Source organism: Pseudomonas sp. CH235 (assembly GCF_004368175.1).
In the GTDB taxonomy this organism is placed as follows: Bacteria; Pseudomonadota; Gammaproteobacteria; order Pseudomonadales; family Pseudomonadaceae; genus Aquipseudomonas; species Aquipseudomonas paraglycinae.
Genome location: NZ_RRZJ01000032.1, coordinates 1 through 55044, shown reverse-complemented (window position 1 = coordinate 55044; position 55044 = coordinate 1). Strand labels below are relative to the sequence as shown.

The 55044-nt window shown below is 61.1% G+C and carries 54 protein-coding genes, 4 tRNA genes, 1 pseudogene and 1 riboswitch (1 of these 60 only partly in view); of the genes and pseudogenes, 41 read left to right on the top strand and 18 right to left on the bottom strand.

Annotation, left to right across the window (positions count from 1 at the left end; genetic code table 11):
* A protein-coding gene (locus tag EIY71_RS24430; protein ID WP_102687970.1) for a hypothetical protein crosses the window boundary here: on the bottom strand, window positions 1-18 show its 5' portion. It extends 219 nt beyond the left edge of the window; only the first 18 of its 237 coding nucleotides appear in the window; it begins with the start codon at window positions 16-18; the stop codon falls past the left edge of the window.
* Window positions 19-176: 158 nt separating this feature from the next.
* On the opposite strand from EIY71_RS24430, the gene EIY71_RS24425 reads away from it, so the two are divergent.
* The 4 genes from EIY71_RS24425 (at window position 177) to EIY71_RS24410 (ending at window position 3885) form a co-directional block, all read left to right on the top strand.
* A complete protein-coding gene (locus EIY71_RS24425; RefSeq protein WP_085747077.1) occupies window positions 177-653 on the top strand; it encodes a PaaI family thioesterase in 477 nt (158 codons plus the stop codon).
* Complete coding sequence (locus EIY71_RS24420) at window positions 650-1102, top strand: PaaI family thioesterase (protein ID WP_007959014.1); 453 nt, start codon at window positions 650-652, stop codon at window positions 1100-1102. Before EIY71_RS24425 ends, EIY71_RS24420 begins: the two co-directional genes overlap by 4 nt.
* Before the next feature lie 81 nt (window positions 1103-1183).
* Window positions 1184-3088: a molecular chaperone HtpG gene (htpG, locus tag EIY71_RS24415; RefSeq protein WP_166673448.1), complete on the top strand. Its 1905-nt coding sequence runs from the start codon at window positions 1184-1186 to the stop codon at window positions 3086-3088.
* 68 nt (window positions 3089-3156) lie between these two features.
* Window positions 3157-3885 carry a dienelactone hydrolase family protein gene (locus EIY71_RS24410; protein ID WP_085747076.1) on the top strand — a complete coding sequence of 243 codons (729 nt, stop codon included), beginning with the start codon at window positions 3157-3159 and terminating at the stop codon, window positions 3883-3885.
* Window positions 3886-4086: 201 nt separating this feature from the next.
* Here EIY71_RS24410 and EIY71_RS24405 read toward each other — a convergent pair whose 3' ends face one another.
* Together EIY71_RS24405 and EIY71_RS24400 are read right to left on the bottom strand one after the other, a co-directional pair.
* Window positions 4087-4953, bottom strand: a complete 867-nt coding sequence (locus tag EIY71_RS24405; RefSeq protein WP_085747075.1) for a pirin family protein — start codon at window positions 4951-4953, stop codon at window positions 4087-4089.
* A 61-nt stretch (window positions 4954-5014) separates the two neighbouring features.
* Window positions 5015-5431 (bottom strand): OsmC family protein, encoded by a 417-nt coding sequence (locus EIY71_RS24400; protein WP_039769799.1) that lies wholly within the window; start codon window positions 5429-5431, stop codon window positions 5015-5017.
* 147 nt (window positions 5432-5578) lie between these two features.
* Here EIY71_RS24400 and EIY71_RS24395 point away from each other — a divergent pair, with 147 nt between their 5' ends.
* Window positions 5579-6616, top strand: a complete 1038-nt coding sequence (locus EIY71_RS24395) for an amidohydrolase family protein (protein ID WP_371857341.1) — start codon at window positions 5579-5581, stop codon at window positions 6614-6616.
* A 130-nt stretch (window positions 6617-6746) separates the two neighbouring features.
* On the top strand, window positions 6747-8372 hold the full coding sequence (locus EIY71_RS24390; RefSeq protein WP_134023454.1) for a methyl-accepting chemotaxis protein: 1626 nt from the start codon (window positions 6747-6749) through the stop codon (window positions 8370-8372).
* Between the two features lie 54 nt (window positions 8373-8426).
* Here EIY71_RS24390 and EIY71_RS24385 read toward each other — a convergent pair whose 3' ends face one another.
* Genes EIY71_RS24385 through purM form a run of 3 tightly spaced genes read right to left on the bottom strand, consistent with a single transcriptional unit; the run spans window position 8427 to window position 10857 of the window.
* Entirely contained in the window at window positions 8427-9140 is a 714-nt protein-coding gene (locus EIY71_RS24385; protein WP_085747072.1) for a DUF3108 domain-containing protein, read from the bottom strand.
* Between the two features lie 8 nt (window positions 9141-9148).
* Window positions 9149-9799: a phosphoribosylglycinamide formyltransferase gene (purN, locus tag EIY71_RS24380; protein WP_085608847.1), complete on the bottom strand. Its 651-nt coding sequence runs from the start codon at window positions 9797-9799 to the stop codon at window positions 9149-9151.
* Complete coding sequence (gene purM / locus EIY71_RS24375) at window positions 9799-10857, bottom strand: phosphoribosylformylglycinamidine cyclo-ligase (RefSeq protein ID WP_007950393.1); 1059 nt, start codon at window positions 10855-10857, stop codon at window positions 9799-9801. Before purM ends, purN begins: the two co-directional genes overlap by 1 nt.
* A gap of 375 nt (window positions 10858-11232) precedes the next feature.
* Between purM and EIY71_RS24370 the strand changes: the two genes are divergently transcribed.
* The 5 genes from EIY71_RS24370 to EIY71_RS24350 all read left to right on the top strand — a co-directional run bounded on the left by EIY71_RS24370 (window position 11233) and on the right by EIY71_RS24350 (window position 15906).
* Window positions 11233-12291, top strand: coding sequence for a DUF2066 domain-containing protein (locus EIY71_RS24370; RefSeq protein WP_134023452.1), 1059 nt, complete (start codon window positions 11233-11235; stop codon window positions 12289-12291).
* Between the two features lie 35 nt (window positions 12292-12326).
* Entirely contained in the window at window positions 12327-13400 is a 1074-nt protein-coding gene (locus EIY71_RS24365) for an AI-2E family transporter (protein ID WP_007950395.1), read from the top strand.
* Between the two features lie 210 nt (window positions 13401-13610).
* Window positions 13611-14315 carry a DnaA regulatory inactivator Hda gene (gene hda, locus EIY71_RS24360; protein WP_007950396.1) on the top strand — a complete coding sequence of 235 codons (705 nt, stop codon included), beginning with the start codon at window positions 13611-13613 and terminating at the stop codon, window positions 14313-14315.
* Window positions 14316-14529: 214 nt separating this feature from the next.
* Window positions 14530-15150 (top strand): C40 family peptidase, encoded by a 621-nt coding sequence (locus tag EIY71_RS24355; protein ID WP_007950397.1) that lies wholly within the window; start codon window positions 14530-14532, stop codon window positions 15148-15150.
* Between the two features lie 219 nt (window positions 15151-15369).
* Window positions 15370-15906 carry a C40 family peptidase gene (locus EIY71_RS24350; RefSeq protein WP_102718423.1) on the top strand — a complete coding sequence of 179 codons (537 nt, stop codon included), beginning with the start codon at window positions 15370-15372 and terminating at the stop codon, window positions 15904-15906.
* Between the two features lie 64 nt (window positions 15907-15970).
* Here the strand turns inward: EIY71_RS24350 and EIY71_RS24345 are convergent, their stop codons facing one another.
* Both EIY71_RS24345 and EIY71_RS24340 read right to left on the bottom strand, forming a co-directional pair.
* Window positions 15971-17284 (bottom strand): sorbosone dehydrogenase family protein, encoded by a 1314-nt coding sequence (locus EIY71_RS24345; RefSeq protein WP_129973566.1) that lies wholly within the window; start codon window positions 17282-17284, stop codon window positions 15971-15973.
* Between the two features lie 65 nt (window positions 17285-17349).
* Complete coding sequence (locus tag EIY71_RS24340; protein WP_039769816.1) at window positions 17350-17934, bottom strand: hypothetical protein; 585 nt, start codon at window positions 17932-17934, stop codon at window positions 17350-17352.
* A gap of 166 nt (window positions 17935-18100) precedes the next feature.
* A riboswitch (cobalamin riboswitch) is annotated at window positions 18101-18327 on the top strand.
* A gap of 80 nt (window positions 18328-18407) precedes the next feature.
* On the opposite strand from EIY71_RS24340, the gene cobO reads away from it, so the two are divergent.
* From cobO to EIY71_RS24275, 14 genes and pseudogenes are all read left to right on the top strand, one after another.
* Window positions 18408-19019, top strand: coding sequence for a cob(I)yrinic acid a,c-diamide adenosyltransferase (gene cobO, locus EIY71_RS24335; RefSeq protein ID WP_064378669.1), 612 nt, complete (start codon window positions 18408-18410; stop codon window positions 19017-19019).
* A complete protein-coding gene (locus EIY71_RS24330) occupies window positions 19016-20311 on the top strand; it encodes a cobyrinate a,c-diamide synthase (RefSeq protein ID WP_134023450.1) in 1296 nt (431 codons plus the stop codon). Before cobO ends, EIY71_RS24330 begins: the two co-directional genes overlap by 4 nt.
* Entirely contained in the window at window positions 20308-20958 is a 651-nt protein-coding gene (bluB, locus tag EIY71_RS24325; RefSeq protein ID WP_085747066.1) for a 5,6-dimethylbenzimidazole synthase, read from the top strand. The genes EIY71_RS24330 and bluB overlap by 4 nt, the downstream gene beginning before the upstream one ends.
* Window positions 20955-21863 carry an adenosylcobinamide-phosphate synthase CbiB gene (cbiB, locus tag EIY71_RS24320; protein WP_134023448.1) on the top strand — a complete coding sequence of 303 codons (909 nt, stop codon included), beginning with the start codon at window positions 20955-20957 and terminating at the stop codon, window positions 21861-21863. Before bluB ends, cbiB begins: the two co-directional genes overlap by 4 nt.
* Window positions 21856-22863: a threonine-phosphate decarboxylase CobD gene (gene cobD / locus EIY71_RS24315; RefSeq protein WP_134023446.1), complete on the top strand. Its 1008-nt coding sequence runs from the start codon at window positions 21856-21858 to the stop codon at window positions 22861-22863. The genes cbiB and cobD overlap by 8 nt, the downstream gene beginning before the upstream one ends.
* Window positions 22860-24318, top strand: a pseudogene (locus tag EIY71_RS24310) (cobyric acid synthase); the annotation flags it as partial. The gene cobD and the pseudogene EIY71_RS24310, both read left to right, overlap by 4 nt.
* Complete coding sequence (gene cobU, locus EIY71_RS24305; protein ID WP_129973572.1) at window positions 24314-24835, top strand: bifunctional adenosylcobinamide kinase/adenosylcobinamide-phosphate guanylyltransferase; 522 nt, start codon at window positions 24314-24316, stop codon at window positions 24833-24835. The pseudogene EIY71_RS24310 and the gene cobU, both read left to right, overlap by 5 nt.
* On the top strand, window positions 24832-25887 hold the full coding sequence (cobT, locus tag EIY71_RS24300) for a nicotinate-nucleotide--dimethylbenzimidazole phosphoribosyltransferase (RefSeq protein WP_129973573.1): 1056 nt from the start codon (window positions 24832-24834) through the stop codon (window positions 25885-25887). Before cobU ends, cobT begins: the two co-directional genes overlap by 4 nt.
* The gene (gene cobC / locus EIY71_RS24295) at window positions 25884-26459 is read left to right on the top strand and encodes an alpha-ribazole phosphatase family protein (RefSeq protein ID WP_085747060.1); all 576 of its coding nucleotides are present in this window, start codon (window positions 25884-25886) and stop codon (window positions 26457-26459) included. The genes cobT and cobC overlap by 4 nt, the downstream gene beginning before the upstream one ends.
* Before the next feature lies 1 nt (window position 26460).
* Window positions 26461-27192 (top strand): adenosylcobinamide-GDP ribazoletransferase, encoded by a 732-nt coding sequence (locus EIY71_RS24290; RefSeq protein WP_085747059.1) that lies wholly within the window; start codon window positions 26461-26463, stop codon window positions 27190-27192.
* 56 nt (window positions 27193-27248) lie between these two features.
* On the top strand, window positions 27249-27653 hold the full coding sequence (locus EIY71_RS24285) for a MarR family winged helix-turn-helix transcriptional regulator (protein WP_007950413.1): 405 nt from the start codon (window positions 27249-27251) through the stop codon (window positions 27651-27653).
* Window positions 27654-27707: 54 nt separating this feature from the next.
* Window positions 27708-28916, top strand: coding sequence for an MFS transporter (locus EIY71_RS24280; RefSeq protein ID WP_039769832.1), 1209 nt, complete (start codon window positions 27708-27710; stop codon window positions 28914-28916).
* Window positions 28913-29035, top strand: a complete 123-nt coding sequence (locus EIY71_RS28780; protein WP_007950415.1) for a hypothetical protein — start codon at window positions 28913-28915, stop codon at window positions 29033-29035. The genes EIY71_RS24280 and EIY71_RS28780 overlap by 4 nt, the downstream gene beginning before the upstream one ends.
* Before the next feature lie 55 nt (window positions 29036-29090).
* Window positions 29091-29651: a glutathione peroxidase gene (locus EIY71_RS24275; protein WP_039769833.1), complete on the top strand. Its 561-nt coding sequence runs from the start codon at window positions 29091-29093 to the stop codon at window positions 29649-29651.
* Between the two features lie 80 nt (window positions 29652-29731).
* Here EIY71_RS24275 and EIY71_RS24270 read toward each other — a convergent pair whose 3' ends face one another.
* The 3 genes from EIY71_RS24270 to EIY71_RS24260 form a co-directional block, all read right to left on the bottom strand.
* Window positions 29732-31003, bottom strand: coding sequence for an OmpP1/FadL family transporter (locus tag EIY71_RS24270; protein ID WP_102687989.1), 1272 nt, complete (start codon window positions 31001-31003; stop codon window positions 29732-29734).
* Between the two features lie 146 nt (window positions 31004-31149).
* Window positions 31150-31632, bottom strand: a complete 483-nt coding sequence (locus EIY71_RS24265; protein WP_011333151.1) for a hypothetical protein — start codon at window positions 31630-31632, stop codon at window positions 31150-31152.
* A gap of 276 nt (window positions 31633-31908) precedes the next feature.
* On the bottom strand, window positions 31909-32133 hold the full coding sequence (locus EIY71_RS24260; protein WP_007950419.1) for a hypothetical protein: 225 nt from the start codon (window positions 32131-32133) through the stop codon (window positions 31909-31911).
* A gap of 954 nt (window positions 32134-33087) precedes the next feature.
* Here EIY71_RS24260 and EIY71_RS24250 point away from each other — a divergent pair.
* Entirely contained in the window at window positions 33088-33411 is a 324-nt protein-coding gene (locus EIY71_RS24250) for a hypothetical protein (protein WP_085611478.1), read from the top strand.
* Between the two features lie 175 nt (window positions 33412-33586).
* Window positions 33587-34951: a DNA recombination protein RmuC gene (gene rmuC, locus EIY71_RS24245; RefSeq protein WP_165369556.1), complete on the top strand. Its 1365-nt coding sequence runs from the start codon at window positions 33587-33589 to the stop codon at window positions 34949-34951.
* A 9-nt stretch (window positions 34952-34960) separates the two neighbouring features.
* On the opposite strand, the gene EIY71_RS24240 is transcribed toward rmuC, so the two are convergent.
* Together EIY71_RS24240 and EIY71_RS24235 are read right to left on the bottom strand one after the other, a co-directional pair.
* A complete protein-coding gene (locus EIY71_RS24240) occupies window positions 34961-38431 on the bottom strand; it encodes a hybrid sensor histidine kinase/response regulator (protein WP_085747055.1) in 3471 nt (1156 codons plus the stop codon).
* A 134-nt stretch (window positions 38432-38565) separates the two neighbouring features.
* Complete coding sequence (locus tag EIY71_RS24235; protein ID WP_102718411.1) at window positions 38566-39108, bottom strand: TetR/AcrR family transcriptional regulator; 543 nt, start codon at window positions 39106-39108, stop codon at window positions 38566-38568.
* 91 nt (window positions 39109-39199) lie between these two features.
* Here EIY71_RS24235 and EIY71_RS24230 point away from each other — a divergent pair, with 91 nt between their 5' ends.
* The 4 genes from EIY71_RS24230 (at window position 39200) to EIY71_RS24215 (ending at window position 43994) form a co-directional block, all read left to right on the top strand.
* Window positions 39200-40387 (top strand): MFS transporter, encoded by a 1188-nt coding sequence (locus tag EIY71_RS24230; RefSeq protein WP_134023444.1) that lies wholly within the window; start codon window positions 39200-39202, stop codon window positions 40385-40387.
* 53 nt (window positions 40388-40440) lie between these two features.
* Window positions 40441-40752 carry a cupin domain-containing protein gene (locus EIY71_RS24225; protein WP_134023442.1) on the top strand — a complete coding sequence of 104 codons (312 nt, stop codon included), beginning with the start codon at window positions 40441-40443 and terminating at the stop codon, window positions 40750-40752.
* 105 nt (window positions 40753-40857) lie between these two features.
* Window positions 40858-42009, top strand: a complete 1152-nt coding sequence (locus EIY71_RS24220) for a TDT family transporter (protein WP_134023440.1) — start codon at window positions 40858-40860, stop codon at window positions 42007-42009.
* 110 nt (window positions 42010-42119) lie between these two features.
* The gene (locus EIY71_RS24215; protein ID WP_085747051.1) at window positions 42120-43994 is read left to right on the top strand and encodes an MFS transporter; all 1875 of its coding nucleotides are present in this window, start codon (window positions 42120-42122) and stop codon (window positions 43992-43994) included.
* A gap of 104 nt (window positions 43995-44098) precedes the next feature.
* On the opposite strand, the gene sugE is transcribed toward EIY71_RS24215, so the two are convergent.
* The 3 genes from sugE to rdgC form a co-directional block, all read right to left on the bottom strand.
* Window positions 44099-44413 (bottom strand): quaternary ammonium compound efflux SMR transporter SugE, encoded by a 315-nt coding sequence (gene sugE, locus EIY71_RS24210; protein WP_039769847.1) that lies wholly within the window; start codon window positions 44411-44413, stop codon window positions 44099-44101.
* A gap of 118 nt (window positions 44414-44531) precedes the next feature.
* Window positions 44532-45497 carry a bile acid:sodium symporter family protein gene (locus tag EIY71_RS24205; RefSeq protein ID WP_085747050.1) on the bottom strand — a complete coding sequence of 322 codons (966 nt, stop codon included), beginning with the start codon at window positions 45495-45497 and terminating at the stop codon, window positions 44532-44534.
* Between the two features lie 74 nt (window positions 45498-45571).
* On the bottom strand, window positions 45572-46492 hold the full coding sequence (gene rdgC / locus EIY71_RS24200) for a recombination-associated protein RdgC (protein WP_007950430.1): 921 nt from the start codon (window positions 46490-46492) through the stop codon (window positions 45572-45574).
* 159 nt (window positions 46493-46651) lie between these two features.
* Here rdgC and EIY71_RS24195 point away from each other — a divergent pair.
* The 4 genes from EIY71_RS24195 to EIY71_RS24180 all read left to right on the top strand — a co-directional run bounded on the left by EIY71_RS24195 (window position 46652) and on the right by EIY71_RS24180 (window position 47184).
* Window positions 46652-46727: transfer RNA gene (locus EIY71_RS24195), tRNA-Val, on the top strand.
* A gap of 19 nt (window positions 46728-46746) precedes the next feature.
* Window positions 46747-46823, top strand: a tRNA-Asp gene (locus tag EIY71_RS24190).
* Window positions 46824-47012: 189 nt separating this feature from the next.
* A tRNA-Val gene (locus EIY71_RS24185) sits at window positions 47013-47088 on the top strand.
* 19 nt (window positions 47089-47107) lie between these two features.
* A tRNA-Asp gene (locus EIY71_RS24180) sits at window positions 47108-47184 on the top strand.
* Window positions 47185-47328: 144 nt separating this feature from the next.
* On the opposite strand, the gene EIY71_RS24175 is transcribed toward EIY71_RS24180, so the two are convergent.
* The gene (locus EIY71_RS24175) at window positions 47329-48465 is read right to left on the bottom strand and encodes a catalase family protein (RefSeq protein ID WP_178083795.1); all 1137 of its coding nucleotides are present in this window, start codon (window positions 48463-48465) and stop codon (window positions 47329-47331) included.
* Between the two features lie 26 nt (window positions 48466-48491).
* The gene (locus EIY71_RS24170) at window positions 48492-50300 is read right to left on the bottom strand and encodes a di-heme-cytochrome C peroxidase (protein WP_134023436.1); all 1809 of its coding nucleotides are present in this window, start codon (window positions 50298-50300) and stop codon (window positions 48492-48494) included.
* A 270-nt stretch (window positions 50301-50570) separates the two neighbouring features.
* Here EIY71_RS24170 and EIY71_RS24165 point away from each other — a divergent pair, with 270 nt between their 5' ends.
* From EIY71_RS24165 to EIY71_RS24140, 6 genes are all read left to right on the top strand, one after another.
* Window positions 50571-51287 (top strand): FKBP-type peptidyl-prolyl cis-trans isomerase, encoded by a 717-nt coding sequence (locus EIY71_RS24165; RefSeq protein WP_007950433.1) that lies wholly within the window; start codon window positions 50571-50573, stop codon window positions 51285-51287.
* A 294-nt stretch (window positions 51288-51581) separates the two neighbouring features.
* A complete protein-coding gene (locus EIY71_RS24160) occupies window positions 51582-52037 on the top strand; it encodes a YkvA family protein (protein WP_007950434.1) in 456 nt (151 codons plus the stop codon).
* Between the two features lie 114 nt (window positions 52038-52151).
* A complete protein-coding gene (locus EIY71_RS24155) occupies window positions 52152-52493 on the top strand; it encodes a helix-turn-helix transcriptional regulator (protein WP_102688669.1) in 342 nt (113 codons plus the stop codon).
* Window positions 52490-52861, top strand: a complete 372-nt coding sequence (locus EIY71_RS24150; protein ID WP_003223109.1) for a hypothetical protein — start codon at window positions 52490-52492, stop codon at window positions 52859-52861. The genes EIY71_RS24155 and EIY71_RS24150 overlap by 4 nt, the downstream gene beginning before the upstream one ends.
* The gene (locus EIY71_RS24145; protein WP_085608825.1) at window positions 52862-53269 is read left to right on the top strand and encodes an SEL1-like repeat protein; all 408 of its coding nucleotides are present in this window, start codon (window positions 52862-52864) and stop codon (window positions 53267-53269) included. It abuts the gene before it with no gap.
* Between the two features lie 225 nt (window positions 53270-53494).
* The coding region (locus EIY71_RS24140; protein ID WP_256661106.1) for a DUF6531 domain-containing protein at window positions 53495-55044 on the top strand (1550 nt) is incomplete at its 3' end.

The following is a 55044-nucleotide window of genomic DNA, read 5'->3' as shown; positions in this document are numbered from 1 at the left end:
AGCTAAAGTCTTACGCATGGGGTGTTTCTCCTTATGGAAAATAACTACTGGCCTTAAGAGCTCAGGCCCAAGGCTTAAGTTCCTCATTTCTTTCAGATATATAAGTTTGTTTTGCAATGGAACTTTTGCTGTTCTTTCCACTACTGGGAATGGCGACTAACAAGAGTAATTATCAAATGGCCGAAAACCCCGTTTTTGAGCGTGCGACACGGTTTCTCTCGGCCTTGCGCCATTGTCAGGTGCTGGGATTGAAGGTGCACAGCGCAAGTAGCGAAGGCCTGACGGTGGTGCTGCCTTACAGTGAGCAAATCGTTGGCAACCCGCTGACTGGCGTCATCCACGGCGGAGCGATCACGTCATTGATGGACACCGCTTGCGGCATGTCGACCCTGTGCGTGCTGCCGGAATTCGAAGTCTGCCCGACCCTCGATCTGCGCATCGACTACATGCACGCCGCCGAGCCGCATAAAGACGTGTATGGCTTCGCCCAATGTTATCGAGTCACCACCGATGTGATCTTCGCTCGCGGCTTCGCCTATCAGGATGATCCCGAGCAACCGATTGCCCACGTCGTCGGCACCTTCATGCGCATGGGCAAGGGCCTCAAAGGCACCAAAGGCTTCGGTGGCGCGATCAAGGGAGAAAACCCATGAGCGATGATTTCAAGCAGCAATTGCAAGAAGCGCACGAGAAGGGTGACTACGCGCCGCTGCTGAAACTGATCCCCTACGCCGGACTTATCGGCGTCGAGTGCTCGCGAGTCGGTGATGATTTACTGTTCAAGTTGCCGGCCAACAAGGACAACATTGGTAACCCTTTATTGCCGGCGATCCACGGCGGGGTGATTGCCGGGTTCATGGAGCTGTCTGCGGCCCTGCACCTGCTGATTTTCACCGGCGCGCCGGGTGTGCCGAAGATTATCGATTTCTCCCTCGATTACCTGCGGGCCGGGCAGTTTCGCGACACCTGGGCCCGGTGTCAGGTCTGCCGTCAGGGCCGGCGGGTGGCCAACGTCGCGGTCACGGCGTGGCAAAGCACCGAAAGCGAACCGATTGCCACTGCCCGCGCGCACTTCAAAATCGATGAGCCCTTGAAATCCTGAAGCACGCCCCCAACTCACAGAACAACCCGCCGCCGACCAGCAAGGTCGCGGCCAATGCCATCTGATTGGAGTTTGATGACCATGAGTGTGGAAACTCAAAAGGAAACCCTGGGCTTCCAGACCGAGGTGAAGCAACTGCTGCACCTCATGATCCATTCGCTGTATTCCAACAAGGAAATCTTCCTTCGCGAATTGATCTCGAACGCCTCTGACGCCGTCGACAAATTGCGCTTCGAAGCCCTGGCCAAGCCTGAGTTGCTTGAAGGTGGCGATGAACTGAAAATCCGTGTGAGCTTCGACAAGGACGCCAAGACCGTCACCCTCGAAGACAACGGCATCGGCATGAACCGTGACGATGTGATCACCCACCTGGGTACCATCGCCAAATCCGGCACCGCCGATTTCATGAAAAACCTGTCCGGCGATCAGAAGAAGGATTCGCACCTGATCGGTCAGTTCGGTGTGGGCTTCTACTCGGCCTTCATCGTCGCTGACAAAGTTGACGTGTACAGCCGTCGCGCCGGCACCGCCGCCAGCGAAGGCGTGCACTGGTCGTCGAAAGGCGAGGGCGAATTCGAAGTCGCCACCATCGACAAGCCGGAGCGCGGCACCCGCATCGTTCTGCACCTGAAATCCGGTGAAGACGAGTTCGCCGATGGCTGGCGTCTGCGCAACATCATCAAGAAGTACTCCGACCACATCGCGCTGCCGATCGAGCTGCCGAAAGAAGTGGCCGCTACCGAAGGCGAAGAGAAGCCTGGAGTTGAATGGGAAACCGTCAACCGCGCCAGCGCTCTGTGGACCCGTCCTCGCACCGAAGTGAAGGACGAGGAATACCAGGAGTTCTACAAACACATCGCCCACGACTTCGAAAATCCGCTGTCGTGGAGCCACAACAAGGTCGAAGGCAAGCTCGAGTACAGCTCGCTGCTGTATGTGCCGGCCCGCGCACCGTTCGATCTGTACCAGCGTGAAGCGCCGAAAGGCCTGAAGCTGTACGTGCAGCGCGTGTTCGTGATGGATCAGGCCGAGTCGTTCCTGCCGCTGTACCTGCGCTTCATCAAAGGCGTGGTCGATTCCAACGACCTGTCGCTGAACGTGTCGCGGGAAATCCTGCAGAAAGACCCGATCATCGACTCGATGAAATCGGCGCTGACCAAGCGTGTTCTGGACATGCTGGAAAAACTGGCGAAGAACGAGCCTGAGCAATACAAGGGCTTCTGGAAAAACTTCGGTCAGGTCATGAAAGAAGGCCCGGCAGAAGATTTCGCCAACAAGGAAAAAATTGCCGGTCTGCTGCGTTTCGCATCGACCAACGGCACCGATGGCGAGCAGATCGTCGGTCTGGCCGAGTACCTGGCGCGCGCCAAGGAAGGTCAGGACAAGATCTACTACCTCACCGGCGAAACCTACGCGCAGGTCAAGAACAGCCCGCACCTGGAAGTCTTCCGCAAGAAAGGCATCGAAGTGCTGCTGCTGACCGACCGTATCGACGAGTGGCTGATGAGCTACCTCAGCGAATTCGACGGCAAGACGTTTGTCGACGTCGCGCGCGGTGACCTGGACCTGGGCAACCTGGACTCGGAAGAGGACAAGAAGGCCGCAGAAGAAGTCGCCAAGTCGAAAGAAGGTCTGGTCGAGCGTCTGAAAACCGCACTGGGCGATTCCGTTGCCGAAGTCCGGGTTTCCCATCGCCTGACCGATTCGCCAGCCATTCTGGCCATCGGCGAGCAGGACCTGGGTCTGCAAATGCGTCAGATCCTCGAAGCCAGCGGGCAAAAGGTGCCGGATTCGAAGCCGATCTTCGAATTCAACCCGAGCCACCCGCTGATCGAGAAGCTCGACAACGAGGCCAGCGAAGATCGCTTCAGCGACCTGTCGCACATCCTCTTCGACCAGGCCGCGCTGGCGGCTGGCGACAGCTTGAAAGACCCGGCCGCTTACGTGAGCCGCCTGAACAAGCTGCTGGTCGAGCTGTCCGCTTGATCAAACTGTAGAAAAACCCGCTTCGGCGGGTTTTTTCATTCTGGTGTTCAACCAATCAGGAGTCAGAAATGAGCCAAGTCACTGTACGTTCCGTGGTCTATCAGATCGACGGCCAGCCTTATGAAGGTCGCCTGGCGTTCGACGCCGAGCACAAAGGCGCGCGTCCGGGTCTGTTGATGGCGCCGAACTGGATGGGTGTCAGCGCTGGCGCTGAAGAGATCGCCAAATCGGTGGCGGCCAAGGGTTATGTGGTGCTGATCGCTGACGTGTACGGCCAGGCGGTGCGTCCGCAGAATGCCGATCAGGCCGGTGCGGCGATGATGCCGCTGAAGGACGACCGCGCGCTGCTGCGCAAGCGTATGCAGGCCGCGTTCGAACAATTGCAGAAGCAGGGCGAGGCGGCGGTCGATACCTCGAAACTGGCGGTGTTCGGCTTCTGCTTCGGCGGTTGCTGTGCGCTGGATCTGGCCCGCACCGGTGCGCCGGTGAAAGCGGCGGTGTCGTTCCACGGCACGCTGGATTCGCCGAACCCGGCGGACGCGAAGAACATCAAGGGCTCGGTGCTGGTGCTGCACGGTGCTTCCGATCCGCTGGTGCCGAAAGAGCAGTTGCCGGCATTCGAAGACGAGATGAACGCTGCTGGTGTGGACTGGCAGTTGCTGAGCTACGGCGGCGCGGTGCACTCGTTCACCGATCCGCACGCCAATGTGCCGGGCAAGATGATGTACGACGCGAAGACCGCAGCGCGTGCGTTCAAGTCGATGCATGACTTGCTGGAAGAAGTGTTCAAGGGCTGAAGCCTAAGAGCAAAAGCCCCTCACCCTAACCCTCTCCCAGAGGGAGAGGGGACTGACCGTAAGTTTCTCGAGAGTTGCATCGACCTGAAAGTGAATCACCGAATCCATAATCGACTCGGTGTTTCAGGTCGATGTATGACATAAGACACCTCGGTCGGCTCCCTCTCCTCCTGGGAGAGGGCTGGGGTGAGGGCAGGCGGTTTAACGCGGTAATTCAATCCGCTCGACTTCCCCCGGCACGGTCGGCCAATCCCCGGCCGCCCACTTGCGCCGCGCTTCATCGATCGCCGCCGGATCGCTCGCGACAAAATTCCAGTTGATCCTCCGTGGCCCGTCCAGTGGCGCACCGCCGAACAACACCGCGTGGCTGTCGCTCTCGGCAAACAGGCTCATCTCTTCCCCGGTCGGCAACACCACCAGTGCATGGGGTTCGACCGCTTCGCCATTCAGCTGCACATCACCACTCAACACGTACAGCGCCCGCTCTTCATGCTCGGTCGGGATCAGCAGTGTGGTCGCGGTTTGCATCTTCAATTCGGCATACAGCGTAGGAGAAAGCACCGGCACCGGCGATTCCAGGCAAAAGCCTGACCCGGCGATCATGCGGATCTGCACGCCGAGGTTATCGCTGACCGGCAAGGTCGAGGCCGGGTGGTGGCTGTAATGCCCCGGGCCTTGTTCGTGATCCTTGGGCGAGGCGAGCCAGATTTGCAGGCCGTGCATCTTGAAGCTTTGCTCCCACAGCGGTTCGGGCGTGCGCTCGACGTGAGCGATCGCCGTGCCGGCGGTCATCCAGCTGACATCGCCGGCGCTGACCACCTGATCCGAACCCAGGCTGTCCTTGTGCTGGATCTGCCCGTCGAACAAATACGTAAGGGTCGACAGACCGATGTGCGGATGCTGTCGGATGTTCATGCCTTTGCCCGCCGGATAAACCGTTTCGAGCATGTGGTCGAAAAACACGAAAGGCCCGACGCTGCGGCATTTGGCTGACGGCAGCGGGCGCAAGATCGGCTGGCCCTCGACGTCTTCGGCGCGCGGGCGGATGATCAGGGGTTGGGTGTCCATGGTCCATTCCAGGCTGGGCGGGTGATGCGTGGAGCATAACCCGCCGGTGTCGTCGTGGTGATTACTGACTGTCGAAGCCGACTGGCGCGTGGGTTTCGATGGTGACTTCGCTGGTGGTCATCAGCTTGTGGATCGGGCAGCGATCGGCGACGCGCAGCAGTTCTTCGCGCTGGGCATCGGTGAGCACGCCTTTGAGGGTGAGGGTCACGTGCAGCGCGTACTTGCCTTTCTGTTCCTGGCTGTTGTCGCGTTTGACCTCAACGCCGACGCCGGTCAGCGGGATGTCCTTTTTCTTCGCGTACAGCTTCAGGGTCAGAGCCTTGCAGGCGCCGAGGGCGGCGTCGAAGTAATCGTGCGGCTCCGGAGCCGAGCCTTCGCCGCCGGCGGTCGTCGGGACGTCTGTAAACAGCTCATGCTCATCGATCTGTACGGTGTGGCGAAAACCTTCGGCGGACACGGTATTGACGGTAACGGTCATGTGAACCTCGCAAGCTGTAGGAAAAGGGATTCGATCAAAAAAGACCTTGCAGGTATAGAGCATTTCCCACACAGGCACGTTCCACTTTCTTGCCGGGTGAACCCTCATTGCCCGGCGAGGGTCTAGGCTATGCCTGTCTGCCGGAGAATGCTTGTGTCCGTGTTTCGTTTGAGCCTTGCCTGCCTGATGGCTTTCACCGGCGCCGCCAGTGCCCGGGAATACACCTACAGTGACGCGCACCTGCATTACGTGGATTTTTTCCAGGAAACCGCCGGCATGCCGAAATTGCTGACGGCCATGAAGGAAAACTCCATCGAGCACGTGATGATTTCCGGCATTCCCGTGGCGAAGAAATGGCACGAAGACGAGCCGAAGCGCCCGCGTTATTACGCTGGCGATGATGCCGATGCCTATTGGTACAGCGCGACTGACGTGATCGTCGCCGACGCGGTGCAGAAGCTGACACCTGAGCAACGCCAGTACTTTCACCCGTTTCTTTCAGGCTTCAACCCCAACGACAAGAACTCCGCCACGCACATCCAGCGCATGCTCGATCTGTATCCCGGCTTGTGGCAGGGCATCGGCGAGGTCTTCACCCGTCACGACGACCTCACCGCACTGACCTCCGGCGATACGCCGCGTGCCAATAACGAAGCCATGACCCGCATCTATCACCTGGCCGCCGAGCACGATCTGCCGGTGATGCTGCATTCCAACATCACCTCCAAGCGTGAGAAGAATCCGCTGTACCTGAAGGAAATCGAAGAGCCGCTGCGTAATCATCCGCACACCCGGTTTATCTGGGCGCATGCCGGCACCAGTGCTGAAATCCATCGTCATCAGACGCAGCTGGATTTTCTGCTGCCGACCCTTACCCGAATGCTGGAGGCGTATCCGAACCTGTTCATCGATCTGTCGTGGAGCCTGCTGACGCCTTATCTGCTGGACGAAAAGAGCCAGCCGCGAGCCGAGTGGGTGCAATTGGTGGAGCGCTATCCGGATCGCTTCATGATCGGTTCGGACGTGGTCGGGCGATTCAACAAACTCGGCAAGGAAATCCATGGTTTCAAGCCGTTTCTCGACGCCTTGCCTGAGGCGGTCGCGAAAAAAGTCGCACGGGACAACTTCCTGGGGATATTGCCGCGAACAGCGCTCAAGTCCGGCAAAACCGCGCTGAATCGTTAATGCTCCAGGTTCGAAGTATTAAGGCCTTTTGATATCACGTTTTGGTCTTACGCAATTTTCCAAAGGGCCGATACCTTCTAGAGCAACCAGCTGCAGGGTTGATGCAGCGCTTTTGGAAGGAACCAGAGCAATGAGTATCCGTAGTCTCAATATTGCGCCCCGAGCCGGGCTGGGTTTTGGCGTACTGGCGCTGATGGTGTTTGCCCTTGGCGCGTTTGCCCTGCTGCAGATGTCGAACATGCGCGCGCAATCCGACGAGGTCGACAATAACTGGCTGCCCAGCGTGATGGCGGTGGGCGAGATGAGCCAGGACATGTTGCGCCTGCGTGCGCTGACCATGCGCCTGTTGCTTAATCGCGATCCGCAGGCGCTGGATCAGAATGTGGCCAAGCTCAATGATCTGCGCGGTGTGCTGAGCGAAGCCCAACAACGTTACGACATCCTGATCGTATTGCCCGAAGAGCGCGCGCTGTTCGACCGCTTCAAGGTTGCCGAACACAAGTACCTGGAGTTTCAGGCGCAGGTGATGACGTTATCTGCTCAGGGACGAGTGGAGGAGGCGGCCGCCATTCTCAACGGGCAGATGAGTCCGCTGGCGGATGAGATTGCAGTGACCCTGCGTGAATTGGTCGAACTGAACAAGCACAACGCCAACCTCGCCACAGAGGCCGCACGGCTGGTGTTCACCAGCTCGCGGGTGTGGGTCGGGGTGATGATCGGCATCACTGCGCTGATTACCATCGCGCTGGCGTTATTGCTGACCCGCAGCATCGTGCTGCCGCTGTCGCAATCGCTCAATGTGGCGGAAGTGGTGGCCGGCGGCGATCTGACCGGGGATATCAGCATTTCCGGCAAGGACGAGCCGGCGCGGCTGCTGCACGCGCTCAAGAGCATGCAGCACAACCTGCGTGACACCATCCGCCGGATCTCGGAGTCCTCCAGTCAACTGGCTTCGGCCTCGGAGGAGTTGAGCTGCGTCACCGAAGACGCCACGCGAGGGCTGCACCAGCAGAGTCTGGAAATTGAACAGGCGGCCACGGCGGTCAATCAGATGACCGCCGCGGTGGAGGAGGTGGCGAGCAATGCCGTCGCGACTTCCGAGGCTTCCCGTGAGTCTGATCGCATTGCCCAGCATGGTCGCGAGCAGGTCCAGCAGACGGTATCGTCCATCGAGTTGCTGGCGGACGATGTCACGGCGAATGCCACGCAGGTGGAAGATCTGGCGCAGAAGGTCTACAGCATCAGCAAGGTGCTGGATGTGATCCGCTCGATTGCCGAACAGACTAATCTGCTGGCGTTGAACGCGGCGATCGAGGCTGCGCGGGCGGGGGATGCCGGGCGGGGTTTTGCGGTGGTGGCGGACGAGGTGCGGGCGCTGGCCCATCGCACTCAGCAATCGACGCAGGAGATCGAACAGATGATCGGCGGCATCCAGCAGGGCACCGATTCGGCGGTCAGCTCGATGCAACAGAGCAACGTTCGGGCGCGCTCGACCCTGGAGTTGGCGAAGGCGGCTGGCGTGGCGCTGGAGGAAATTGCTTCGGCGTTCACCTTGATCAACGAGCGCAACCTGGTGATCGCCAGTGCGTCGGAAGAGCAGGCGGCCGTGGCGCGGGAAGTCGATCGCAACCTGATGAACATTCGTGACCTGGCGATGCAGACCTCGGCCGGGGCCAATCAGACCAGCGCCGCGAGTCAGGAGTTGTCGCGGCTGGCGGTGGACCTGAACAGCATGGTCGCCAAGTTCTCGGTTTGATCAGCGTTCGACAGGCGAAAAAAAAGCCCCGCGTTTGCGGGGCTTTTCGTTGAATCAGCTGCCTTTGACCGTCTTGCCGTTGACCGTGCCGTCGAGGAGCATGATGTTGTACTCCTTGCCGTCGGTTTCGACCTGTTGCAGGCGAACCAGCAGGTAATCCCAGTCCTTGGCGAACCACAGGACAGTGATGCGCTTGCTTTGTGTCGGATCGCGGACGCGCTCGACCTTGATCGCATCGATCTGGCCAGCCTTGGTTTCGACTTTCTCCGAACCCAGCACGCGGAAGTCGTAGGTATCGACTTCACCATCATCGACCACCTGATAGCTCATGCTTTTCTTGCCGGCGGCCACGTCATGCTGCAGCGCCAGTTGATAGGTGGATTTGTCGACCATGCCGCGGTTGAGCGGGATTTTCACCGCGTCGCCGCGGTCGGTGCCGGTCACCAGCTTGTTGGCCCAGTCGAAGTCCAGGTCAGCCTTTTTCGCCTTGCCCAGACCACCGCGTTCGAAGTGGTAGGACTGTGGCAGCAGGGTGTCCTTGTCCAGGGTGAGGGTGCTTTCCTCGGACAGGCTGGCAATCATCATCGAGGCCTTGAAGCTGAGCTTCCAGACGCCGTTGGCCTCCTTGGTCAGACTGCGTTCTGCAGTGCCGCTCATGGGCAACTGCTTCCAGTCTGCGGTGTAGCTGGCGGAGAACGGTTGAAGGTCTGCCGCCTGGGCAAAAGGCAGGGCGAGCAGAGCGCAAGCGAAGAGCAGGGCGCGACGCATAAAATCTCCTAGTTTCGAATCAAGTGACCGCTGGCCCCGAGTAGCTGGCCATCCAGTAAAGCACCTTGCTCGCCGAGGCTCAGCCGTCCTTCGGCGAACCAGCGTACGGCCATCGGGTAGATCAGGTGTTCCTGAACGTGAACCCGTTGCGCCAGACTTTGCGGCGAATCGTGCAACTCTACCGGTATTACTGCCTGTACGACCAGTGGTCCGCCATCGAGTTCCTCGGTGACGAAGTGCACGGAGCAGCCGTGTTCGGCGTCGCCGGCTTCCAGCGCGCGCTGATGCGTGTGTAACCCTTTGTATTTGGGTAGCAGCGACGGGTGGATGTTGAGCAGGCGACCCTGGTAGTGACGGACGAAGTCAGCGCTGAGAATGCGCATGAAGCCGGCCAGTACCACGAGTTTGGGGTTGAATTCGTCGATCAGTTCGATCAGCGCGGTATCGAAGGCCTCGCGGCCCTCGAATCCCTTGTGATCCAGCGAGCGGGTGGCGATACCCGCGTCACTGGCGCGTTGCAGGCCGTAGGCGTCGGCGCGGTTGGAAATCACCGCAGCGATGCGGACCGGGCTGTCGCCGGTCCGCGTGCTGTCGATCAGGGCCTGCAAGTTACTGCCGGTGCCGGACAACAGCACCACGACATCACAGGTCTGGGACATCAGTGAGCCTTGAGGTTCTTCAGTTCGACCTGAGCCGCGCCTTCGGCAGCGACAGCGATCTGACCGATGACCCAAGGCTGCTCGCCGGCGTCACGCAGGGTGTTCAGGGCCACTTCAACGTGTTCCTGAGCCACGCAGATCACCATGCCCACGCCGCAGTTCAGCACGCGGTGCATTTCGGTTTCGTCGACGTTGCCTTTCTCTTGCAGCCAGTCGAAGACGGCCGGGCGGTTCCAGCTGGCCACGTCAACCACGGCTTGAGCGCCTTTTGGCAGAACGCGCGGGATGTTGTCCAGCAGGCCGCCACCGGTGATGTGGGCCATGGCCTTGACGGCGCCGGTGTCCTTGATCAGCTTGAGCAGCGGCTTCACGTAGATGCGGGTCGGGGCCATCAGCAGTTCGGTCAGTGGCTTGCCGTCGAGCTGAACGGTTTCGATGTCGGCACCGGACACTTCGATGATCTTGCGGATCAGCGAGTAGCCGTTGGAGTGCGGACCGGACGATGGCAGGGCGATCAGGGCGTCACCGGTGGCGACTTTCGAGCCGTCGATGATTTCGGCTTTTTCCACGACACCGACGCAGAAACCGGCCAGGTCGTAGTCTTCGCCTTCGTACATGCCAGGCATTTCAGCGGTTTCGCCGCCGACCAGCGAGCAGCCAGCCAGTTCGCAGCCTGCACCGATACCGGTGACCACAGTGGCGGCCACGTCGACGTTCAGCTTGCCGGTGGCGTAGTAGTCGAGGAAGAACAGCGGCTCGGCGCCGCACACCACCAGATCGTTGACGCACATGGCGACCAGGTCCTGGCCGATGCTGTCGTGCTTGTTCAGGTTAAGCGCCAGGCGCAGCTTGGTGCCCACGCCGTCAGTACCGGAAACCAGCACCGGCTGTTTGTAACCGGCCGGGATCTCGCAGAGGGCGCCGAAACCGCCCAGGCCGCCCATGACTTCCGGGCGCGCAGTGCGCTTGGCGACGCTCTTGATGCGTTCGACCAATGCTTCACCGGCGTCGATGTCTACACCGGCGTCCTTGTAGCTCAGGGAGGGTTGCTTGCTCATGATCCAGGCCTTTAGGGGAGGGGATTCAGGGGTAACGACCGAGTTCAGCGGGAACGCCGAATCCGACAGGGGCGATTGCCTCACGCGAAGTTCGGGGTGCCCGGCTGTTGCCGGTCTGCGAAGGCGCGCGATTTTATCAGGCTTGAGGGGCAGCGGCCATCCTCACGCCGACGGGCAGGGGCATATCGGTGGAAAAATTTTGCAATTGACGCTGTGGGCGACATCACGGGTGCCTGTATAAGGAACCGTCTATCGTTAGGACTGTGCAAAAACTTACCGACCGCGTGTGAATGTTTTGCGACGGCCTGTGGTCACAGGCTTGCCACAACGGTGCACGCGGCCTGTTCCAGCCGCTCTTGTCGACGGGAATTCTCCATGCGTTTTTGTAAATGGCTGTTAGTAGGTGGCTTGTCTCTGATCAGCCTGGCGAGCCAGGCCGAAAATCTCAAAGGTCTTTATCAGGTGCGCGAACCGGTCACGGGTCAGTCGCCGGAGGAGCGTGATCGCGCGACCCAGGCTGCGCTGGATACGCTGGTGCTGCGGCTGACCGGCGACCCGAAAGCCCCGCAGAACCCGGGGCTGGCGCCGGTTCGCAAGGATCCGCAGCAGATCATCAGTCAGTTCGGTTTCGATGCTGGGCCGCCGGAAGTGCTGAAAGTCGATTTCGATCCGGGAACCACCGAGCAGGCGTTGCGCCGCGCCGGGCTGGCGCTGTGGGGTGCCAACCGGCCCTCGATCCTGAGCTGGTGGCTGAACGATTCGACCGAGGGTTCGAGTCTGGTGGGTGACGGTCAGGCCAGTGCCGCACCGTTGCGCCGCGCGGCCCAGCACCGTGGATTGCCTTTGCGTCTGCCGTTGGCGGACTTGAGTGAGCAATTGGTCGCCACGGCACCAACGCTCGAAGGTGCCGACCCGGCGCCGCTGCGCAGCGCTTCCGAGCGCTACAACGCTGACGCCTTGCTCGCCGTGCATGCCCGCGAAGACGGTGGGCAATGGCAGGCCAAATGGCAATTGTGGCTGGGCGACAAAAAAGAGGCTGGCAACGTGCAGGGCGCGGATCAGGCCGCGGTGGCCGATGCGGTGATGCTGGCGGTCACCGAACGTCTGGCGCCACGCTTTGTAGCCAAGCCCGGCGCGTCCGGCCAGCAGACCCTGGAAGTGCAGGGCATGAATCTGGAGCACTACGCGGCGCTGCTGCGGTTACTCGAACCGTTCGGCGTGCGTCTGCAGAGTGTCGATGCCGATCGCATCCTCTATCGGGTCAACGGCAGTGCCGATCAATTGCGAGCGCAATTGTCGCTGGCGAAGTTGCAGGAACTTCCGGCCGAGGCGCCGGCTCCGGTCGCTGCGCCTCAGCCTGCGGTCGCCGGGGCGCCGCCAGTTGCTGCGCCGACGCCGACACCGGTGGCGCCGTCCTTGCGGTTCCGCTGGTAGGTTTTCTTTCTTATATATAAGCAATGGAGTGTTACATGGCCGATACGCGGCGTTGGTTCTGGCTCGGTGGGGTGCTCCTGCTTTGCGCGTTTGTCTGGTTGCTGCATCCGATCCTCACGCCGTTTCTGGTGGCGCTGTTGCTCGCGTATCTGTTCGATCCGCTCGTTGATCGTCTGGAGCGCCTGGGGTTGTCCCGCACCTGGGGTGTGATCACGGTGTTCGCCTTGTTCACCCTGATCGTCACCGCGCTGTTGCTGGTGCTGGTGCCGATGCTCGCCAAGCAATTGCTGCGGCTCTATGAGCTGGCGCCGCAAATGCTCGACTGGTTGCAACACACCGCCGTGCCGTGGGCGCAATCGAAGCTGGGGCTGTCGGACGGCTTCTGGAAGTTCGACAAGGTCAAGGCCGCGATCAGCGAACACATGGGCCAGACCACCGACATCGTCGGTGTAGTGCTGAGTCAGGCGACGGCTTCGAGCCTGGCGCTGATCGGCTGGCTGGCGAATCTGGTGCTGATCCCGGTGGTGAGCTTTTACCTGCTGCGCGACTGGGACGTGATGATGGCCAAGATCCGCGGCCTGTTGCCCCGTGATCGCGAAGAGCGCGTGGTGGCGCTGGCGGGTGAGTGCCATGAAGTGCTGGGCGCGTTCGTGCGCGGGCAGTTGCTGGTGATGCTGGCCTTGGGTGTGATCTATGCGGCCGGCCTGATGATTGTCGGGTTGGAACTGGGTCTGTTGATCGGTCTGATTGCAGGGCTGGCGGCGATCGTTCCGTACATGGGGTTCGTGATCGGTATTGGCGCCGCGCTGATTGCCGGGTTGTTCCAGTTCGGTGGCGATCTGTATCCGATGATCGGAATCGTCGCGGTGTTCATGGTCGGTCAGGCGCTGGAAGGCATGGTGCTGACGCCGTTGCTGGTGGGGGACCGGATCGGTCTGCATCCGGTGGCGGTGATCTTCGCGATTCTGGCCGGTGGCGAGCTGTTCGGCTTCACCGGTGTGCTGCTGGCATTGCCGGTGGCGGCGGTGATCATGGTGCTGGTGCGACACGTTCACGATCTGTACAAGGATTCCGACATCTATAGCGGGGTGGATGAGCCGGAGTTGTAATCGTGACGCGCGGGCTGCCCGGTGGATTGACGGGTTGGCCCGTCTCCTGCAGGCCATGGCGCCAAAGAAACTGTCATAAAACCAGCACGTTAACGCAAACCTTTGATTTTGCTTGGGGTCTGTCGCATTGTGCGCTCCGCTTCACGGGTATAAACTTCGCTCACTTTACACAGAGGCCACTAACGGTTCCTTGGGAACTGTTCAGTCAGCATGAAACCGATTCAGCTGCCCCTAGGTGTGCGTCTGCGTGACGACGCCACCTTCATCAACTACTACCCAGGCGCCAATGCCGCTGCACTCGGCTATGTCGAGCGTCTATGCGAAGCCGACGCCGGCTGGACCGAAAGCCTGATCTATCTGTGGGGCAAGCACGGGGTAGGGCGCACGCATCTGTTGCAGGCCGCGTGCCTGCGCTTCGAGCAGATGGGGGAACCGGCGGTGTACCTGCCGCTGGCCGAGTTGATGGATCGCGGCATCGAAATTCTCGACAACCTCGAACAGTACGAACTGGTCTGTCTGGATGACTTGCAGGTGATTGCCGGCAAGGCGGACTGGGAAGAGGCGATGTTTCATTTGTTCAACCGTTTGCGCGACAGCGGTCGGCGTCTGCTGATCGCCGCATCCACTTCACCGCGTGAACTGCCGATCAAACTCGCCGACCTGAAATCACGCCTGACCCTGGCGCTGATCTTCCAGATGCGTCCTCTCTCCGATGAAGACAAATTACGTGCCCTGCAATTGCGCGCATCCCGTCGCGGTCTGCACCTGACCGACGAAGTCGGGCATTTTATTTTGACTCGCGGTACCCGCAGCATGAGCGCGCTTTTTGATCTGCTGGAGCAGCTCGATCAGGCTTCTCTGCAGGCTCAGCGCAAGCTGACCATTCCTTTCCTGAAAGAAACCCTGGGCTGGTAAAACCGGGGCTTTCAGCCGGTTTCGGCATATTTCAGGCGCCAGAAAACCCGCTTTCCTGTGGGTTGCACAGGCCGCGTCTCGATTCAAATAGGCTTAAGCGCTTAGATGTTAACGAGAAACCGGGAAGTCACAAAAAGATCGATTGAATTTGCAAATGAGGCTGATAGCGGGCATAGTCTCGGCTTCTTTACAACTATCAGCCACGGTCGTGCCCATGCTAAAGCGCTTCGCACCCCTCGTGCCTCTCGCACTCGTCACCCTGTTGTTCGGTTGCGCTGCTCATTCACCTGTTAATCAAGAGCAGCAACAACAGGCTAAAAATTCTGCCACCGCCCAGTCTTCCGTTATTTACCAGGAAGAGCTGGACACCGAAAAAGAACTCGCCGACTTCAACGGCAAGAAGCCTTACCAGCTTCCGGTTCTGGCCGACAGCATCCTCGAACGCGGCATGTCCCTGATCGGTACCCGTTACCGTTTCGGCGGTACCTCTGAAGCCGGTTTCGATTGCAGCGGTTTCATCGGCTACCTGTTCCGCGAAGAAGCCGGCATGAATCTGCCGCGCTCTACCCGCGAAATGATCAACGTGGATGCGCCGCTGGTTTCGCGCAGCAACCTCGAGCCGGGCGACCTGCTGTTCTTCGCCACCAATGGTCGTCGCGGTCGTGTAAGCCACGCCGGGATCTACCTGGGCGACAACCAGTTCATCCATTCCAGCTCCCGTCGCAGCGGCGGTGTTCGCATCGACAGCCTGGGCGACAGCTACTGGAGCAAGACCTTCATCGAAGCCAAACGCGCTTTGGCGAACGCTCCAACCGTGGTTACCGCTCGCAAGTAATCACTCGATTGTCGCCACGCTCGTGGCGACAAAGCAGCCCTTCCGAGGCAATAGACTTAAACTTTACAAGGTGAAGTTAAAGTCTTACTTGAAGTTTGCCGCGTAGCCGCTAGAATCCTGATCTATATTGATGGCAAACCGCCTGCGTCCCAACGCAGGCGGTTTTGTTTTCTGTCGAATCGGCAGTCAAAGCCTCAGCCAGATCAGGATGTTCTGCATATGACGATGTCGGCCCGCTTTGCCTTGATGTTCTTCGCCGCGCTGCTCAGCGGCTGCGCCAGCCGCACTCCACCACCTGCGCCGGTGGTTCGTGCTCCGATCGTGTTCGGATCCTCCCAGACCTTTTCACCCGCTGCCGAAGACGTGCTGTTCCGCGCGCTCGGGCTGGTGGGCACACCTTATCGTTGGGGTGGTAATACCCCGGATTCGGGCTTCGATTGCAGCGGTCTGATCGGTTTCGTCTACCGCGATGCCGCAGGCATCAGCCTGCCGCGTTCGACCCGCGAGATGATCGTCATGCAGGCGCCGAACGTCGGCAAGGAAGGGCTGCAAACCGGCGATCTGATCTTCTTCGCCACCAATGGCGGCTCTCAGGTTAGTCATGCGGGGATCTACGTCGGGGAAGGGCGCTTCGTTCATGCGCCGGCCACCGGCGGCACGGTTAAGCTGGACAGCCTGTCGAAGGCGTATTGGCAGAAAGCCTATCTGAGCGCCAAGCGCGTTTTGCAGCCAGAGCATCTGGCGCATAACCCGTAACCCAGATACATAAAAACCCGTGGGAGCTGAATGGCTCCCACGGGTTTTTTATGCCGGCAACACACTAGCGGGTCGCTGACACCCGCCACACCTTGTTACCCACGTCATCGGCTACCAGCAATCCACCTTGTTGGTCGATCACTACGCCGACCGGGCGACCCAAAGCGTTCTCGTCCTTGTCGAGGAAACCTGTCAGCACGTCCACTGGCGTTCCGCTCGGCTTGCCGGCGGCAAACGGCACAAAGATCACCTTGTAACCGCTATGCGGCTTGCGGTTCCACGAGCCGTGCTGGCCGATGAATGCGCCTTCCTTGAACTGTGCCGGCAAGCGATTGCCCTCGGCGAAGGTCAGGCCCAGTGATGCGGTGTGCGGGCCGACGGCGTAGTCCGGAGCGATGGCCTTGGCCACCATGTCCGGCCGCTGTGGTTCCACGCGCACGTCGATGTGCTGGCCGTAGTAGCTGAACGGCCAGCCATAGAAGCCACCGTCCTTGACCGACGTGATGTAGTCCGGCACCAGGTCGCTGCCGATTTCGTCGCGCTCGTTCACGGCGGTCCACAGTGCGCCGGTTTGCGGCTCCCAGGCCAGGCCGTTGGGGTTGCGGATGCCCGAGGCGAAGATTCGGTGATTGCCGGTGGCGCGATCCACTTCCCAGATCGCCGCGCGGCCTTCTTCCTGATCGAGGCCGTTTTCGCCGACGTTGCTGTTCGAGCCGACCGTCACGTACAGCTTGCTGCCGTCCTTGCTGGCGATGACGTTCTTGGTCCAGTGATGGTTGAGCGTCCCGCCCGGCAGATCCACGACCTTGATCGGCTGGCTCTTGATTTCGGTCGCGCCGGGCTCGTAGTTGAATCGCAGCAGGCGATCGGTATCGGCCACGTACAGATCGTTGCCGACCAGGGTCATGCCGAATGGTGAGTTGAGGTTCTGCAGGAACACCGTGCGGGTTTCGGCCACGCCGTCATGATCGGCATCGCGCAGCAGGGTGATGCGGTTCGGACTGGGCACGCCGGCACCGGCACGCCCCATGACTTTTTTCATCACCCAGCCACGAATGCCTTTGCTGTCGTCGGGTTTGGGCGGGGCGTTGGTTTCCGCCACCAGCACGTCGCCATTCGGTAGTACATACAGCCAGCGTGGGTGGTCGAGATTTTCCGCAAAGGCTGCCACCTGCGTGCCTGCCGCTGCCGTCGGCTTCGCGCCGGCCGGCCAGCCAATGGCCGGGGCGATGTTCACCGTCGGGATCAGGGTCTTGTTCGGTTCGGGCAGTTTCGGTGACGGACCGGTGCCGTCGGAGACTTGCAGGCTGGAGGATTCACCACAGGCGGCGAGCCCTCCGGCGATCATGATGACGAAAACGAACTGGGGCTTGCGCATTGCTGATCTTCCCTATGAATGCATTCCTAAACATAGAGAAGCGCACAAGCCCGATGGTTCAACCCTCAGCCGCGGGCTTCCTTGAACAGCACGGCAATGCCGGGGTGATAGTTGCCGGCTTCGCTGCGCAATTTGCGGTAGGCGTAAGGGAAGTACCAGGCGACGGCGCAGGTGTGTTCCTTTTGCAGGTCGTCGACCATGTCCTGCAACTCTTCCGGGCTGGCGCTGTGCTGGGCCTTTTGCGGGGCGACGAACAGACAACCGAGTTTCAGGTCGCTGGCGTAGCTGATGCGCTTGGCGTCGCTGGTGATATCCGCCAGGGCCTGCGTCAGATTCAGGCTGGTGACGCGTGGCCAGCGTTGGGTGGCCTGAATGAAGGCGCGATCCTCGGCGCCAGCGATAAACAGGTCGGCGCGGGCATTGCGCTCGCCTTCTTCGTTTTGTTTGCGGGTGGCGGTGTCGCGCAGGGTGACCAGTTCGGCCATCCACGCAGCGGCCGACAGCAGGCCGAGGTTGGCTTTTTCGTCATGCCAGTAGGGCGTGTCGTTGTCGCCGCGCACGGCGTTGTAGCGGTCGATACAGTCAAACCAGCGTTCCAGCACCGGGCGCAGGAATTCCAGCCGCGGATTGCTGATGATCATGCCTTGCATGGTGCTCTCCCTTGTTATTGTGATGTGCTCTCTGCAGTCAAAAAGCATGGCTCTTTGATATCACTGCTGTCAGTGTGGCACAAGATTGGCGTCAGTTAATTGATCGGCGGCAGTTATTCGCCGCACAAGCCCCTCTTCAATTGACGCTCCACCCCCAACCCTCTAACCTTCGCGGCTTGTTTCAGGTGCTCTGTGGCGCATGTCGACAGAGTGAAACAGGGAAGCCGGTGAGGCGGGTCTTCAAACGATGAACCCTCACGATCCCGGCGCTGCCCCCGCAACGGTAAATGAGTAAAAGCTGCGTCTGATGCCACTGCGTAAAAGCGGGAAGGCGCGCAGCCAGGCCAACGCCGCTCATGAGCCCGGAGACCGGCCTGATCCATCCAGCGGCATCACGGTGGGCGATGCCAGGCTTGTTGCCGTCTATTCTTGTGCCTGCCCGCCGTTATCCAGCCTCAACGGAGAGCTCCCCCATGACTGATTCCCCCGAACGCGACGAGCGCCACCTGGCGCGCATGCAGCGCAAAAAAGCCGTGATCGACGAGCGCATCGCCAATTCGCCAGACGAATGCGGTCTGGTGCTGGTGCTGACCGGCAACGGCAAAGGCAAAAGCAGCTCGGCATTCGGCATGCTCGCGCGCGCCATGGGCCACGGCATGCAGTGCGGCGTGGTGCAGTTCATCAAGGGGCGCAACAGCACCGGCGAAGAACTGTTCTTCCGCCGCTTCCCCGAGCAAGTGCGTTTTCATGTGATGGGCGAGGGCTTCACCTGGGAAACCCAGGACCGCCAGCGCGACATCGCCGCCGCCGAAGCGGCCTGGGAAGTCTCCCGCGAACTGCTGCGTGATCCGTCGATCGGTCTGGTGGTGCTCGATGAACTGAACATCGCCCTCAAGCACGGTTACCTCGATCTGGATCAGGTGCTCAGCGATCTGCAAGCGCGTCCGCCGATGCAGCACGTGATCGTCACCGGCCGCGCTGCCAAGCCGGAAATGCTCGAGATGGGCGACACCGTCACCGAAATGGGCATGATCAAGCACGCCTTCCAGGCCGGCATCAAAGCGCAGAAAGGCGTCGAACTTTGAATCAACCACGTCACTGCCCGGCGGTACTGATCGCCGCACCGGCCTCCGGCCAGGGCAAGACCACCGTCACCGCCGCGCTGGCCCGTCTGCATCGCAATCAGGGACGCAAGGTTCGCGTATTCAAATGCGGCCCGGACTTTCTCGACCCGATGATCCTTGAGCGCGCCAGCGGTGCGCCGGTCTATCAACTGGACATGTGGATGGTCGGCGAGCAGGAAAGTCGTCGCCTGTTGTGGGAAGCCGCCGCTGAAGCCGATCTGATTCTGATCGAAGGCGTGATGGGCCTGTTCGACGGCACGCCGTCGAGCGCCGATCTGGCGCGGCATTTCGGCGTTCCGGTACTTGGCGTGATTGACGGCACGGCCATGGCCCAGACCTTCGGCGCACTGGCGCTAGGCCTGGCGCGCTATCAGCCGGATCTGCCGTTCGCCGGCGTGCTGGCCAATCGTGTCGGCACGGTGCGCCATGCGCAGTTGCTGGAAGGCAGCCTCACCGAAGGCCTGCGCTGGTACGGCGCATTGTCCCGGGAAACCGGGATCGAACTGCCGAGCCGTCATCTGGGGCTGGTGCAGGCCAGCGAACTCAATGACCTCGACCTGCGCCTCGACGCCGCCGCCGAAGCATTGGCCGGCACTTGCGAGGTAGCGCTGCCACCCGCCGTGGAGTTCGCCGCGCCAGCAATCGTTGAGACAGAAAAACTACTAGAAGGCGTACGAATTGCCGTCGCCCGCGACGAAGCCTTTGCCTTCACCTACGGCGCCAGTCTCGATCTGTTGCGGGCGATGGGCGCCGAGTTAAGTTTCTTCTCGCCGATCCGCGATACGCAATTGCCCGACGCCGACAGTCTGTACCTGCCAGGCGGTTATCCGGAATTGCACCACGTTGCCTTGTCGCAGAACGCCGACATGCTCAAAGCGATCCGCGCGCATCATGCGGCCGGCAAACCGCTGCTCGCCGAATGTGGAGGCATGCTGTACCTGCTCGACTCGCTGACCGATGTCGAAGGCACCCGCGCTGATTTGGTCGGCTTGTTGAGTGGCGACGCCGTGATGCAAAAGCGCCTCGCCGCACTGGCGCTGCAAGAGGTCGACCTGCCGGAAGGTCTGCTGCGCGGCCACACCTATCACCATTCCCTGACCACCACCGAACTGACGCCGATTGCCCGTGGCCACAGCCCCAACGGCGGGCGCGGCGCGGAAGCGGTGTACCGGGAAGGGCGGATGACCGCCTCGTACGTTCACTTCTATTTCCCGTCGAATCCGTCGGCGATTGCCGCACTGTTGGTGCCATGACCGACAACGCCTTCACTGACGCCGAGCGCGAAGCGGTCTACCGCGCCATCGCCGAACGCCGCGACATGCGCCACTTCAGCGGCGGCACGGTCGAGCCTGAATTGTTGCGCCGTTTGCTTGAAGCCGCGCATCAGGCGCCGAGTGTCGGCCTGATGCAGCCGTGGCGCTTCATCCGTATCAGCGACCGCGCGCTACGGGGCCAGATCCAGAACCTTGTTGAAGAGGAGCGCGTGCGCACCGCCGAAGCCCTCGGCGAGCGCAGTGACGAATTCATGAAGCTCAAGGTCGAAGGCATCAACGACTGCGCCGAAGTGTTGGTCGCGGCGTTGATGGACGATCGCGAGCGGCATATTTTCGGTCGTCGCACGCTGCCGGAAATGGACATGGCGTCGTTGTCCTGCGCAATCCAGAATCTCTGGCTCGCCGCGCGTGCCGAAGGCCTGGGCATGGGCTGGGTGTCGCTGTTCGAGCCACAGGCGCTGGCCGATCTGCTGAAACTGCCGGCCGGGGCCAAGCCGCTGGCGGTGCTTTGCCTGGGGCCGGTCAAGGAATTCTATCCGGCGCCGATGCTGGTACTCGAAGGGTGGGCGCAGGCGCGTCCGCTCAATGAGCTGCTGTATGAAAATTTTTGGGGAGTGAGTCAATGAGTGTGGCGTTGTTGAGTGTCGCCGCGGTTGCGCTGGATGCGCTGCTGGGTGAACCGAAACGCTGGCATCCGCTGGTGGCGTTCGGCAATTTCGCCGGGCGCATCGAGCAACGTTTCAATAGCGCTGGTCGTGGCTGGCGCAGCCATGGCGTCACCGCGTGGGTGATCGCGGTGTTGCCGCTGACCCTGTTGGTCACGGTGTTTTCCTGGGCGCCTTACGTGGGCTGGATCGTCGAGATTCTTGCGCTGTATTGCGCCCTCGGCATGCGCAGCCTGGGTGAGCACGTCGAGCCGGTCGCCAAGGCCTTGCGCGCCGATGATCTGGAAGAGGCGCGCAAGCGTGTGGGCTATCTGGTCAGCCGTCAGACCGATGAGCTGGACAGCACCGCCGTCGCCCGCGCCGCCACTGAATCGGTGCTGGAGAACGGCAGCGATGCGGTGTTCGCCGCGCTGTTCTGGTTTGCTGTGGCCGGTGCGCCGGGCGTGGTGCTCTATCGCCTGAGCAATACGCTCGATGCAATGTGGGGCTATCGCAACGAGCGCTTCGAGCGTTTCGGCTGGGCAGCGGCAAAAATCGACGACGTCCTCAACTACATTCCTGCGCGGCTGGTGGCGTTGACTTACGCGCTGCTGGGCAAAACCCGACTCGCGTTGAAATGCTGGCGCACTCAGGCGCCGAAATGGGACAGCCCGAACGCCGGCCCGGTGATGGCCGCCGGGGCGGGTGCCTTGGGCGTCGAGCTGGGCGGTCCGGCGATTTACCACGGCGAGCTGCACGAGCGTCCGCAACTGGGCGAGGGCGTGCCGGCGGATGCCGATTCCATTGATCGCGGCTGGCAATTGGTCCAGCGCGGGGTATGGTTATGGCTGCTGATTCTCTGCGTGGGGGCTGAATTCTATGCTTGAGCACGGTGGCCGGTTGCGCAGGGCGGCGCTCGAATATGGCATCGCGGAAGAAGACTGGCTCGACCTGTCCACGGGTCTTGCGCCGTGGCCGTTTCCGGTCCCGGAGATTCCGCTGCGGGCGTGGGCGCGCCTGCCGGAAAACGATGACGGTCTGGAGCAGGCCGCCTGCGATTATTACGGTGCCAGCCAAGTGCTGCCGGTGGCCGGTTCGCAGATGGCCATTCAACTGCTGCCGCGATTGCGCCGCGCCGGTAAGGTCGGTGTGCTCTCACCGTGTTACGCCGAGCATGCCGAAGCCTGGCGGCGCAGCGGCTATATCGTGCGTGAGGTGCTGGAGCAGGAAGTCGATTTCTTTCTCGACAGCCTCGACGTGCTGGTGGTGGTCAATCCGAACAATCCAACAGGCCTGAACCTGACCCCGGCGCGTCTGCTCGACTGGCACGCGCGGCTGGCCCAGCGCGGCGGCTGGCTGGTGGTCGATGAAGCGTTCATGGACAACACGCCGCAGTTGAGCCTTGCCCCGCATGCGCATCAAGTGGGGTTGATCGTGCTGCGTTCGTTCGGCAAGTTTTTCGGTCTGGCCGGTGTGCGGCTGGGGTTCGTGCTGGCCGAGCGCAAGTTGCTCAGGTTGCTGGCCGAACAGGTCGGGCCCTGGGCAGTCAGCGGGCCGACCCGGGTACTCGGCCAGGCCTGTCTGCGCGACACCGAAGGCCATACCCGCCAGCGCATCCGCAGCGACGAGGCCAGCGAACGGCTGGCTGCGCTGCTTGAGCGGCACGGCTTCAAACCGCAGGGCGGCTGCGCGCTGTTTCAGTGGCTGATCACCGAACAGGCCGCCGCGCTGCACGAATTCATGGCCCGCCGCGGCATTCTTCTGCGCCTGTTCGCGCACAACAGCAGCCTGCGTTTCGGGCTGCCCGCCGATGCCGCCGACGAGGCGCGCCTTGAGCAAGCCCTGCAAGCATTCGCCAAGCATTGCTCCAAGGAAAAACCAGCATGACCACATTAATGGTGCAGGGCACTACCTCCGACGCCGGCAAAAGCACGCTGGTGACGGCGCTCTGCCGCTGGGCCACCCGCCAGGGCGTTGCCGTGGTGCCGTTCAAGCCGCAGAACATGGCGCTCAACAGCGCGGTGACTGCCGACGGCGGCGAGATCGGTCGCGCGCAAGCGGTGCAGGCCCAGGCGGCGTTTCTCGAACCGCACACCGACATGAATCCGGTGCTGCTCAAGCCCAACAGCGACACCGGCGCCCAGGTCATCATCCACGGCCGCGCGGTCACCAGCATGAACGCCGTCGCCTATCACGACTACAAAGCCATCGCCATGCAGGCCGTGCTCGCTTCCCACGAGCGCTTGAGCGCCGCCTATCCGCTGGTGATGGTCGAAGGTGCGGGCTCGCCAGCCGAGATCAATCTGCGTGCCGGCGACATCGCCAACATGGGCTTCGCCGAAGCGGTGGATTGTCCGGTGCTGCTGATCGCCGATATCAATCGTGGCGGGGTGTTTGCCCATCTGGTGGGCACGCTGGAACTGCTGTCGCCGAGCGAACAGGCGCGGGTCAAAGGCTTCATCATCAACCGTTTTCGCGGCGACATCGCCTTGCTGCAACCGGGCCTCGACTGGCTGGAACAGCGCACCGGCAAACCGGTGGTGGGCGTGCTGCCGTACGTGATGGACCTGCATCTGGAAGCCGAGGACGGCATCGACCAGCGCCAGACCGACAAGGTCGAGCAAGTCCTGAAAGTGGTGGTGCCGGTGCTGCCGCGCATCAGCAACCACACCGATTTCGATCCGCTGCGTCTGCATCCACAGGTGGATCTGCAATTCATCGGGCCGGGGCAGGCGATTCCGCCGGCCGATCTGATCATTCTCCCAGGCTCGAAAAGCGTGCGCAGTGACCTGGCGTACCTGCGCGCCAATGGCTGGGAATCGGCTATCCGCCGTCACCTGCGTTACGGCGGCAAATTGCTGGGGATCTGCGGCGGTCTGCAAATGCTCGGCGAGCAGGTGCACGATCCGCTGGGCCTGGAAGGCGCGCCGGGCTCCAGCGCCGGTCTGGGGCTGCTGGCGTTTGAAACGCAGCTCGAAGCCGAGAAGCAGTTGCGCAATGTGCGCGGGCGTCTGGCGCTGGAAGATGCAGAGGTCAGCGGTTATGAAATTCATGCCGGCGTGACCACGGGAGCGGCGCTGGAAAAGGCTGCCGTGCATCTGGACGACGGTCGCTGCGATGGCGCGCAAAGTCTCGACGGGCAGATTTTCGGCACCTACCTGCATGGCCTGTTCGAATCGCCGGCGGCCAGTGCCGCGCTGTTGCGTTGGGCCGGTCTGAACGATGTGCAGGAGGTGGATTACCACGGCTTGCGTGAACGCGATATCGAGCGGCTGGCGGATCTGGTGGAGAAGCACCTGGATACCGGGCTGTTACGTGAACTCTGTGGAATCTCCCCATGCTCCAGTTGATCCTCGGCGGCGCCCGCTCCGGCAAAAGTCGCCTGGCCGAAAAACTCGCCACTGACAGCGCACTGGCCGTCACTTACATCGCCACCAGCCAGCCGCTGGATGGCGAAATGAATGAACGCGTCGCCCATCATCGTGCGCGTCGTCCCGTCGAATGGGCGTTGATCGAAGAACCGTTGGAACTGGCCCGTGTGCTGCGCGAAAACGCTGGCCCCGAGCGCTGCCTGCTGGTGGATTGCCTGACGCTGTGGCTGACCAATCTGCTGATGCTCGAAGACGCCGCACGTCTCGCCGCCGAACGCGAAGCCCTGCTCGAATGCCTGGTGTCGCTGCCGGGTGAAATCATTTTTGTCAGCAACGAGACCGGAATGGGTGTCGTGCCGCTGGGCGAATTGACTCGCCGCTACGTCGATGAAGCCGGTTGGCTGCATCAAGCTCTGGCCGAGCGTTGTCAGCGAGTCGTCCTGACGGTCGCCGGCCTGCCTCTGACTCTGAAAGGACCTGCGTTATGACCCAAGCCTGGTGGCTGAACCCGTGCAAATCGGTGGATACGGACGCCGTTGAAAACGCGGCGGCGCGTCAGCAGCAATTGACCAAACCCGCCGGCTCGCTCGGTCAGCTTGAATCGGTGGCGGTGCAACTGGCGGGATTGCAGGGCCAGGTCAAACCGACACTCGATCAGGTCTGGATCGCGATTTTTGCCGGCGACCATGGCGTTGTCGCCGAAGGGGTTTCCGCGTTTCCTCAGGAAGTCACCGGGCAGATGCTGCTGAACTTTGTCAGCGGCGGCGCGGCGATCAGCGTGCTGGCGCGGCAACTCGGCGCGCAGCTGGAAGTAGTGGATCTGGGCACTGTGAACCCGTCGTTGAACTTGTCGGGCGTGCGTCACCTGAACATCGGCCCGGGCACGGCGAATTTCGCCAAGGGCGCGGCGATGACTCAGGCCCAGGGCGAACTCGCCTTGCAGGGCGGTCGCGACAGCGTGCTGCGCGCGAAGGCTGCGGGCGCGCAATTGTTCATCGGCGGTGAAATGGGCATCGGCAACACCACGGCCGCCAGTGCGCTGGCGTGTGCCTTGCTCGATTGCCCGGTGGCACACCTGACCGGCCCCGGCACGGGGTTGAATGCCGAAGGCGTCAGCCACAAGGCGCAGGTGATCGAGCGCGCGCTGGCGCTGCATGCGGCACGGCGCGGTGATGCACTGCAGACTCTGTTCAATCTCGGCGGCTTCGAGATTGCGGCTTTGGTCGGCGCGTATCTGGCCTGTGCGCAGGAAGGTGTGGCGGTTTTGGTGGACGGTTTTATCTGCACGGTCGCCGCGCTGGTGGCGGTGCGTCTGAATCCGGCTTGCCGTGAGTGGCTGCTGTTCGGTCACCGCGGTGCCGAGCCGGGCCATCGCCATGTGCTGGAAACCCTTGGCGCGGAGCCGCTGCTTGAACTGGGTCTGCGTCTGGGCGAGGGCAGTGGCGCGGCGCTGGCGGTGCCGTTGCTGCGTCTGGCCTGTGACCTGCACGGGCAGATGGCGACCTTCGCCGAAGCCGCAGTGGCGGATCGCCCGGCATGACCTTGCGTCTGGACCTGCTGCGCCACGGTGAAACCGAACTCGGCGGCGGCCTGCGCGGCAGCCTCGACGACGCGCTGACCGAAAAAGGCTGGACGCAGATGCGCGAGGCGGTGAGCGGGCAGGGGCCGTGGGATCGGCTGGTCAGTTCGCCGTTGCAGCGTTGCGCGCGGTTTGCTGAAGAGTTGAGCGCGCAACGTGATCTGCCGGTGTCACTGGACAAGAATCTGCAAGAATTGCATTTCGGTGCCTGGGAAGGGCAGAGCGCGGCGGCGCTGATGGAAACCGATGCCGAGGCGCTGGGTTTGTTCTGGGCTGATCCCTATGGTTTTACCCCGCCGCAGGGGGAGTCGGTCAGCGATTTTTCTGCGCGGGTGCTGGCGGCGGTGATGCGACTGCATGCGGCACACGCGGGCGAGCGGGTGTTGTTGGTCAGCCACGGCGGCGTCATGCGTCTGTTGCTGGCGCGGGCCCGTGGTTTGCCCCGTGAACAACTGCTGAATGTCGAAGTCGCTCACGGCGCGCTGTTTTCGCTGATCGTCGAGGCCGACGGTTCGCTCAGGGAAGTGCTCTGACATGTTGCCTCTGTGGATCGCCCTGCAATTTCTCAGCAGTCTGCCGATTCGTCTGCCGGGCATGCCGGCGCCTGAACAGCTCGGCCGCTCGCTGCTGTTTTATCCGCTGGTGGGCTTGCTGTTCGGGGTGATTCTCTGGGCGCTGAACATTGCGTTGGCGGGCGCGCCATTGCTGCTGCACGGGGCGCTGTTGCTGACGGTGTGGGTGCTGCTCAGTGGCGCGCTGCACCTCGATGGGCTGGCGGACAGCGCTGACGCGTGGCTCGGCGGTTTCGGTGATCGTGAGCGTACGCTGACGATCATGAAGGATCCGCGCAGCGGGCCGATCGCGGTGGTGACGCTGGTGCTGGTGTTGCTGCTCAAGTTCGCCGCGTTGCTGGCCTTGATCGAACAACAGCAGGGCATGGCGTTGATCATCGTGCCGCTGATCGGGCGTGCGGCGCTGCTCGGACTGTTCCTCACCACGACTTATGTGCGGGCCGGTGGATTGGGGCAGGCGCTGGCCGATTATCTGCCACGCAAGACGGGTTGGCAGGTGCTGGCGGTGAGTGCGGCAGCGTGCGTGGTGATCGCCGGGTTCAATGCTGTCGTGGCGTTGCTGCTGGCGGTCGTCGTGTTCATCTGGCTGCGGCATTTGATGGTGCGGCGACTGGGCGGAACCACCGGTGATACGGCCGGTGCGTTGCTGGAATTGCTGGAGATGTCAGTGCTGGTCGGGCTGGCCTTGTTTTGATAAGTAACTTTGATCTGTAACTTGATTTAACACAGTCGCGGGTATATACACGCATCATGCTTCCTTCTCAGTGTTTGTGCACCAACCTGCGACGCGCCGCGCGTGGCGTCAGCAGGCATTACGACGGCGCTCTCGACGGCTTCGGGATCAACGTTGCCCAGTATTCTTTGCTGTGCAACCTGCAGCGTCTGGATCAGCCGAGCATTTCCGAACTGGCCGAGGCGATGGGCCTTGATCGCAGCACCCTCGGGCGCAATCTGCGGGTGCTGGAAGGCGAGGGGCTGGTGGCGCTGGCCGAGGGCGAGGACATGCGCAACCGCATCGTCCGGCTCACCGAAACCGGTGCACAACGCCTGGCAGCAGCTTTGCCGGCCTGGGAAGCGGCGCAACAGCGGTTGATCGACCGACTGGGTGCCGAGAAGCGTGAAACCTTGCTGCGGCTGTTGGATGAACTGGCCTGAGGGCCGGTTTTTTCCGAATCTAAGCGGGTATATACCCGCGACTGGAGAATAACAATGAGTTCGATGTGGCGTACGTGCGGTTGGGTGTTGCTGGGGAGTGCGCTGATTCTGGCGTTGTCGTTGGGCGTGCGGCACGGTTTCGGGCTGTTTCTGTCGCCGATGAGTGCCCAGTTCGGCTGGGGCCGTGAAGTGTTCGCCTTTGCCATCGCCTTGCAGAATCTGATCTGGGGCCTGGCGCAACCGTTCACCGGCGCACTGGCCGACCGCTTCGGCGCGGCAAAAGTGGTGCTGATCGGCGGTGTGCTCTACGCCTTGGGCCTGGTGTTTATGGGGCTGTCGGAAACGGCGTTGGGTCTGTCCCTGAGCGCCGGTTTGCTGATCGGCATCGGTCTGTCCGGCACCTCGTTCTCGGTCATCCTCGGCGTGGTCGGCCGCGCTGTGCCGCCGGAAAAACGCAGCATGGGCATGGGTATTGCCAGTGCTGCCGGTTCTTTCGGCCAGTTCGCCATGCTGCCGGGCACCCTCGGGCTGATTGGCTGGCTCGGCTGGTCGGCGGCGTTGCTGGTGCTGGGCTTGCTGGTGGCGCTGATCGTGCCGCTGGTGAGCATGCTCAAGGACAAGCCGCTGCCGGTGCTCGGCCATGAACAAACCCTGTCCGAAGCCTTGCGCGAGGCGTGTTCGCACTCCGGGTTCTGGCTGCTTGCGTTCGGCTTCTTCGTCTGCGGATTTCAGGTGGTGTTCATCGGCGTGCACTTGCCTGCGTATCTGGTCGATCAGCATCTGCCGGCGAGTGTCGGCACCACCGTGCTGGCGTTGATCGGTCTGTTCAACATCTTCGGTACTTACACCGCCGGTTGGCTCGGTGGGCGCATGTCTAAACCGCGTCTGCTGACCGGACTTTATCTGCTGCGCGCCGTGGTGATCGTGCTGTTCCTGTGGCTGCCGGTGACGACGACCTCGGCCTATCTGTTCGGCATGGCCATGGGCTTCCTGTGGCTGTCGACGGTGCCGTTGACCAACGGTACGGTGGCAACCTTGTTTGGCGTGCGAAACCTGTCCATGCTCGGCGGTATCGTGTTCCTGTTCCATCAGTTGGGGTCGTTCCTCGGTGGCTGGCTGGGCGGGGTGGTGTATGACCGGACCGGGAGTTATGACTTGATCTGGCAAGTAGCGATTCTTTTGAGCCTGTTGGCGGCAGCGCTGAACTGGCCGGTGCGCGAGCGTCCGGTCGAGCGCCTGCAACCGCGTGCGAGCGCTGCATGAACCGTTTCTGGCCGCAGATCGTCGTCACCGCACTCGGCGCCGCATTGCTCGCGCTGGTGTGGTGGGGCTGGCATCAGGGCGGGCTGGCGCTGATGCAGTTGGGCATGGGTGCTTGCTAGATCGGCGGGAGGGCGAGTAACGTCGAGGTCTGACGATTGCTCAAGGATGCCCGACATGCTCAAGCGCTGGTGTGCTGTTCCCGCGTTGCTGATGGCGTTGACCGGACTGGCCCAGGCCGCGGACTGTCCGGATCTGTTGCAAGGTTCGTTGCCCAAGTTGCGGGCCAAGGAATCCATCGACCTGTGTCAGCGTTACGCCGACAAACCGCTGGTGGTGATCAACACGGCCAGCTTCTGTGGTTTTGCTCCGCAGTTCGAGGGGCTCGAAGCGCTCAATCAGCGCTACAAGGCCCAGGGCCTGGAAATGCTCGGCGTGCCCTCCAATGACTTCAAGCAGGAGTCCAAGGACAGCGCCGAGACCGCCAAGGTCTGCTACGCCAACTACGGCGTGACGTTTACCATGACCGAGCCACAGAAGGTCCGGGGTGACGATGCGACTCACCTGTTCCAGGTGCTGGCTAAACAGAGCAGCGCACCGAAGTGGAATTTCTACAAATACGTCATCGACCGCCAGGGCAAGGTGATTGCCAACTTCTCCAGCCTGACCAAACCGGATGATCCGGAATTTCTCGCAGCCATCGAGAAAGCCATTGCCTCCCAGCCGCTGAAACCCTGATCGACGCCCATCAAAAAGCCCCGCCTCTGTGAAAAGAGCGGGGCTTTTTTATGGCGAGGGGTTAGCCTCGCCGTGCAGCATCAGAAGCGGTAGGTTGCGCCGACACCGAAGCCATTTGCCGAGTTTTCATACTGGGAGTTGTAGGTCTGGCCGCGATCGTTTTCGTTGCGGATGTTGACCTTCTCTTCCTTCAGGTACGAGTAGGCAACGTCGATGGTCAGGTCTTCGGTCGGGCTCCAGCCGGCACCGATGCTGAAGATAGTCCGGTCGCCGGTCGGGATGCGTGGCGAACGGTCGACGTTGTTGGTCGGCGACTGGTCGAACGTCAGACCGGTACGCAGTACCCATTCCTTGTTCAGCTGGTAGGACGTACCGATGGCGTAAGCCCAGGTGTCATGCCAGTTCTGTTCTTCGGTAATTTCGCCGAACTGGCCAGCCAGCAGCGGCTGTACACCGGAGTTCTTGACGGTGATCTTTTCCAGCTGGCTCCAGCGGGTCCAGGTGGTACCGGCGTAGACGTTCCAACGATCGTTGATTGCCTGAGTGACCGAGAGGTCCACGGATTCAGGTGTGGTGATCTTCAGCGAAGCGTCGTACTTCTGGTTGGCACCCAGACCGACTGCCGCCAGTGCGCCGTAGTTGACCTTGGTGTTGCCTTCGAGCTTGTAGTCGACTTTCGAGTGGTAAGTCAGACCCAGGCGAGTGGTATCGGTAGCTTGTACCAGCACGCCGATGTTGTAGCCCAGCGCGGTGTCGTCACCCTTGATCTTGACCTTGCCGTCCGGCAGTGCCTGGGTAATCGACAGGTTGGATTCCAGCGACCCGTCGATGCGGTTGATGGTCGGGCCGAAACCGATCGACACGACATCGTTGAACTTGTAGCTGATCGTTGGCTGGAAGGTGATGATCTTGACTTCTGACTTGCTGCCGAAGTAACGGCCGGCGAAGCCGTTTTCATAGTCGGTGATCAGGCCGAAGGGTACGTACACACCCAGACCGAATGCCCAATGCTCGTCGATTGGCTTGACGTAGTAGCCCATAGGTACGGAGGTGAAGGGCACCATGTCGCCTTTGTTGCTGCCGCCGTTCGGGCTGGAGCTGGCGTCGCTGATATCGGTTTTTGCGTCGAGGAATGCAACACCGCCAGTGACTTGTTCGCGCGTGATGCGCGACATGCCGGCAGGGTTGCCGTAAACAGTGCTTGCGTCGTCGGCAGAAGAAGATCGCCCGGCGTACCCAGTCCCCATCCCGCTGATGCTGTGTTCGTTGATGGCAAAGCCAGCTGCGAAGATCTGGGTGGATGCCACGGTTACGGCAAGGCTAAGGGTGGTTTTGAGCATGACTTTTTTCATTATTAGAACTCCTGGTGATCACCGGGGCGAAAATTACCAACATTTTCGTCCCAGCGCTATAGTCCGTATGCCTTGAGTTAGAGCGGTTTTGTAGGACAATCCGACCAGATTCGCGACCCGTTGGGCGATGTTGTGAAACCGGCGGGTCAGCAAGCGACCTGATTCAGCGGTGAAACACAGGTTTGCCAGGCGCAGGTGAAATCGCGCAGACGACCTTGAGGCTGGAAGGTCTGACGCCAGATGCGCGCCATGCCCAGCAGATCGTCCGGCTCGGGGAGGATGGGGTTTTGTTCTTCCACCAGCAGCCAGGCGATGGCCGTGGCGTAACGCAGGTTGACCGTCAGTTCGAGGTGCGGCCCGCTGAGAAATGCATGTTGGCTGGCGAGGCCGCGAACCAGGCTGGCGCGTTCCGGGTCCAGCGCCAGGTAATGATCCCAGAGGGCCTGGTGACGGTGTTCGGCAATCCGGTACAGGCCGTGGCCACGGCGGTCATGCAGGGCGGAACCGAGGGCGGACTGGCTGGCAGCAATGCCCAGCAGAAGGGATTCGGCAGTTGCGCAGTGGCGTCCCAGGTAGATCAGCGTGGGACGGATCACGTAGCGGCACAGTTCGCTGGCAGCGATACCCATAAAACCCTCGGATCTTGTTATCGGGCGGCGAGACCTGAAGGGGAGCTTGGCAGCTGTGGATCGACTCAGGCTCGCCGGAAGCGGATCACGCCGCTTGAGTTGAAGTGTAGTGTCATATTCGCGACGTAAAGGCCTGTTTTTAAAATATTTCCGGCGAGGCGTTATAACCGTTATATCGGTTAGTGATTAGGCAGAAAGTGACAGAAGTGAAACATCGGGCAATAAAAAGCCCCGCATTCTCAGCGGGGCTTTTGCTTTTGCAGCCATTTCGGCCTCTCAGGCGATCAATGCCTGACGGGTGCGATCAATCACGGCCTGCAGCGGTTCGGCGCTGGAGTATTGATCGGGGTACAGACGCTCGCTGTGGCGGGCGATCCCGTGTTCATTGACCACGGTGAAGCTGAAGCAGCCTTTGCGAGCGGCCATGATCAGGCAGTTCATTGGGGCAAAAGCGTTGGTTAGGGTGCGAATGGCATCCTGAGTCTGGATTTGAGTCGACATAGTTATTAGGTGTTCCTACAAATGACACGGATAAGAACCGTGCAACGTTAAAACGTTCCAGTAACGTCAACCACCATTGGTCGAACGAAGAACCCGACTGGAACAAGGCAGCCAGTTCGAGCGCTATAAAAGTTGGCGCGCTTGGGCTGGCAGGTAGGTACTTAGGAGGACAGGCAACACATCGAGGGCAGAGGTTCTGGGCCCGGGGTGAAGATCCTGATCAATTTGCAGGTTGGTTCGGTCAGAGTAAGTGGTCTTCGCAACACCCTTTGCATTCGATTCAAAGGCGGTGTCGTCGCAAGATTTACCTGGAAACCATCGAGGGGTCGATCCCGCTGTTTCCGGTGAAGACTTCTGTGAGAGAAACTTGACCGTGGGGGTGTGTTCGACCGGAATTGACTTTCAGCTTGGTACTAACGCCGCGGATACTAACGGAACGGTCTGAAGAAGGCAAACCCGATCATCAAAAAAATCCCGGGCGCGGTGCCCGGACTCCGCGCGTGCCCCGATCTGACTCGCTAAACGACCGTCGGTCGCCACTACCCGACAGATGCGAACGCTCGGCGCAGGGGCTTATCCCCAGCCCGAATGCCAAAACGACCCGAAAAGGCGCATCGATATAACCGCGTAACAGGTACTTGTGCACATTAGTTGCGCAGACTGTAACGGCGCTGTCACAACAATCCTGACCCCGATGGCTGCCTGCATCGAAAGTTTAAGTCAATGAAAAACATCGCTTTTTTTAACTGGTGAAAAAATCGTCAGTTTGACTGCGAGCCCCGTTCCACAAGGCTTTGCGGCGACTGGAGGGCGGTTGTCCACTGAGTTATCCACAGCTTCTGTGGATTGTCCCGAGCGCTTGCTCTAGCACGGGCGTGCCGGGTTTTTTTCGACTTTACCTGTGCGAAAAAAAGAGTAGAGTGGCGCGCCTTCCGATCTGTCCCACAGTGCTTTATGAAGTTTCGTTCAGCTCCAGAATCTGTTACCTCCCAACTCCCTCGTGTTACCGCTCCCAAGCGATTTTCCGTGCGCGTGGCCGAATGGCTGCTCGACAGCCCGCGTCTTGGCGACAGCCAGAATGCCAAGCACCTCGCCGGCCGCCTGCTCAAGCAACCGGCCCGGGAAGGGGTGGTCGCCGCGCAAAGTCGCCTCGGCCAGTTGATGTGCCGCGAGTGCGGCAATGCCCGGGATCGCCGGATCGGCCAGGACCTGTTGCGTCAGGCCGCCCGCGCCGGTGACCGCCGCGCGCAACAGGAACTCGGCCTGATCGAAGACTGAGCTGTCCAAGACCAGACGCCTTGGTTAACCTTCAGGCTTTATCGGATCGGCGGGAATCACTATGGCGATGGACTTGACCAGCATCCTGCTGGGGCTGGCAGGCGCGGCCGTGCCGCTGCTGGCGCTGGCCTGGCAACTGCAACGCCGGGCCAGTCAGAACCAGTCTGAAGTCGCGTTGCTCGAAGAGCGGCTGGCTATGGCACAAATGGCCCAGGACGGCCTCACTGCTCAACTTGAAGCCTGCCGCGATGAAATCGCCGATCTCGGCCAGGCCAACGCCTCCAAACAAGCTGATCTCGCGGCCGTGCGCCGGGAAGTCGAGCTGTTGCAGATCGAGCGCGATGATGCCCGTGACGCTGCCCATGCCTGGAACCTCGAACGCGCCAACAAAGAAGCCGAGTTACGGCGCCTGGACGCCCAGGCGGCTTCGCTGAATGCCGAATTGCGCGAGCAACAGGAAAGCCATCAACAACGCCTGGATGACCTGCAAGGTTCCCGTGACGAGCTGCGCGCACAGTTCGCCGAACTGGCCGGCAAGATCTTCGATGAGCGCGAACAACGCTTCGCCGAAACCAGCCAGCAGCGCCTCGGCCAATTGCTTGATCCTTTGAAGGAACGCATCCAGTCGTTCGAAAAACGCGTCGAGGAAAGCTATCAGGCCGAAGCCCGCGAGCGTTTTTCGCTGGCCAAGGAGCTGGAGCGTTTGCAGCAACTGAACCTGCGCCTCAGCGACGAAGCGACCAACCTGACCCGTGCCCTGAAGGGCCAGAAGACTCAGGGCAACTGGGGCGAGTTGATTCTCGAGCGCGTGCTTGAGCATGCCGGGCTGGAGAAGGGCCGCGAGTACCAGACCCAGGTCAACCTCAAGGGCCCGGACGGCGAGCGTTTCCAGCCGGACGTGATCATTTATCTGCCGGGCGACAAGCAAGTGGTGGTCGACTCCAAGGTCAGTCTCACCGCGTATCAGCAGTACGTCGCGGCGGACGACGATGCCATCGGCCAGATCGCCATGAAGCAGCACGTGCTGTCCTTGCGCAGCCACGTCAAAGGCCTGGCCGGCAAGGATTACAAGCGTCTGGAAGGTTTGCACAGCCTCGATTTCGTCTTGCTGTTCGTGCCCATCGAAGCGGCGTTTTCAGCCGCGTTGCAGGCCGAGCCGACGCTGTTTCAGGAAGCCTTCGACCGCAACATCGTGATCGTCAGCCCGACCACGCTGCTGGCCACTTTGCGAGTCATCGACAGCCTGTGGAAGCAGGAGCGCCAGAGTCAGAACGCCCGGGAAATCGCCGAGCGCGCCGGTTGGCTGTACGACAAGTTCGTGTTGTTCATTCAGGATCTGGACGAAGTCGGCAATCGCTTGCAGCAACTGGACAAGGCCTACAGCGCGGCGCGCAACAAGCTGACGGAAGGGCGGGGCAACCTGGTCAGCCGCAGCGAACAGCTCAAGCTGCTCGGCGCACGAGCCAGCAAAAGCCTGCCTGCAGACCTGCTGGAGCGCGCAATGACCGACGCCGACGGGTTGGTCGAACTGCCTGAATAAGCCGCTCTGCTAGAGCGGCAAATAGCGACTCAATAACGCCCGCAACGCCGCCGGCTTCACCGGTTTGGCCAGGTAATCCAGTCCCGCCGCGTGCACCTGCGCCACCGTTTCCGGATGCCCGTCGGCGCTGATCACCACGCCGGGCACCGGTTCGCCCAGCCTTGTGCGCAACCAGGCCATCAGATCGGTGCCGGTTTCGCCGTGATCAAGGTGATAGTCCACCAATGCCAATTGTGGCCGCACGCCGTCGTCGAGCAGTGCCGCACATTCTTCGCGGTTGCGTGCGGTCCAGACCTGGCAGCCCCAGCGCGTGAGCAGGCTGTTCATGCCGATCAGAATGCTGTCTTCGTTGTCGATGCACAGCACCTGCGCGCCGCTGTGCAATTTGCCATTGATTTCCACCGCCGCCGCCGGCTGTACCGTCTGCGCTTTGGCCAACGGTACGCGGACACTGAACACGCTGCCGCGCCCCGGCCATGAGCGCACGCGCAAGGTATGGCCGAGCACGCGGCAGAGACCATCGGCGATCGCCAGACCCAGGCCCAGACCTTTTTCGGCGCGGGTCTGGTGGCTGTCGAGGCGTTTGAATTCCTCGAAGATCACTTGCTGTTTGTCCTCCGGAATCCCCGGCCCGCGATCCCACACTTCCAGACAGATTTCGCCTTTTCGTCGACGCACGCCCAGCAGTACCGGGCCTTTTGCGTAGCGGAATGCGTTGGTGAGGAAGTTCTGCAGAATGCGCCGCAGCAGTTTGATGTCGCTGTCGATGCGTAACTGACTTCCGCGTACCCGGAAGCTCAAGCCCTGTTCCTGGGCGAGCGCCTTGAACTCCGCGCCGAGAATATCGAACAGCTCATTGACCGCGAACGGCTTGCGATCCGGGTTGATCTTGCCGTTTTCCAGACGGGAAATGTCCAGCAGATCGCTGATCAGGTCTTCGGCCGAACGCAGCGAGCTGTCCAGATGCTGCACCAGTTTCTGCGCTTCGCCGCTCAGGCCGTCTTCCTGATGGGAGAGGGCGGCAGAGAACAGCCGTGCGGCGTTCAGAGGCTGCATCAGATCGTGGCTGACGGCGGCGAGGAAACGGGTCTTGGACTGGTTGGCCGCCTCGGCATTGCCCTTGGCTTCGGTCAGCGCGACGTTGAGTTGCGACAGTTCCTGCGTCCGTTCGCTGACCCGTTGCTCCAGCCCTTCGTTGGCCTCGGTCAAAGCCTGCTCGGCTTCGCGGAACGCGGTGATGTCGGTGAAACTCATGACGAAACCGCCGCCGGGCATCGGGTTGCCGATCAGCTCGATCACCCGGCCGTTGGGGAACAGCCGCTCAGACGTGTGGGCGCGGCCCTGACGCATCCAGTGCAGGCGCCGGGCGACATGAACTTCTGCTTCACCGGGGCCGCACAAACCACGCTCGGCGTTGTGGCGAATGATGTCGGCAATCGGTCGGCCAACGCTGATCAAACCGTCCGGATAGTTGAACAGTTCCAGATAGCGCCGGTTCCAGGCCACCAGTTTCAGCGACTGGTCGACCACGCTGATGCCTTGGGTAATGTTTTCGATGGCGCCTTGCAGCAGCGCACGGTTGAACTGCAGCACTTCCGAGGCTTCGTCGGCGATCCGGACGACGTCCTCCAACTGCATTTCCCGACCTTCGATGGCGGCTTTTACTACAGCTCGCGTCGAAGAGGCGCCAAGGACACCGGCCAGTAATCGCTCGGTGTGGGCGATCCATTCGCCGTCAGCGTTCTGATTCGGGTTGAAGCCTTTGCCCTGGCGATAGGCAAAGCGGATGAAGCTCTGCCGCGCGCGTTCTTCACCGACAAACCGCGCGGCCAGTTGCAGCAAGTCATCAATCTGCACCGCCAGCATCGAGCGGGCGCTCGGCCGTGCGCTGATCTCCTGACCGATAAAACGTCCGGCCTGCCAGTGCTCCGACACCCGGGTGCGCGACAGCACAGATACCCAGGCAAACAACGTGAAGTTGCCCGCCAGCGACAGCACCACGCCTTGGGTCAGCGGGGTGATCGGCAGGTTCAGCGGGTTGCTGTGCAGCCAGGCGAGCCCGGGGAAACTGTCCAGCGACCAGCCGAGGCTGCGCGCAGCGATCGGCAGGATCAGGGTGTAGAACCACAGGAACGTGCCGGCGGCGAGGCCGGCGAACACGCCGCGGCGGTTGGCCTGTTTCCAGTACAGCGCGCCGAGCATCGCCGGGGCCAGTTGAGTGACTGCCGCGAAAGCGATCTGGCCGATGGTCGCCAGGCTCGCGGTCGATCCGAGCAAGCGGTAGCTGACGTAAGCCAGCAACAGAATCACCACGATGCTGACCCGGCGCACCGAGAGCATCCACTGGCGGAAAACTTCGAACGGCCGCTCGGCATTGTTGCGGCGCAGCAGCCACGGCAACAGCATGTCGTTGGAGACCATGGTCGACAGCGCCACACTCGCCACGATCACCATGCCGGTGGCGGCCGATGCACCGCCGATAAACGCCAGCATCGCCAGCGCCGGGTGAGCCTGGGCCAATGGCAGGCTGATAACGAAAGAGTCGGGGATGACCGAGCTGGGCAGCATCATCTGACCGGCCAGGGCGATCGGGACGACAAACAACGCGGCCAGTGCGAGGTAGGCCGGGAACACCCATTTGGCCAGGCGCAGATCCTGCGGGTCGATGTTCTCGACCACCGTCACGTGGAACTGCCGGGGCAGGCAGATGATCGCCATCATCGCCACGCCGGTCTGCACCACCATCGACGGCCAGTTGATGGTTTCTTTCCAGTATTCCTCAAGGCGCGGGGCGAGCATCGCCTGATTGAACAGGTCGTCGAAGCCGTCATACAGCCCGTAGGTGACGAAGGCGCCGACGGCGAGGAAGGCGAACAGTTTGACCAGCGACTCGAAAGCAATCGCCAGCACCATGCCCCGGTGGTGCTCGGTGGCATCGAGGTTGCGCGTACCGAAAACGATGGTGAACAGCGCCAGCACCAGTGACACGATCAGCGCCGTGTCCTGGGCGCGGGTGCCCATGGCGTCGGCGCCGGCACCGATCAGCAGGTTTACGCCGAGGACAATGCCTTTGAGTTGCAAGGCTATATAAGGGAGAACGCCGACCAGACAGATCAGCGCGACGACCACCGCCAACGACTGGGATTTACCGTACCGGGCGGCGATGAAGTCGGCGATGGAGGTGATGTTCTCCTGTTTGCTGATCATCACCATCTTCTGCAGCACCCACGGCGCACCGAGCAGCAGCAGGATCGGCCCCAGGTAGATCGGCAGGAACGACCACAGCTGTTCGGCCGCCTGACCGACCGCGCCGAAAAACGTCCAGCTGGTGCAGTAGACCGCCAGCGACAGGCTGTACACCCAGGCGCGCACCCGTGGCGGCAGCGGTGCGCTGCGACGGTCGCCGTAGAAGGCGATGGCGAACATGATGGCCATATAGGCCAGGGCGACGGCGGCGATCAGCCCGGTGGACAACGACATGGAACACTCCCGACAGAAAACGACCGGACTCGCGCCCGGTCAGACAGTCTCGCACGGGCGCGACGGTTAGTCAGTGTCGACCAAGGTCGTGGCGCGGCGGGGTGTCGCAGGAACAGAACCGGGCAGTTCTGGGGTCAGTCCGGTTTGAGCGCGATGTCGATCAAGCGGTGCAGTTCTTCGACTTCCAGCGGCGCTGCCGAAAACAGAATGCGGAACACCACCGGGGACACCACCAGATTGATCAGACGATCCACGCTCGGCGCCGTTTCCTTGGGGTGGCGCTCGATGATGGTCTGGAGTTGCGCGCCGATGATCGTTACGCAATAGCCCGGCGTCGCGCTCGCCTGCACGTCGCGCATCATGTTGCGTCCGGGCTCCGAACTCATTTCGTCGAGATACTGTTCGGCCCATGCACGGATGTCGCTACGCAGGCTGCCGGTTTCAGCCGGCTCGCTGTCGGGACGCATGCGGGCGAGGGCGACGTCGGCCAGCAAGGCGGCCAGATCTCCCCAACGCCGATAAATCGTCGACGGCGTCACGCCGGCCCGCGCCGCGATTTGCGGGACGGTCACCGTTGAGCGCTCCTGTTCTTGCAGAAGCGCGCGGACTGCCGAATGAATCGACTCCTGCACCCGGGCGCTGCGACCGCCAGGGCGTAAACCTTCTTTAATAGCCATGCGGCAGACCTTAACACAAAGAATTTGCTTTAAGCGCAAGCCGAGAGCACACTCCGCAAAAGCAAAAAATTAGCTTTTGCGGAGTGTGCCCATGACCAGCCTTGCTTCCCATCGTTCCAGCCTGTGGTTTCTGGCGATCACCTTACTGAGTTTTCTCGCCGCTTCCACTGCGCCGACGCCGTTGTATCACCTGTATCAGGATCAGCTGCATTTTTCGGCAGCGGTATTGACCCTGATTTTCGGCGTCTACGCCCTCAGTCTGCTGGCCGCGTTGCTGACGGTCGGTTCGCTGTCGGATCACCTGGGACGCAAACCGGTGATCTTCACCGCCGTGACGCTCAATGCGCTGGCGATGCTGCTGTTTATCTACGCGGACAGCGTGGGCTGGCTGATCGGCGCGCGAGTGCTGCAAGGTTTCGCCACCGGCATGGCCACCGCTGTGTTGAGCGCGACGCTGCTGGACACTGATCGCCAGCAAGGGCCGTTGATCAACAGCGTTGCGCCGTTGCTGGGCATGGCTTTAGGCGGCATGGGCTGCGGCTTGCTGGCCGAGTTCGCCCCGGCGCCGTTGCAGTTGACATATTGGTTGCTGCTCGCGCTGTTTGTGTTGCAGGGCATCTATGTTTGGCGCCTGCCGGAAAGCGTCTCGCCGCAGGCCGGGGCATGGGCCTCGTTGCGGCCGACCCTGCATGTGCCGGTTCAGGCGCGTTCGACGCTGTGGCGAGTCTTGCCGCTAAACACCGCGACCTGGGCGCTCGGCGGTTTTTATGCCTCGCTGGCACCGTCGCTGGTGCGCACGGCCACCGGTTCCACCTCCAACCTGATCGGCGGCGCGACCGTGGCGGCGCTGACCGTGACCGGTGCATTGATGATCTTCACCTTGCGCAATCGTCCTGCCTCCCGCGCGCTACAACTTGGGGCGAGTCTGCTGCCGGCCGGTATCGTGCTGATTCTGTTGGGCGTGCATAGCGCCAGTCTGTCGCTGTTCTTCTTCGGCACGCTGGTGGCCGGTTGTGGCTTTGGCTCGGGTTTCCTCGGAACGGTACGCAGTCTGGTGCCGCTGGCATTTCCCCATGAGCGTGCCGGATTGATGTCGGCGTTTTATGTGCTGAGTTACCTGGCGTTCTGCCTGCCGGCGTTGCTGGCCGGACATTTCACCCACAGCGTGGGCCTGCTGACCACCACCGATGTGTATGGCGCGGTGCTGATTGTGCTGGCGGTCGGTGCGCTGCTGATGAGTTTCCGGGCGCAAGCGGCCAAGACTTGCAGCGCTCCATAACACCTCTGGATTCGGTTAGCCTTGGCCAGCCCCTTCTTCTCACGGACCGACGCATGAAGATCATCCGCAGCAAGACCTTCACCGCCGAGCGCGCCTGGGGCGCGCTCGACATCGCCAACATGAACGGCATCACCACGCGCCTGCACTGGACTGATCAGCCGTACAAATGGCACGTCAATGACGGTGAAGAAGTGTTTGTGGTGCTCGACGGCAAAGTGCTCATGCACTACCGCGAAGAAGGTGAGGAGAGGCAGGTCTTGCTTGATGTTGGCGACATCTTCTACGCGTCCATCGGCACTGAACACGTCGCTCATCCGCAGGGCGCGGCGCGGATTCTGGTGATCGAAACCGAAAGCAGTGTCTGACTGCATATCTACAAAACAGATAACGGTTAGAGATATTACCCGTTATATAGATATTCGATTCGGTTCTACCATGGGCTCAACCTCACCAGAGGACAGGAGTTCATGATGATTTGCCCCAACAGCGCCAAACCCGGCATCAAGCCATTCAGCCAGCTTCAGCACCCGCGTGAAGTGATTCGCCAATTCACCCCGAACTGGTTCGCCGCCACTATGGGCACCGGTGTGCTGGCGTTGGCGCTGGCGCAATTGCCGGTGTCCATTCCCGGCCTGCACGCCGTGGCCGAAGGGCTGTGGTTGTTCAACATTCTGTTGTTCGTGCTGTTTACCGTTGCCTACGCCGCCCGCTGGATTCTGTTCTTCGACGAGGCGCGGCGGATCTTCGGCCATTCCACGGTTTCGATGTTCTTCGGCACCATTCCGATGGGGCTGGCGACCATCATCAACGGTTTTCTGCTGTTCGGTCTGCCGCGCTGGGGTGAGGGCGTCATTCATCTCGTCGAAGTGCTGTGGTGGCTGGACGTGGCGATGTCGCTGGCCTGCGGTGTGCTGATCCCCTACATGATGTTTACCCGCCAGGAACACAGCATCGATCAGATGACCGCCGTCTGGCTGCTGCCGGTGGTGGCCGCGGAAGTGGCGGCGGCCAGCGGTGGACTGCTCGCGCCGCATCTCGCCGATGCCCATTCGCAACTGGTGGTGCTGGTGACCAGCTACGTGCTCTGGGCCTTTTCTCTGCCGGTGGCGTTCAGCATCCTGACCATCCTGTTGTTGCGCATGGCCTTGCACAAATTGCCCCACGAAAACATGGCGGCATCGAGCTGGCTGGCCCTGGGGCCAATCGGCACCGGCGCCCTGGGCATGTTGCTGCTGGGTGGCGACGCCCCGGCGATCTTCGCGGCCAACGGTCTGCCGGGCATCGGCGAAATGGCGTCGGGCCTGGGCCTGGTCGCCGGGATCACGCTGTGGGGCTTCGGTCTGTGGTGGATGCTGATGGCGCTGCTGATCACCGTGCGTTACCTGCGTGACGGCATTCCGTTCAACCTTGGCTGGTGGGGCTTCACCTTCCCGCTGGGCGTTTATTCGCTGGCAACCCTGAAACTGGGCAGCACGTTGCACCTGACGTTCTTCAGTGTGGCCGGTTGTGTACTGGTGACGTTGCTGGCGGTGATGTGGCTGATCGTCGGTAAACGTACGCTGCAAGGTGCATGGCGCGGCGAGCTGTTTGTTTCACCGTGCATTGCAGGTTTGAAGAAATAACCTGCAAAGATTAGGTAATGTGTGGCCTGGATCGCGGTTCGAGATTCTTATAAGCGTAGCCAGGCCACTCGCTACCTTCTCTTTCCAAAAACAACAGGGTCACACGGAAGATGAGTCACCCCTCACAGTTCAACCTGCTGCGCACCCGGCGCTTCCTGCCGTTCTTCATTACCCAGTCGCTGGGCGCGTTCAACGATAACGTGTTCAAGCAGTCGCTGATCCTCGCCATTCTCTATCGGCTGACCATCGAAGGTGACCGCTCCATCTGGGTCAACCTGTGCGCGCTGCTGTTTATTCTGCCGTTCTTCCTGTTTTCGGCGCTGGCCGGACAGTTTGGGGAAAAATTCGCCAAGGACGCGTTGATCCGTCTGATCAAGCTCGCAGAAATCGCCATCATGGCCGTGGGATCCGTCGGCTTCCTGTTCGATCACCTGTCGCTGATGCTGGTGGCGCTGTTCGCCATGGGCACGCACTCGGCGCTGTTCGGGCCGGTGAAGTATTCGATCCTGCCGCAGGCTTTGCGCGACGATGAACTGGTCGGCGGCAACGGGCTGGTGGAGATGGGCACGTTTCTGGCGATCCTGGCCGGGACCATCGGTGCCGGGGTGATGATGTCGTCGGCCAATTACGCGCCGGTGGTGTCCGCCGCGATTGTCGGCATCGCCGTGCTGGGTTATCTGGCCAGTCGCAGCATTCCCCGCGCCGCGGCGGCGACCCCGGAAATGCGCCTTAACTGGAACATCTTCAGTCAGTCCTGGGCGACCCTGAAACTCGGCCTGGGGCAGACACCTGCTGTGTCGCGCTCGATCGTTGGCAACTCGTGGTTCTGGTTCGTCGGGGCGATTTATCTGACGCAGATCCCGGCCTACGCCAAGGAATGGATGCACGGCGACGAAACCGTGGTCACCCTGATCCTTACCGTGTTTTCGGTCGGCATCGCACTGGGTTCGATGCTGTGCGAGAAGCTATCCGGACGCAAAGTCGAGATCGGCCTGGTGCCGTTTGGCTCGTTCGGCCTGACGGTTTTCGGGCTGTTGCTGTGGTGGCATTCCGGTGGAATTCCAGAAAGCGCTGTTGGCCATAGCTGGACCGAAGTGCTGAGTTTCGGCCATGCCTGGGCGGTGTTGATCGATGTGCTGGGCCTCGGGATCTTCGGCGGTTTCTATATTGTGCCGCTGTACGCGTTGATCCAGTCGCGCACTGCCGAGAACGAGCGGGCGCGGGTAATTGCGGCCAACAACATTCTCAACGCGCTGTTCATGGTGATCTCGGCGATTGTCACCATCGTGTTGTTGAGCGTGGTCAAGCTGTCGATTCCGCAGCTGTTTCTGGTGGTGTCGCTGCTCAACATCGGCGTCAACGCCTACATCTTCAAGATCGTCCCCGAGTTCAGCATGCGTTTCATGATCTGGTTGCTCAGCCATTCGATGTACCGCGTCGAGCATCGCAACCTTGAGGCGATTCCCGATGAGGGCGCTGCGTTGCTGGTGTGCAACCACGTGTCGTTCGTCGATGCGTTGCTGATTGGCGGCGCGGTGCGTCGGCCGATTCGTTTTGTCATGTACTACAAGATCTACAACCTGCCGGTGCTGAACTTTATCTTCCGCACGGCGGGGACGATTCCTATCGCCGGACGTCAGGAAGACATCCAGATCTACGAAAAAGCCTTCACCCGGATTGCCCAGTATCTGAAGGACGGTGAGCTGGTGTGCATCTTCCCGGAAGGCAAGTTGACCGCTGATGGCGAGATCAACGAGTTCAAGGGCGGGCTGACGCGGATTCTCGAAGAGACACCGGTGCCGGTGATTCCGCTGGCGTTGCAGGGGTTGTGGGGAAGTTTCTTCAGCCGCGATCCGAACAAGGGAGTGTTCCGGCGCTTGTGGTCGCGGGTGACGCTGGTGGCGGGTTCGCCGGTTGCTGTTGAAGCAGCGCAGCCAGCGGAGTTGCAGGCGTTGGTCGGGGAATTGCGCGGGACAGTCAGGTAGCTGTTGATTGTGCGGGCCTTATCGCGAGCGGGCTCGCTCCCACATTGGAACTGTAAATGCAGAACTACTGTGGGAGCGAGCCTGCTCGCGATAGCGGCAGTGAATCAGGCGCTGACCTTGAGCCCGATCAACCCGGTGACGATCAACGCCACGCTGGCCAGGCGAATCAACGCCATCGATTCGCCAAACAGAATGATCCCGGCAATCACCGTGCCCACGGCACCGACGCCAGTCCAGATCGCATAGGCCGTGCCCAGTGGCAATTCCTTCATTGCCAGACCCAGCAGGCCAAGGCTGACTGCCATGGCGGCAACGGTGAGAACGGTCGGAAGCGGACGGGTGAAACCGTCGGTGTATTTCAGGCCGACGGCCCAGCCGACTTCGAACAGGCCGGCGAAAAACAGAATGATCCAGGACATGAAAAACCTCCATCGATTGACGGGGCCGTCCCCAGATTGAAAACTCGATTGAGCCGCAGGGTCGTCCCCGCGTGGCGCACATACTACCGAAAATTGTGCGCCGCGCCTTGATCCGGGATCAGTCGGCCGCCTGTTGCGCCAGAGTCTCACGGTCTTGTTTTTCGCTCATCCGTCGGAAGTACGTCGAAAGCAGCGCCCCGGAAATGTTGTGCCACACACTGAACAGCGCGCTCGGCACCGCCGCCAGCGGCGAGAAGTGTGCACTGGCCAGCGCAGCCCCCAACCCCGAGTTCTGCATGCCGACTTCCAGCGCCAGGGACTTGCGCTGCGGCAGCGGCAGGCCGAACAGGCGCCCGGTGAAATAACCCAGCAGATAACCGAAACTGTTGTGCAGCATCACCACGGCCATGATCAGCAGGCCGGATTCGGCGATCTTCGCCTGACTGGCAGCAACCACGGCGGCAACGATGATCACGATGCTGACCACCGACACCAGCGGCAGCACTTCCACCGCGTGGCGGACCTTGTCACCGAGCACGCGTTGCGCGACCACGCCGAGGACAATTGGTAGCAGCACCACTTGCAGGATCGACCAGAACAACTCCATGAACGAAACCGGCAACCAGGCCGAGGCCAGCAGCCAGATCAGCGCCGGGGTCAGCAGCGGGGCGAGGAGGGTGGTGACGGCGGCGATGGCCACCGACAGCGCCAGGTCGCCACGGGCCAGCCAGGTCATGACGTTCGATGAGGTGCCGCTTGGGCAGCAACCGACCAGAATCACGCCGACGGCGATTTCCGGCGGCAGATGAAAGATCTGGCACAGCAGCCATGCCATCCCCGGCATGATCACGAAATGCGCGACCACGCCCAGCGCCACACGCCACGGATGGCGGGCGACGGCGGCGAAGTCGTCGAGTTTGAGGGTCAGGCCCATGCCGAACATCACCAGCCCGAGCAACGGCACGATCGCGCCTTTGAGGCCGAGGAACCAGGCCGGTTGCAGGAACGCGATCATCGCGAAAATCAGAACCCAGTAAGCGAAGGTGTTGCCGACAAAACGACTCAGTGCAGCCAGTGCGCGCATGGCCTGTTCCTTATTATGTGAAAACGCCACCGAAGCGGTGGCGTTTGAAGATAACCCAAAGACTGCGCAGAGGCTTAGATCCCCTGCGGAGTCTCTTCGCCGCCCAGTGCTTCAACCAGCGCCGGCAGGAAGTCGCCGAACGTCAGCATCATCAGGGTGAAGCTGGCGTCCAGTTGGCCGAGGGCTTCGTCGCCGCCGTCCTGTTCCGCCTGATCCTGCAGCAGATCTTCGAACTTCAGGCGCTTGACGGTCATCTTGTCGTCGAGCATGAACGACAGCTTGTCCTGCCAGGCCAGCGACAGTTGAGTCACCACCTTGCCGGTGCTCAGGTGCAGCTGGATTTCTTCGCTGGTCAGGTCCTGACGCTTGCAACGCACGATGCCGCCGTCTTCGTGGGTGTCGCGCAGTTCGCATTCGTCCAGCACGAAGAAGTCCGGGGCGGCTTGCTGGGTGGTGACCCATTCGGTCATCACGGCGGTCGGCGCGGTTTTCACGGTCAGCGGGCGAACCGGCAGGGTGCCGATCACTTCACGCAGGGTGGAGAGCAGGTCTTCGGCTCGTTTCGGGCTGGCCGAGTTGACCAGGATCAGACCCTGTTTCGGCGCGATGGCGGCGAAGGTCGACGAGCGGCGGATAAAGGCGCGCGGCAGGAAGGCCTGGATGATTTCATCCTTGATCTGATCGCGCTCCTTCTTATAGACCTTGCGCATCTGCTCGGCTTCGATCTCTTCGACCTTTTCCTTGACCGCGTCACGCACGACGCTGCCCGGCAGGATGCGTTCTTCTTTACGGGCGGAGATCAGCAGGAAGTCACCGCTGACGTGCACCAGTGGAGCATCTTCGCCCTTGCCGAACGGCGCGACGAAACCGTAGGTGGTCAACTCCTGGCTTGCACATGGACGCGCCAGTTTGGTGGCCAGTGCAGTTTCCAGCGCCTCGGCATCGACAGGCAGGTCTTGGGTCAGGCGATAGATAAGCAGGTTTTTGAACCACATGGGGTGAGTCTCTCCTTTATACAAAGGGGGGCATTATTGTCTTCGCCGGGTCATAGGCCAACCCTTCTCTAAGCCTTTGGAAGGGCTGAGAAAATTATTTAAAAAAGTGCTTGCCAGAGGTTGGGTCGCTCCGTAGAATGCGCGCCACACCGAAGCGAAGGGTGATTAGCTCAGCTGGGAGAGCGTCTGCCTTACAAGCAGAATGTCGGCGGTTCGATCCCGTCATCACCCACCATTCGTTTCAAGTGTTTAGCGCAGCGGTAGTTCAGTCGGTTAGAATACCGGCCTGTCACGCCGGGGGTCGCGGGTTCGAGTCCCGTCCGCTGCGCCATATTCGGTAACCTGGAACACTGAACGCCAGGTCACCACGGAAAAACCCGCCAAGGCGGGTTTTTTTCTGCCTCGAGTTGTACATGCGGGATGTGTCGTTTCACGGTTTTCGGATTTATTTGAAAAAAACTTCAATTAAATCAACACATTACGAAAATCTGTGGCATAATGCGCCCCGTAACGAAGCGAAGGGTGATTAGCTCAGCTGGGAGAGCGTCTGCCTTACAAGCAGAATGTCGGCGGTTCGATCCCGTCATCACCCACCATTCGTTTCAAGCGTTTCGCGCAGCGGTAGTTCAGTCGGTTAGAATACCGGCCTGTCACGCCGGGGGTCGCGGGTTCGAGTCCCGTCCGCTGCGCCATATTCGGTAATCTGGAACACTGAACGCCAGATCACCACAGAAAGCCCGCCTAGCGCGGGCTTTTTGCTGTCCGGGATTTGGCTTTTGCCGGCCTGAACATGAGAAAGCGACCTTTGAAGGTCGCTTTTTTCGTTTCTGGCGCTGCTATTGCGCCGAGTTGCGGCTGTGGCGGTAATCGCTGACCGCTTCATACACCGCCTTGCGCAGGCGGTTGATCCCGCCAATCGGGCGATGAGCGTCGATGCCGAACCAAGGGTTGAAGGAAAGGTTGTCGCATTGCAGGTTCAGCGCCGGGGTGTCGAAGTCCTGCGGGGGCAGGGTGATCCGCGCCACTGTCTGGAATGGGCTGTCCTGCTCGCGCCATTCGATGCTGGTGTCTTCGATCGGCATGTACTTGTTCGCGTCCTGCCGCTGAATTTGCAACACGAAACACGCCGGAATCCGGTCGGTGGACAGCTGTTGATTCAGCGCATTGCGCAGGAAGTTCGGCAGATCGTGGTTCTGTTTCGGCAAGGTATAAGCGGGGCAGCGCTCCGGATCCGGCATCACCCGGAACTTGGCATTGGCCTCGCCGAACTTGTAGGGCGATACCGAGAAATAGGTCGTGCGGGTCGGGCTTTCCGGCGGTGGCGATAGGGTTGCCAATGCAATGAACAAATGCCGGATCTGCCAGCTGCGCGGATCCCACCCCGGAAAAAACGCCATGACCTTCTTGCCGTCAGCCTGCGCCGCCACATTCTGACGATACTCGGCGACATCGCTGACAAAGAAGTTCGGGTGACTGAACATCACGAAATCCTGCTCGTGCAGCCCCTGACGGTCCCCCAGCAACTGCTTGCCCGGCACATCGAGCAATTTGAGCGCCATGCCCCGGGCATCGCGGATGCTGTCGAATTGCGGATAGGCGTTGCCGTTGGACAGGCGCATCGTCGCTTTCCACAGCTTGCCCGGTTCGCTGAAAACGCCCTGGCGCAATTCCTGAGCCAGATCCGGCAACACCTGCACATCGGCCTTCACGCAGCCATGAGCCTTGGCATGTGCATCGCGCAGGTAGCGGGTGCTTTCGCGGTGCTGATCGACGATGCGCACGGCGGTCTGAATCACGTCCTGGGTCATGGCGGCTTCGCCATCTGGAATCTGCTCCAGCGCCGACACCGGGCCACGGTGCTGCCAGGCGAACCACGCGCTGGTCAGGGCCCAGCCGATCAGGCCGATCACCAGCAGGATCAACAGGGTTTTACCCAGTAACCGTCCCAGCCAGAGCCAGAAACGCGCCAGTATCGAAGGTCTTGTGAAGGAATTGAAGATCATGGCAGTTGCGCCTCCAGCGGGCCGCCCAGCACTTTCAGGTATTCCAGCAGCGCCCAGCGCTCTTCTGGCTGCAGCAGTCGGCCGATGACGCCGTTGCCGCGCTCGCCGGCGCGGAATTCGTGGCCGCTGTTGTGGTTGCCGGTGATGCGGGTGTCGAACAGGAAACCGTTGGTGAAGGCTTCGGTGCGGTAGCCCAGATGGCGCGGGTCGTATTCGAAGGTGCCTTTATAGAAGGTGGTGGCGCGCTCGTCCTGAGGCGACAGCAACTGATAAAGGCTCGGCACCGAGCCGTTGTGCAGGAACGGGGCCGTGGCCCATACGCCGGCAAGCGGACGCGCCTTGTAGGCAACTTTTTCGCGAACGCCGATCGGCAGACCGAAGCCGTCGAGCTGTGGTTTCTCGGCGGCGGTGACGCCTGCTTCACGGTACGCACGGTTTTCCACGAAGGCGGTGACGTAAGCCAGTCCCTTGGCCACTGACAGCTGGCTGAGGTCCAGCGGTTCCTTGGGTTTGGGGTGCAACTTCACGTCCATTTGTTCGAGTTCCGCCGGGTTCCATTGCAGGGCGGTCAGGTCGAAACGGTGATTGGCAATGTTGTTGGCGGAGTTCGGGTCGGTGCCGATGACGTCCACCGGGAGCATGCGCAGATGTTGCACCCAGCGCTCGCCGTCCTGGGTCTGGCGCGGTACGTGGCACCCGGCGCAATTCTCGGCGAACAGGGCTCGCCCCTTGGCTGCCAAGGGTTTGTCGACGAGCCCAAGTACCTCTTCAGGCCAGGCTGGCGGTCGCAGTTTTTGCAGGGTTTCTTCGATCGTGTGCAGATCACGCACACGCACGCTGGAGGCATAGCGGTCATCGCCCTGCAGCGGCTGGCCGTTGGCGTCGAAGAAATTCAGGGTGGCGCCGACGCCCAAAGCCTCGCCGATATTGCGCGCCATCGGTTGTTGCGCCGAACCGTTCCACTGCACCCAGTCGAACGTCCACATGTCCCACAGTTGCGGGTAATCCACCGGGGCGTTGGCCACGCGGTAGTTGTCCGGGGAAATCGCGTCGCCGAAGGTCGCGTTGGCGATACGCCCGAACGCGTCGGTGCGGCCCGGGCCTTCTTCGGTGGGGTAGAGGCCGCGATGGGTGTCGTTCCAGGCCACTTTGATGAAGTTGTTCAGTGAGTGTTTGAAGTCTTTGCGCAGTTGTTCGTGGCGGGCGTCGTAGTCGTTGCCCAGCACGTGGCGAGCGAAGCGTTCGAATTTCCACGGGTTGTAGTAAGTCGAGGTAAGACTGGCGACCAATGCCTGTCCGAAACTGCCGCCGCGCAATGTAGGAACGCTGGAGGGCAACACATGCTGGGCCGAGCCGCCGTCAATACGGATTGCCTGGCCATTGAAGTGCAGTTCACCGGTGTGGCAGGCCGCACACGTGATGTCGAGATATTGCTCGGCGCTGCCGGGATTCTGGTGCCGGGCGAAACCTACCGGCAGATTCCCCGGGTTGTCCGGCGTGGCTTTCTGCTGCGGATCGATCAGAAAGCCGAAGCGCGCGAGGTATTCCGGGGAGGCAAAACGTTGCTGCGAGAATGGCAGCTCCAGCGCCTGAAACCATTCGTAACGAAGGCCTTTGACCTGCGTTCCCTGCGGAGTGAAGTAGTAGGTCTGGCGCTCTTGCTCAGTCCACTGGTTCAGGTAATGCACCTGTTTTGCGGGCGCAGGGAAGGGCAATCTCGGATTGGCGACATAGTAAAGAACCACCGCCAGGACCAGTCCCAGCAGCACCACGATCAGCGTCAGCACACGGTATAAGAGGCGCAAGATGAACATCCTTGTCGAGTTGTTGCGCTGTTATGCCTGAGCCGAGTCATGTGCGGCAAGTGGCCATTACGCCAAGTGTTGTGGGAAGCGGCATCAATTGCTGTCGGCGAAAGATGACAGAAGCTTCATCGTGCCTTTCGCCAAATGCTTTTTAATCCCTGAACTTATCGGAAGATTCCTGCTCTCATGCCGGTAGCCATTGGTCGTGGCGGCCTGATAAGCTCGCGGCTTTACTCGATTGCCCTTTCGGCGCATGAACAAGGAAATAGCATGAAACAGCATCGGTTGGCGGCGGCGGTTGCCCTGGTTAGCCTGGTACTCGCGGGTTGTGATTCGCAGACCAGCGTAGAGCTGAAAACCCCGGCGCAAAAAGCTTCCTACGGTATCGGCCTGAACATGGGCAAGAGCCTTGCTCAGGAAGGCATGGATGATCTGGACTCCAAAGCGGTAGCCCAGGGCATCGAAGATGCCGTCGGCAAGAAAGAACAGAAGCTGAAAGATGAAGAACTGGTCGAAGCTTTCGCCGCGCTGCAAAAGCGTGCCGAAGAGCGCATGGCCAAGATGAGCGAAGAGTCGGCAGCCGCCGGCAAGAAATTCCTCGAAGAAAACGGCAAGAAAGCCGGCGTGACCACCACCGCTTCCGGTCTGCAGTACGAAGTGGTCAAGAAAGCCGACGGCCCACAGCCTAAGCCGACCGACGTCGTGACCGTTCACTACACCGGCAAGCTGACCAACGGCACCGTTTTCGACAGCTCCGTCGAGCGCGGCAGCCCGATCGATCTGCCGGTCAGCGGTGTGATCCCGGGTTGGGTAGAAGGCCTGCAACTGATGCACGTTGGCGAGAAGTACAAGCTGTACATCCCTAGCGATCTGGCTTACGGCGCACAATCGCCGAGCCCGGCAATCCCGGCCAACTCGGTTCTGGTTTTCGACCTGGAACTGCTGGCCATCAAGGATCCAGCCAAAGAAGACGCCGCCGCCAAGTAATCTGCGCCGGTTTCAACAACAACGCCTCGCTTATGCGGGGCGTTGTTGCATCTGGACGATGGTCGGCGTAAACAGACCGAACCGATGCCGGTCATGGCAGTCCTAGACTTTAAGGTTGCCCGCGCTAGACGCCCGGGGCTGCCAAGTCAATGAAATATTGAGATTTTTTATGTGAGTAAAAAACGCCCGATCTGAGCGCAGCCCTTATGAAACGGGGCTCTCAGCGCTGAAATGCAGCTCTGTTCACAAGGTTATCCACAATTTGTGTGGATAACATTTCAACGGGAGAAATAAATGAAAGCGCCGTGGAATTTCGCCCGATTCCTGCCTTTGGCCGGACGCCTGCTGGCTCGAGGTCGCTTGCCGACCTTGTTGTTCGCCGTGGCCAGCAAAGGCGCCGCTCAGGGCAATCGTCTCGGCAAGCTGAAGGACGATCTGCGTCTGTTGCAGGCGTTGTGTCTGGCGTACTGGCGCGGCGAGTACCGTGCGATCAGCGCCAAGGCCATCGTTTCGGTGGTGGCGGGTCTGATGTACTTCCTCAGTCCGGTGGATGCGATCCCGGATTTCATTCCCATGTTCGGCATGCTCGATGACATCGCCGTCCTCGCCTGGCTGATGAAAACCCTCGACGATGAACTGAATGCCTTCCGCCTGTGGCGCCAGCGCCAGGCTCCGGAAAAGCTCAGAGTGGTCGAGCGTCTGCCCGATACACCCGAGCAACTTCAGCTTCAGGGGCCGAAAAAGTCCTGAATCGCGACAGCCTCGTACACAGATAGATACCCCCCACGACCTTGGCCGCTGTTAGGATTACACTTCTAGGGAAAAGTGCCGACTCGCTAAGTGTTGTTGTCCTACGGGGTAGTCATGGATATTCAGATAATTGCACGCGATGGCGAGCCCGAATATGCGGTTCTGCCATGGGCTCAGTATCAGGCTCTACTGAAAGCAGCAGGCATCAACGAAGCACCGTCGCAACTGGCTCCAGCGCCGCTTGCGGCAACCCCGGACCCGATTCTTCCAGGTCTGGATCAGTTACGCAGTTTGCGCGAAGGGAAGGGCATCGCCATCGAGGCGCTGGCCCGCACGGTAGGCATCAGCCCGTCTTACCTGGCCATGATCGAAAGTGGCGAGCGTCTGCCCGACGCCGCGATTCGCCGCAGCCTGGCCTGGGAGTTGACGGTGCCAGGGTGGAGGGAACAATCGTGAGCGTACGCATCAGTCGTCAACATTGGGACGGATTGCTGGGGGAGCTGGATCAGGCGCGCAGGCAGCGCCATCTTTTGACTTATCGAGCCTTGCTTGAACGCCTGCAACTGCCCACGCCGGCCATGCAGACATTGACCGCGGCACTTGAGCATCTCGCCGCACTGGACGCGAAAGCCGAACAACCGTTGCGCAGCTCGCTGGTGATCAGCCAGGGTGCCAGCCGCCTGCCACGCACCGGTTTCTTTGAGTGTGTCGAGCGTCTGGGGCGCTTTTCCGGGCCGTCCGACGGCGTTGCCGCCGCCTCCTGGCATGCTTCGGAAGTGGTGCGGGTGTTTGAGTACGAGTACCCGGAATCGGCGGAGGCCTGAGTGTTTTTACGACTCAAGGCGCGGGCAAGTTACTGGCTGGCCCGTAGGCTGTTTCACTGGTCGTGGTTTGTCCGTCAGCCCCGCGGCTGGCGCTGGCTCGAAGGGCAGTTTGCGCGCATGGCCAATCTGGGCGATGTCGGCGCGCAGAGTTTTTACGGGCACATCCTGACGTTTCGCGGGGTTGGCCTGGGCGCACGTGAGGAAGGTGTGCGGTTGTTGCGACTGGCTGCGCTGGCCGGGGATGGCAAGGCGGCGTATCAAGTCGGTGTCATCAGTCTTGCAGGTACGCCGAGCAAAGCGCCAGATCCTTCGGAGGCCGCTCGCTGGTGGACCATGGCCGCGAAGGCCGGGCATCCGTTGGCGGAGCTCAAGTTGAAAGAGCTGGCCGGCCGAGACGCTTCTCAATAAGCAAATCATCTGTTCCGTGAACGGGGCGTGAGGGAAACCTCCCGCCCCGTTTTTGCGTCTGCAGTTCGATAAAAATCAGTTACAGACTTCTCCTACATCCTTCGCCTACTCGCCTGACTTCTTTTCTGTTTGATCCCCCGCAAAGTCCCTCGCCTGATTTTTGCGCGAGGGAACGCACATGTTTGACCCGGTTTTTCGTTTCGCCATGCGCATGGAGATGCGCTGATGGATGCCGTCACCCGCATCGAGCAAGAACTCGACAGCTTTCCCCGCACCCTCGATCTCTATCGCGAACAGCTGAAGCACTGGCTCAGCCGCTCGGCAGACACTGTCAGTCATACGGCCGATCTGCCGTCGCTGATGGGGATGGAGCGGATCATCCGTTTCGGCGAGCGCAGCACGGCGGTTGCGATAGACGACGGCCGTTTTTCTTCTGCGGTCGTGCAATGCCCGGAAAGCGGGCCGATGGAGATCGAGAGCAAGTTCGAGTCGGCGTACGACATTCCGTTGGGCGACATCGTTGTCGATGTGGTGGCGGTGGAGGGCGGTGCAGTCGAGTCGGTCACCCTCAATGCTCAGGGCAAAGGGGAGTTCACCGGTGAGGCGGGCAAGTTCTACCGGGTGGTGGTGCACGGCGAGGCCAGCGAGCAGCAGGTTGATGCGCTTTTCGAATCCTACGATGGCCTGACTCGGCAGCTGGATGGCTGGCTGCGCAGCGAGTGGCAGGGATTCAAGCCGCAATGGTCGCAGTCGGTGGCCACCGCGGCCGGGAACGGCATGCTGGCCGGGAGCTGGGCAGCGATCGAGGGAGTGTGGGACAGCATCGGGTTGCTGTCGGAAATTCTCCAGGATCCTGGGAAGTTTGCCGAGCGGTTGGGCAGTGGCGCCGCACAGTTGATCGCGCTGGCAGAAACAGCGCCTGAAATGATGGAGAAGCTTCAGTTACTGGTCAGTGACGAGGCGGCGCTGTGTTTGTTGCTGCGTACTTCCAGCCTCTGGCTGGAAATGCTGCCTCCCAATGAGATTGCCGGGAAAACCGCCGAGGCGGTATCGATGGTGGTGGTTCAACTGCTGATCGATGTGTTGATCGGCGTTGTGCTGACCTTTGTCGGTGCCGGGGCGGGGATTGCGTATCTGACCTTGCGTCTGGCGGAGCGTGGCGCTCAGTTGCTGTCGGCGGTGGCGCGCCTGGTGAAGGCGATGTTCGGCATCGTCAGCACCTTCATCGGCTACGTGAACCAGTACAAATCCGTCGCCGCACGGGGCATTGCTGCCGGGGTGAAAAAGGGGCGCATGCAATTGCGCTGGGATGCCCGGCGCAATGCCTTCCTGAAAAAAGACGAGCACCACGACGACAAGCCGGATCAGGCGAAGAACCCCAACGGTGACAGTGCCGATTGTGCGCCGCTGACCTGCACCAACGGCTGTCCGGTGTCGATGGTCACCGGCGAAGAGTTGTTGACACTGACCGATGGCGTGCTCGATGGGCTGTTGCCGTTCGAGTTCAGCCGCTTGTACCGCAGCAGCGCGGCCGAGATTGATGTCGGGCTGGGGTTTGGCTGGAGTCATTCGCTGGCGCATCGGCTGGAGGTTGATGGCGATGGCGTGGTCTGGATTGACCACGAGAACCGGCGTACGCGGTTTCCGCTGCCGAGTGTCGAGCGGCCGGCGATACACAACAGCCTGTCGCGGGCGGCGATCTTTCTCGGGGATGAGCCGGAGGAGTTGATTGTTGCGCTGGCGGGGGACGCGGCGCGGTTTTATCACTTTCGGGC

Excerpts from the sequence above, each read along its gene's own strand:
- rdgC (WP_007950430.1), bottom strand. The coding sequence starts at position 46,492 with ATGTGGTTCAAAAACCTGCTTATCTATCGCCTGACCCAAGACCTGCCT.
- EIY71_RS28780 (WP_007950415.1), top strand. The coding sequence starts at position 28,913 with ATGAACCGTTTCTGGCCGCAGATCGTCGTCACCGCACTCGGCGCCGCA.
- EIY71_RS24410 (WP_085747076.1), top strand. The coding sequence starts at position 3,157 with ATGAGCCAAGTCACTGTACGTTCCGTGGTCTATCAGATCGACGGCCAG.
- EIY71_RS24400 (WP_039769799.1), bottom strand. The coding sequence starts at position 5,431 with ATGACCGTTACCGTCAATACCGTGTCCGCCGAAGGTTTTCGCCACACC.
- EIY71_RS24365 (WP_007950395.1), top strand. The coding sequence starts at position 12,327 with ATGGCCGATACGCGGCGTTGGTTCTGGCTCGGTGGGGTGCTCCTGCTT.
- EIY71_RS24405 (WP_085747075.1), bottom strand. The coding sequence starts at position 4,953 with ATGGACACCCAACCCCTGATCATCCGCCCGCGCGCCGAAGACGTCGAG.
- EIY71_RS24270 (WP_102687989.1), bottom strand. The coding sequence starts at position 31,003 with ATGAAAAAAGTCATGCTCAAAACCACCCTTAGCCTTGCCGTAACCGTG.
- EIY71_RS24390 (WP_134023454.1), top strand. The coding sequence starts at position 6,747 with ATGAGTATCCGTAGTCTCAATATTGCGCCCCGAGCCGGGCTGGGTTTT.
- EIY71_RS24385 (WP_085747072.1), bottom strand. The coding sequence starts at position 9,140 with ATGCGTCGCGCCCTGCTCTTCGCTTGCGCTCTGCTCGCCCTGCCTTTT.
- EIY71_RS24370 (WP_134023452.1), top strand. The coding sequence starts at position 11,233 with ATGCGTTTTTGTAAATGGCTGTTAGTAGGTGGCTTGTCTCTGATCAGC.
- EIY71_RS24280 (WP_039769832.1), top strand. The coding sequence starts at position 27,708 with ATGAGTTCGATGTGGCGTACGTGCGGTTGGGTGTTGCTGGGGAGTGCG.
- sugE (WP_039769847.1), bottom strand. The coding sequence starts at position 44,413 with ATGTCCTGGATCATTCTGTTTTTCGCCGGCCTGTTCGAAGTCGGCTGG.
- EIY71_RS24260 (WP_007950419.1), bottom strand. The coding sequence starts at position 32,133 with ATGTCGACTCAAATCCAGACTCAGGATGCCATTCGCACCCTAACCAAC.
- EIY71_RS24425 (WP_085747077.1), top strand. The coding sequence starts at position 177 with ATGGCCGAAAACCCCGTTTTTGAGCGTGCGACACGGTTTCTCTCGGCC.
- cobO (WP_064378669.1), top strand. The coding sequence starts at position 18,408 with ATGACTGATTCCCCCGAACGCGACGAGCGCCACCTGGCGCGCATGCAG.
- EIY71_RS24165 (WP_007950433.1), top strand. The coding sequence starts at position 50,571 with ATGAAACAGCATCGGTTGGCGGCGGCGGTTGCCCTGGTTAGCCTGGTA.
- hda (WP_007950396.1), top strand. The coding sequence starts at position 13,611 with ATGAAACCGATTCAGCTGCCCCTAGGTGTGCGTCTGCGTGACGACGCC.
- EIY71_RS24250 (WP_085611478.1), top strand. The coding sequence starts at position 33,088 with ATGAAGTTTCGTTCAGCTCCAGAATCTGTTACCTCCCAACTCCCTCGT.
- EIY71_RS24355 (WP_007950397.1), top strand. The coding sequence starts at position 14,530 with ATGCTAAAGCGCTTCGCACCCCTCGTGCCTCTCGCACTCGTCACCCTG.
- EIY71_RS24265 (WP_011333151.1), bottom strand. The coding sequence starts at position 31,632 with ATGGGTATCGCTGCCAGCGAACTGTGCCGCTACGTGATCCGTCCCACG.
- EIY71_RS24230 (WP_134023444.1), top strand. The coding sequence starts at position 39,200 with ATGACCAGCCTTGCTTCCCATCGTTCCAGCCTGTGGTTTCTGGCGATC.
- cobT (WP_129973573.1), top strand. The coding sequence starts at position 24,832 with ATGACCCAAGCCTGGTGGCTGAACCCGTGCAAATCGGTGGATACGGAC.
- EIY71_RS24395 (WP_371857341.1), top strand. The coding sequence starts at position 5,579 with ATGCTTGTGTCCGTGTTTCGTTTGAGCCTTGCCTGCCTGATGGCTTTC.
- EIY71_RS24285 (WP_007950413.1), top strand. The coding sequence starts at position 27,249 with ATGCTTCCTTCTCAGTGTTTGTGCACCAACCTGCGACGCGCCGCGCGT.
- bluB (WP_085747066.1), top strand. The coding sequence starts at position 20,308 with ATGACCGACAACGCCTTCACTGACGCCGAGCGCGAAGCGGTCTACCGC.
- EIY71_RS24155 (WP_102688669.1), top strand. The coding sequence starts at position 52,152 with ATGGATATTCAGATAATTGCACGCGATGGCGAGCCCGAATATGCGGTT.
- EIY71_RS24205 (WP_085747050.1), bottom strand. The coding sequence starts at position 45,497 with ATGCGCGCACTGGCTGCACTGAGTCGTTTTGTCGGCAACACCTTCGCT.
- EIY71_RS24345 (WP_129973566.1), bottom strand. The coding sequence starts at position 17,284 with ATGCGCAAGCCCCAGTTCGTTTTCGTCATCATGATCGCCGGAGGGCTC.
- EIY71_RS24215 (WP_085747051.1), top strand. The coding sequence starts at position 42,120 with ATGAGTCACCCCTCACAGTTCAACCTGCTGCGCACCCGGCGCTTCCTG.
- purM (WP_007950393.1), bottom strand. The coding sequence starts at position 10,857 with ATGAGCAAGCAACCCTCCCTGAGCTACAAGGACGCCGGTGTAGACATC.
- cobC (WP_085747060.1), top strand. The coding sequence starts at position 25,884 with ATGACCTTGCGTCTGGACCTGCTGCGCCACGGTGAAACCGAACTCGGC.
- EIY71_RS24220 (WP_134023440.1), top strand. The coding sequence starts at position 40,858 with ATGATTTGCCCCAACAGCGCCAAACCCGGCATCAAGCCATTCAGCCAG.
- EIY71_RS24340 (WP_039769816.1), bottom strand. The coding sequence starts at position 17,934 with ATGCAAGGCATGATCATCAGCAATCCGCGGCTGGAATTCCTGCGCCCG.
- EIY71_RS24275 (WP_039769833.1), top strand. The coding sequence starts at position 29,091 with ATGCTCAAGCGCTGGTGTGCTGTTCCCGCGTTGCTGATGGCGTTGACC.
- EIY71_RS24240 (WP_085747055.1), bottom strand. The coding sequence starts at position 38,431 with ATGTCGTTGTCCACCGGGCTGATCGCCGCCGTCGCCCTGGCCTATATG.
- htpG (WP_166673448.1), top strand. The coding sequence starts at position 1,184 with ATGAGTGTGGAAACTCAAAAGGAAACCCTGGGCTTCCAGACCGAGGTG.
- EIY71_RS24420 (WP_007959014.1), top strand. The coding sequence starts at position 650 with ATGAGCGATGATTTCAAGCAGCAATTGCAAGAAGCGCACGAGAAGGGT.
- EIY71_RS24225 (WP_134023442.1), top strand. The coding sequence starts at position 40,441 with ATGAAGATCATCCGCAGCAAGACCTTCACCGCCGAGCGCGCCTGGGGC.
- EIY71_RS24350 (WP_102718423.1), top strand. The coding sequence starts at position 15,370 with ATGACGATGTCGGCCCGCTTTGCCTTGATGTTCTTCGCCGCGCTGCTC.
- cobU (WP_129973572.1), top strand. The coding sequence starts at position 24,314 with ATGCTCCAGTTGATCCTCGGCGGCGCCCGCTCCGGCAAAAGTCGCCTG.
- purN (WP_085608847.1), bottom strand. The coding sequence starts at position 9,799 with ATGTCCCAGACCTGTGATGTCGTGGTGCTGTTGTCCGGCACCGGCAGT.
- EIY71_RS24235 (WP_102718411.1), bottom strand. The coding sequence starts at position 39,108 with ATGGCTATTAAAGAAGGTTTACGCCCTGGCGGTCGCAGCGCCCGGGTG.
- EIY71_RS24160 (WP_007950434.1), top strand. The coding sequence starts at position 51,582 with ATGAAAGCGCCGTGGAATTTCGCCCGATTCCTGCCTTTGGCCGGACGC.
- cbiB (WP_134023448.1), top strand. The coding sequence starts at position 20,955 with ATGAGTGTGGCGTTGTTGAGTGTCGCCGCGGTTGCGCTGGATGCGCTG.
- cobD (WP_134023446.1), top strand. The coding sequence starts at position 21,856 with ATGCTTGAGCACGGTGGCCGGTTGCGCAGGGCGGCGCTCGAATATGGC.
- EIY71_RS24290 (WP_085747059.1), top strand. The coding sequence starts at position 26,461 with ATGTTGCCTCTGTGGATCGCCCTGCAATTTCTCAGCAGTCTGCCGATT.